48 protein-coding genes, 1 tRNA gene and 2 pseudogenes (1 of these 51 only partly in view) are annotated in these 56,424 nt (G+C 64.4%); 22 read left to right on the top strand and 29 right to left on the bottom strand.

Annotated elements, in window-relative coordinates; all coding sequences use genetic code 11:
• On the bottom strand, nucleotides 1–437 hold the 5' portion of the coding sequence (gene smpB / locus EH240_RS04725; RefSeq protein ID WP_124996261.1) for an SsrA-binding protein SmpB. 43 nt of this gene lie to the left of the window's left edge; only the first 437 of its 480 coding nucleotides appear in the window; it begins with the start codon at nucleotides 435–437; the stop codon falls past the left edge of the window.
• 25 nt (nucleotides 438–462) lie between these two features.
• A complete protein-coding gene (gene dapA, locus EH240_RS04720; protein WP_124996260.1) occupies nucleotides 463–1,344 on the bottom strand; it encodes a 4-hydroxy-tetrahydrodipicolinate synthase in 882 nt (293 codons plus the stop codon).
• A 255-nt stretch (nucleotides 1,345–1,599) separates the two neighbouring features.
• On the opposite strand from dapA, the gene EH240_RS04715 reads away from it, so the two are divergent.
• Both EH240_RS04715 and EH240_RS04705 read left to right on the top strand, forming a co-directional pair.
• Nucleotides 1,600–3,642, top strand: coding sequence for a lytic transglycosylase domain-containing protein (locus EH240_RS04715; RefSeq protein ID WP_124996259.1), 2,043 nt, complete (start codon nucleotides 1,600–1,602; stop codon nucleotides 3,640–3,642).
• Between the two features lie 335 nt (nucleotides 3,643–3,977).
• Nucleotides 3,978–4,877: an alpha/beta fold hydrolase gene (locus tag EH240_RS04705; RefSeq protein WP_124996258.1), complete on the top strand. Its 900-nt coding sequence runs from the start codon at nucleotides 3,978–3,980 to the stop codon at nucleotides 4,875–4,877.
• 37 nt (nucleotides 4,878–4,914) lie between these two features.
• Here the strand turns inward: EH240_RS04705 and EH240_RS04700 are convergent, their stop codons facing one another.
• The 3 genes from EH240_RS04700 to EH240_RS04690 all read right to left on the bottom strand — a co-directional run bounded on the left by EH240_RS04700 (nucleotide 4,915) and on the right by EH240_RS04690 (nucleotide 6,280).
• Nucleotides 4,915–5,376, bottom strand: a complete 462-nt coding sequence (locus EH240_RS04700) for an IS630 family transposase (protein ID WP_281035101.1) — start codon at nucleotides 5,374–5,376, stop codon at nucleotides 4,915–4,917.
• A 469-nt stretch (nucleotides 5,377–5,845) separates the two neighbouring features.
• Nucleotides 5,846–5,936: transfer RNA gene (locus tag EH240_RS04695), tRNA-Ser, on the bottom strand.
• Nucleotides 5,937–5,971: 35 nt separating this feature from the next.
• Nucleotides 5,972–6,280, bottom strand: a complete 309-nt coding sequence (locus EH240_RS04690; protein WP_124996257.1) for a hypothetical protein — start codon at nucleotides 6,278–6,280, stop codon at nucleotides 5,972–5,974.
• 118 nt (nucleotides 6,281–6,398) lie between these two features.
• Between EH240_RS04690 and EH240_RS04685 the strand changes: the two genes are divergently transcribed.
• Nucleotides 6,399–7,592 carry a porin gene (locus EH240_RS04685; protein WP_124996256.1) on the top strand — a complete coding sequence of 398 codons (1,194 nt, stop codon included), beginning with the start codon at nucleotides 6,399–6,401 and terminating at the stop codon, nucleotides 7,590–7,592.
• A 609-nt stretch (nucleotides 7,593–8,201) separates the two neighbouring features.
• On the opposite strand, the pseudogene EH240_RS04680 reads toward EH240_RS04685, so the two are convergent.
• Nucleotides 8,202–9,625: pseudogene (locus tag EH240_RS04680) on the bottom strand (tetratricopeptide repeat-containing sulfotransferase family protein).
• Nucleotides 9,626–9,739: 114 nt separating this feature from the next.
• Here EH240_RS04680 and EH240_RS04675 point away from each other — a divergent pair.
• Nucleotides 9,740–10,846 (top strand): pyridoxal phosphate-dependent aminotransferase, encoded by a 1,107-nt coding sequence (locus tag EH240_RS04675; RefSeq protein ID WP_124996255.1) that lies wholly within the window; start codon nucleotides 9,740–9,742, stop codon nucleotides 10,844–10,846.
• Nucleotides 10,847–10,957: 111 nt separating this feature from the next.
• Here EH240_RS04675 and EH240_RS04670 read toward each other — a convergent pair whose 3' ends face one another.
• Nucleotides 10,958–11,476 carry a MarR family winged helix-turn-helix transcriptional regulator gene (locus tag EH240_RS04670; protein ID WP_124996254.1) on the bottom strand — a complete coding sequence of 173 codons (519 nt, stop codon included), beginning with the start codon at nucleotides 11,474–11,476 and terminating at the stop codon, nucleotides 10,958–10,960.
• Nucleotides 11,477–11,595: 119 nt separating this feature from the next.
• On the opposite strand from EH240_RS04670, the gene EH240_RS04665 reads away from it, so the two are divergent.
• From EH240_RS04665 to EH240_RS04655, 3 genes are all read left to right on the top strand, one after another.
• Nucleotides 11,596–11,877, top strand: a complete 282-nt coding sequence (locus EH240_RS04665; RefSeq protein ID WP_124996253.1) for an acylphosphatase — start codon at nucleotides 11,596–11,598, stop codon at nucleotides 11,875–11,877.
• 176 nt (nucleotides 11,878–12,053) lie between these two features.
• Complete coding sequence (locus EH240_RS04660) at nucleotides 12,054–12,683, top strand: TetR/AcrR family transcriptional regulator (RefSeq protein WP_124996252.1); 630 nt, start codon at nucleotides 12,054–12,056, stop codon at nucleotides 12,681–12,683.
• A gap of 71 nt (nucleotides 12,684–12,754) precedes the next feature.
• Nucleotides 12,755–13,918, top strand: coding sequence for an isovaleryl-CoA dehydrogenase (locus EH240_RS04655; RefSeq protein WP_124996251.1), 1,164 nt, complete (start codon nucleotides 12,755–12,757; stop codon nucleotides 13,916–13,918).
• On the opposite strand, the gene EH240_RS04650 is transcribed toward EH240_RS04655, so the two are convergent.
• Together EH240_RS04650 and EH240_RS04645 are read right to left on the bottom strand one after the other, a co-directional pair.
• Entirely contained in the window at nucleotides 13,915–14,283 is a 369-nt protein-coding gene (locus tag EH240_RS04650) for a type II toxin-antitoxin system HicB family antitoxin (RefSeq protein ID WP_124996250.1), read from the bottom strand. The genes EH240_RS04655 and EH240_RS04650 overlap by 4 nt on opposite strands.
• Nucleotides 14,280–14,522, bottom strand: a complete 243-nt coding sequence (locus EH240_RS04645) for a type II toxin-antitoxin system HicA family toxin (protein ID WP_124996249.1) — start codon at nucleotides 14,520–14,522, stop codon at nucleotides 14,280–14,282. The genes EH240_RS04650 and EH240_RS04645 overlap by 4 nt, the downstream gene beginning before the upstream one ends.
• Before the next feature lie 106 nt (nucleotides 14,523–14,628).
• Here EH240_RS04645 and EH240_RS04640 point away from each other — a divergent pair, with 106 nt between their 5' ends.
• The 3 genes from EH240_RS04640 (at nucleotide 14,629) to EH240_RS04630 (ending at nucleotide 18,855) form a co-directional block, all read left to right on the top strand.
• Nucleotides 14,629–16,236: a carboxyl transferase domain-containing protein gene (locus EH240_RS04640; RefSeq protein ID WP_124996248.1), complete on the top strand. Its 1,608-nt coding sequence runs from the start codon at nucleotides 14,629–14,631 to the stop codon at nucleotides 16,234–16,236.
• 2 nt (nucleotides 16,237–16,238) lie between these two features.
• Entirely contained in the window at nucleotides 16,239–16,778 is a 540-nt protein-coding gene (locus EH240_RS04635; RefSeq protein WP_124996247.1) for an O-acetyl-ADP-ribose deacetylase, read from the top strand.
• A gap of 115 nt (nucleotides 16,779–16,893) precedes the next feature.
• On the top strand, nucleotides 16,894–18,855 hold the full coding sequence (locus EH240_RS04630) for an acetyl/propionyl/methylcrotonyl-CoA carboxylase subunit alpha (protein ID WP_124996246.1): 1,962 nt from the start codon (nucleotides 16,894–16,896) through the stop codon (nucleotides 18,853–18,855).
• 90 nt (nucleotides 18,856–18,945) lie between these two features.
• Here the strand turns inward: EH240_RS04630 and EH240_RS04625 are convergent, their stop codons facing one another.
• Both EH240_RS04625 and EH240_RS04620 read right to left on the bottom strand, forming a co-directional pair.
• A complete protein-coding gene (locus EH240_RS04625) occupies nucleotides 18,946–20,067 on the bottom strand; it encodes an ABC transporter substrate-binding protein (protein WP_124996245.1) in 1,122 nt (373 codons plus the stop codon).
• Nucleotides 20,068–20,437: 370 nt separating this feature from the next.
• On the bottom strand, nucleotides 20,438–20,704 hold the full coding sequence (locus EH240_RS04620; RefSeq protein WP_124996244.1) for an SEL1-like repeat protein: 267 nt from the start codon (nucleotides 20,702–20,704) through the stop codon (nucleotides 20,438–20,440).
• Between the two features lie 435 nt (nucleotides 20,705–21,139).
• Between EH240_RS04620 and EH240_RS04615 the strand changes: the two genes are divergently transcribed.
• The 5 genes from EH240_RS04615 (at nucleotide 21,140) to EH240_RS04600 (ending at nucleotide 24,966) form a co-directional block, all read left to right on the top strand.
• Nucleotides 21,140–21,481, top strand: a complete 342-nt coding sequence (locus tag EH240_RS04615) for a DUF2147 domain-containing protein (RefSeq protein ID WP_124996243.1) — start codon at nucleotides 21,140–21,142, stop codon at nucleotides 21,479–21,481.
• A gap of 309 nt (nucleotides 21,482–21,790) precedes the next feature.
• Nucleotides 21,791–21,943, top strand: coding sequence for a hypothetical protein (locus EH240_RS37815; protein WP_167483919.1), 153 nt, complete (start codon nucleotides 21,791–21,793; stop codon nucleotides 21,941–21,943).
• A gap of 32 nt (nucleotides 21,944–21,975) precedes the next feature.
• On the top strand, nucleotides 21,976–22,164 hold the full coding sequence (locus EH240_RS04610; protein ID WP_124996242.1) for a hypothetical protein: 189 nt from the start codon (nucleotides 21,976–21,978) through the stop codon (nucleotides 22,162–22,164).
• A 180-nt stretch (nucleotides 22,165–22,344) separates the two neighbouring features.
• Complete coding sequence (locus EH240_RS04605) at nucleotides 22,345–23,805, top strand: AMP nucleosidase (protein WP_245435829.1); 1,461 nt, start codon at nucleotides 22,345–22,347, stop codon at nucleotides 23,803–23,805.
• Between the two features lie 150 nt (nucleotides 23,806–23,955).
• Nucleotides 23,956–24,966, top strand: coding sequence for an endonuclease/exonuclease/phosphatase family protein (locus tag EH240_RS04600; protein WP_124996429.1), 1,011 nt, complete (start codon nucleotides 23,956–23,958; stop codon nucleotides 24,964–24,966).
• 43 nt (nucleotides 24,967–25,009) lie between these two features.
• Here EH240_RS04600 and EH240_RS04595 read toward each other — a convergent pair whose 3' ends face one another.
• Both EH240_RS04595 and EH240_RS04590 read right to left on the bottom strand, forming a co-directional pair.
• Entirely contained in the window at nucleotides 25,010–25,609 is a 600-nt protein-coding gene (locus EH240_RS04595; protein WP_124996240.1) for a DUF922 domain-containing protein, read from the bottom strand.
• A gap of 173 nt (nucleotides 25,610–25,782) precedes the next feature.
• Nucleotides 25,783–27,462 carry an electron transfer flavoprotein-ubiquinone oxidoreductase gene (locus EH240_RS04590; RefSeq protein WP_124996239.1) on the bottom strand — a complete coding sequence of 560 codons (1,680 nt, stop codon included), beginning with the start codon at nucleotides 27,460–27,462 and terminating at the stop codon, nucleotides 25,783–25,785.
• Nucleotides 27,463–27,715: 253 nt separating this feature from the next.
• Between EH240_RS04590 and EH240_RS04585 the strand changes: the two genes are divergently transcribed.
• The 3 genes and pseudogenes from EH240_RS04585 (at nucleotide 27,716) to EH240_RS04575 (ending at nucleotide 30,626) form a co-directional block, all read left to right on the top strand.
• Nucleotides 27,716–28,354: a hypothetical protein gene (locus EH240_RS04585; RefSeq protein ID WP_124996238.1), complete on the top strand. Its 639-nt coding sequence runs from the start codon at nucleotides 27,716–27,718 to the stop codon at nucleotides 28,352–28,354.
• Between the two features lie 289 nt (nucleotides 28,355–28,643).
• Complete coding sequence (locus tag EH240_RS04580) at nucleotides 28,644–29,567, top strand: uracil-DNA glycosylase (protein ID WP_124996237.1); 924 nt, start codon at nucleotides 28,644–28,646, stop codon at nucleotides 29,565–29,567.
• A gap of 247 nt (nucleotides 29,568–29,814) precedes the next feature.
• A pseudogene (locus tag EH240_RS04575) lies at nucleotides 29,815–30,626 on the top strand (helix-turn-helix domain-containing protein).
• Between the two features lie 2 nt (nucleotides 30,627–30,628).
• Here EH240_RS04575 and EH240_RS04570 read toward each other — a convergent pair.
• Nucleotides 30,629–31,576, bottom strand: coding sequence for a DMT family transporter (locus EH240_RS04570; RefSeq protein ID WP_124996236.1), 948 nt, complete (start codon nucleotides 31,574–31,576; stop codon nucleotides 30,629–30,631).
• Nucleotides 31,577–31,729: 153 nt separating this feature from the next.
• Here EH240_RS04570 and pepN point away from each other — a divergent pair, with 153 nt between their 5' ends.
• The gene (pepN, locus tag EH240_RS04565; protein ID WP_124996235.1) at nucleotides 31,730–34,372 is read left to right on the top strand and encodes an aminopeptidase N; all 2,643 of its coding nucleotides are present in this window, start codon (nucleotides 31,730–31,732) and stop codon (nucleotides 34,370–34,372) included.
• 32 nt (nucleotides 34,373–34,404) lie between these two features.
• On the opposite strand, the gene EH240_RS04560 is transcribed toward pepN, so the two are convergent.
• The 3 genes from EH240_RS04560 to EH240_RS04550 all read right to left on the bottom strand — a co-directional run bounded on the left by EH240_RS04560 (nucleotide 34,405) and on the right by EH240_RS04550 (nucleotide 37,563).
• On the bottom strand, nucleotides 34,405–35,001 hold the full coding sequence (locus EH240_RS04560; protein ID WP_124996234.1) for a flavodoxin: 597 nt from the start codon (nucleotides 34,999–35,001) through the stop codon (nucleotides 34,405–34,407).
• A gap of 94 nt (nucleotides 35,002–35,095) precedes the next feature.
• Nucleotides 35,096–36,091: an aldo/keto reductase gene (locus EH240_RS04555; RefSeq protein ID WP_124996233.1), complete on the bottom strand. Its 996-nt coding sequence runs from the start codon at nucleotides 36,089–36,091 to the stop codon at nucleotides 35,096–35,098.
• A 38-nt stretch (nucleotides 36,092–36,129) separates the two neighbouring features.
• Nucleotides 36,130–37,563: an MFS transporter gene (locus EH240_RS04550; protein WP_124996232.1), complete on the bottom strand. Its 1,434-nt coding sequence runs from the start codon at nucleotides 37,561–37,563 to the stop codon at nucleotides 36,130–36,132.
• Between the two features lie 138 nt (nucleotides 37,564–37,701).
• On the opposite strand from EH240_RS04550, the gene EH240_RS04545 reads away from it, so the two are divergent.
• Both EH240_RS04545 and EH240_RS04540 read left to right on the top strand, forming a co-directional pair.
• On the top strand, nucleotides 37,702–38,595 hold the full coding sequence (locus tag EH240_RS04545; protein ID WP_124996231.1) for a LysR family transcriptional regulator: 894 nt from the start codon (nucleotides 37,702–37,704) through the stop codon (nucleotides 38,593–38,595).
• Between the two features lie 176 nt (nucleotides 38,596–38,771).
• The gene (locus EH240_RS04540; protein ID WP_124996230.1) at nucleotides 38,772–41,090 is read left to right on the top strand and encodes a PAS domain-containing sensor histidine kinase; all 2,319 of its coding nucleotides are present in this window, start codon (nucleotides 38,772–38,774) and stop codon (nucleotides 41,088–41,090) included.
• Nucleotides 41,091–41,312: 222 nt separating this feature from the next.
• Here EH240_RS04540 and EH240_RS04530 read toward each other — a convergent pair whose 3' ends face one another.
• From EH240_RS04530 to EH240_RS04515, 4 genes are all read right to left on the bottom strand, one after another.
• Nucleotides 41,313–44,279 (bottom strand): bifunctional [glutamine synthetase] adenylyltransferase/[glutamine synthetase]-adenylyl-L-tyrosine phosphorylase, encoded by a 2,967-nt coding sequence (locus tag EH240_RS04530; protein WP_124996228.1) that lies wholly within the window; start codon nucleotides 44,277–44,279, stop codon nucleotides 41,313–41,315.
• 11 nt (nucleotides 44,280–44,290) lie between these two features.
• Nucleotides 44,291–45,766 (bottom strand): sensor histidine kinase, encoded by a 1,476-nt coding sequence (locus tag EH240_RS04525; protein WP_124996227.1) that lies wholly within the window; start codon nucleotides 45,764–45,766, stop codon nucleotides 44,291–44,293.
• Nucleotides 45,767–45,894: 128 nt separating this feature from the next.
• Entirely contained in the window at nucleotides 45,895–46,569 is a 675-nt protein-coding gene (locus EH240_RS04520) for a response regulator transcription factor (RefSeq protein ID WP_124996428.1), read from the bottom strand.
• 435 nt (nucleotides 46,570–47,004) lie between these two features.
• A complete protein-coding gene (locus EH240_RS04515; RefSeq protein WP_124996226.1) occupies nucleotides 47,005–48,555 on the bottom strand; it encodes a DegQ family serine endoprotease in 1,551 nt (516 codons plus the stop codon).
• Between the two features lie 150 nt (nucleotides 48,556–48,705).
• Between EH240_RS04515 and EH240_RS04510 the strand changes: the two genes are divergently transcribed.
• Complete coding sequence (locus tag EH240_RS04510; protein WP_124996427.1) at nucleotides 48,706–48,975, top strand: CopG family ribbon-helix-helix protein; 270 nt, start codon at nucleotides 48,706–48,708, stop codon at nucleotides 48,973–48,975.
• A 135-nt stretch (nucleotides 48,976–49,110) separates the two neighbouring features.
• On the opposite strand, the gene EH240_RS04505 is transcribed toward EH240_RS04510, so the two are convergent.
• The 8 genes from EH240_RS04505 to EH240_RS04470 form a co-directional block, all read right to left on the bottom strand.
• On the bottom strand, nucleotides 49,111–49,578 hold the full coding sequence (locus EH240_RS04505) for a cytochrome c-type biogenesis protein (RefSeq protein ID WP_124996225.1): 468 nt from the start codon (nucleotides 49,576–49,578) through the stop codon (nucleotides 49,111–49,113).
• Nucleotides 49,575–51,563, bottom strand: a complete 1,989-nt coding sequence (locus tag EH240_RS04500; protein ID WP_124996224.1) for a heme lyase CcmF/NrfE family subunit — start codon at nucleotides 51,561–51,563, stop codon at nucleotides 49,575–49,577. The genes EH240_RS04505 and EH240_RS04500 overlap by 4 nt, the downstream gene beginning before the upstream one ends.
• A gap of 5 nt (nucleotides 51,564–51,568) precedes the next feature.
• The gene (gene ccmE / locus EH240_RS04495; protein ID WP_124996223.1) at nucleotides 51,569–52,012 is read right to left on the bottom strand and encodes a cytochrome c maturation protein CcmE; all 444 of its coding nucleotides are present in this window, start codon (nucleotides 52,010–52,012) and stop codon (nucleotides 51,569–51,571) included.
• 3 nt (nucleotides 52,013–52,015) lie between these two features.
• Nucleotides 52,016–53,152: a c-type cytochrome biogenesis protein CcmI gene (ccmI, locus tag EH240_RS04490; protein ID WP_124996222.1), complete on the bottom strand. Its 1,137-nt coding sequence runs from the start codon at nucleotides 53,150–53,152 to the stop codon at nucleotides 52,016–52,018.
• Nucleotides 53,153–53,317: 165 nt separating this feature from the next.
• The gene (locus EH240_RS04485) at nucleotides 53,318–53,755 is read right to left on the bottom strand and encodes a hypothetical protein (RefSeq protein WP_124996221.1); all 438 of its coding nucleotides are present in this window, start codon (nucleotides 53,753–53,755) and stop codon (nucleotides 53,318–53,320) included.
• A 147-nt stretch (nucleotides 53,756–53,902) separates the two neighbouring features.
• Nucleotides 53,903–55,291 carry an ATP-binding protein gene (locus tag EH240_RS04480; protein WP_124996220.1) on the bottom strand — a complete coding sequence of 463 codons (1,389 nt, stop codon included), beginning with the start codon at nucleotides 55,289–55,291 and terminating at the stop codon, nucleotides 53,903–53,905.
• A gap of 22 nt (nucleotides 55,292–55,313) precedes the next feature.
• Nucleotides 55,314–55,979 (bottom strand): response regulator transcription factor, encoded by a 666-nt coding sequence (locus EH240_RS04475; RefSeq protein ID WP_124996219.1) that lies wholly within the window; start codon nucleotides 55,977–55,979, stop codon nucleotides 55,314–55,316.
• Nucleotides 55,980–56,042: 63 nt separating this feature from the next.
• On the bottom strand, nucleotides 56,043–56,342 hold the full coding sequence (locus tag EH240_RS04470; RefSeq protein WP_124996426.1) for a hypothetical protein: 300 nt from the start codon (nucleotides 56,340–56,342) through the stop codon (nucleotides 56,043–56,045).
• Nucleotides 56,343–56,424: the final 82 nt, after the last annotated feature.

Raw genomic sequence — 56,424 nt, 5'->3', positions numbered from 1 at the left:
TCGCGCTGCTTCTCGGTCTCGCGCTTGTCGTGCAGCTTCTTGCCGCGCGCGATGGCGAGCAACAGCTTGGCGCGGCCGCGATCGTTGAAATAGATTTTCAGCGGCACCAGCGTCATGCCTTCGCGGTCGACGCTTTGCGCAAGCTTGGCCATCTCGCGCTTACTGACGAGCAGCTTGCGGCGCCGGCGCGGCTCATGGTTGAAGCGGTTGGCCTGCAGGTATTCCGGCAGATAGGAATTGATCAGCCAGATCTCGCCGCCTTCGGCCGAGGCGTAGCTCTCCTGGATGTTGGCCTGGCCCTGGCGCAGCGACTTGACCTCGGTGCCGGTCAACACCAGGCCGGTCTCGATCGTGTCGAGCACCTCGTAGGAAAAGCGCGCCTTGCGGTTTTCGGCGACCGTCCTGTTGTTGGGGTCGGCTTTCTTGACTTGATTCATGATGCGGAGAGGTGGCGCCTCATCCCTAATTTATCAAGCCGGCGTGCTTCATCGCCTGGTCGATCTTCTCGGCGGTCGAAGCTTCGACCGTCACCAGCGGCGAGCGCACCACGTTCTCGACCTTGCCCAGCTTCGACAGCGCGTATTTGGCGCCGGACACGCCGGGCTCCATGAAGATCGCCTTGTGCAGCGGCAACAGGCGATCCTGCAGCTCGAGCGCCTTGGCGCTGTCGCCGGCGAGCGTCGCTTCCTGGAACTCGGCGCAAAGGCGCGGCGCGACGTTCGAGGTCACCGAGATGCAGCCGACGCCGCCATGGGCGTTGAAGCCAAGCGCGGAGGCATCCTCGCCGGAGAGCTGGATGAAATCCTTGCCGCAGGTCATGCGCTGCTCGGACACGCGCTCGACCTTGCCGGTCGCGTCCTTGACGCCGGCAATGTTCTTGAAGTCGTGGCGCAGCCTGCCCATCGTCTCCGGCGTCATGTCGATCACCGAACGCGGCGGAATGTTGTAAATGATGATCGGCAGCTTCGTCGCCCGGGCGACGGCGGCGAAATGCTCGTAAAGCCCGCGCTGCGTCGGCTTGTTGTAATAGGGCGTCACCACAAGAGCGGCGTCGGCGCCGGCCTTTTCGGCATATTGCACCAGGCCGACGGCTTCCTCGGTGTTGTTGGAGCCCGCGCCGGCCACCACCGGCACCCTGCCATTGGCCACCTCGATGCAGACCTTCACGACATTGCGGTGCTCGTCATGCGACAGCGTCGGCGACTCGCCCGTGGTGCCGACCGGGACGAGGCCCTTGGTGCCCTCGGCGATCTGCCATTCGACAAACGCGCGAAAGGCTTTCTCGTCGAAACGCCCGCTCTTTTCGAACGGTGTGACGAGCGCGGTCAGCGAGCCTCTCAGCATGTCGTCCAAACTCCTTGGGACTTAATCAGGGGATTATCGGTTTTGTCGAACGGTTTTAGTGCCGCGCCTTCTAACCGAAAGCGAAGCCGCGCACCATAGTCTCGACACGGTTCAGCGGCAAGCATCGCCATGGTGCCAGCAGGCACATTTCGGACAGCCTCGATAACCTTTTGTTTACGAGCCTTTCACCACCTAAGTTTAGGCTCCGGACGGGCCTTGGGGTCCCTGCCTGCTGACGATGTGTTAGGGTGGATAATGCCGACGAGGCGGTCTCATCTCTTCGCGCTTCTCAGCGCGGTTGTCGCGCTGATGCCGGGGATGGCGATCGGCGGCAGCGTCGACGCGCGCATGACGGCGGCGATCCCGGCGCCTGAGGCGCCGCGGGCCCCGGGCCAGGCGCAGCCTTCCCCGCCGCCGGCCAGCATCGCCCAATTGAAGAGCGGCCTCGACGCGCTTGCCGCCAATAACATTGCCGGCGCGCGCAATGCGCGCGACTCATTGCCCGCCACCTCGCTCGACCGGCACATCCTGGCCTGGGCGATCGCGCTCTATGGCGGCGACCAGGTGCCGAGCGGCGAGATCGCCGATGCGGCCAAGATGCTGCCTGGATGGCCGGGCACCATCGCGCTGCGCAAGAACAGCGAACGCGCGCTCTATCGCGAGAACCCGCCGCCGCAAGTTGTTGTGCAGGCCTTCGGCCGCAGCCAGCCGCTGACGCCGGAAGGCGTGACCATCCTCGCCCGCTCGCAAGCTGCGCTCGGCAATGCCGCGGCGGCACGCGCGGTGCTGGTGCCGTTCTGGCGCGCGGAGAAGCTGGAAGCGAAGGACGAGAGCGCCTTCATCAAGGAGTTCGGCGCGCTGATCCCTGCCGCCGACCATCGCTATCGGATGGAGCGCATGTTCTATGCCGACAGGCCGGACTCGGCGCTGCGCGTCGCCGGCCTTGCCGGCGCGCAGCAGCTGGCGGACGCCTGGGCGGCCGCCGACAAAGGCGGCAAGAACACGGCCAAATTGTTGAAGGCCGTGCCCGCGACGCAGCGTTCGGCCGGCTATTTCTTCGCCGAGGCCGAGTATCTGCGCAAGCAGCAGAAGTTTGCCGACGCCGCGGCGGTTCTGCTGAAAGCGCCGACCGACCGCGACGCGCTGGTCGACCCTGATGCCTGGTGGGTCGAGCGCCGTGTCCTGTCGCGCGCTCTGGTCGACCAGGGCGACATGAAGACCGCCTACAGGATCGCCTCCATGCATGCGGCCCAGAGCTCGGCCAGCGCGGCCGAAGCCGAGTTCCATGCCGGCTGGTATGCGCTGCGCGGCCTGAACGATACGGCGGGCGCGGCCACGCATTTCTCGCGCATCGCCGAGCTCGCCCAAGGGCCGGTGTCGCTGTCGCGCGCCTATTACTGGCTCGGCCGAGCCGCGGAAGTCGGCGGTCCGGGCAACGCCAAGGACTATTTCACCCGCGCCGCCGCCTATGGCACGACCTTCTATGGCCAGCTCGCCGGCGAGCGCGTGGGCCTCAGGAGCCTCAACATCGTCTATCCGAAACCGAGCGCGGCCGACCGCCAGAGCTTCGAAACCAGGGAGGCGGTGAACGCGATCAAGCGGCTCCAGGAGGCCGGCTATGACCGATTTGCCGAAACGCTCTATCGCGACCTCGCGGGACAACTGACCAGCCCGGGCGAGTTGGCGCTGCTGGCGGTGCTCGCCGAAAAGCAGGGCAATCATTTCATGGCGCTGAAGGTTGGCAAGATCGCCGCCCAGCGCGGCATCGATGTCGGCGCGCTGTCGCATCCGCTGGGCGTCATCCCCGATTCGGCCGATATCTCCGGCTCCGGCAAGGCGCTGGCCTATGCCATCGCGCGTCAGGAGAGCGAGTTCAATGTCGGGGCGATTTCCAGCGTCGGCGCGCGCGGCCTTTTGCAATTGATGCCGGCCACCGCCAGGCAACTGGCGAAGAAGGCCGGCATGATCTTCTCGCAAACGCGGCTGACGACTGACGCCGGCTATAACGCGACGCTTGGTTCGGCCTTCCTCGGCGAGCAGCTCGACCGCTTCAACGGCTCCTATGTGCTGACCTTCGCCGGGTACAATGCCGGGCCGAACCGCGCCGCCCAGTGGGTGGCGAGATACGGCGACCCGCGCGGCAAGGACGTGGACGCCGTCGTCGACTGGATCGAGCGGATTCCCTACACGGAAACAAGAAGTTACGTGCAGCGCGTGATGGAGAATTACGAGGTCTACAAGATGCGTATTTCAGGCAAGTACGACATCGTCGGGGATCTGGTGAACGGAAGGGATTGAGGGAGCGTCAGTGTGATTGCGTTCTTGTGAAGGCAGAGCGTTCAACTTCATTCGATCGAGTTCCGTCACACCCCCCTCTGGCCTGCCGGCCATCTCCCCCCGCAAGGGTCCCGCAAGGGGGGAGATCGGATCTCACTTCGGCTTTCCCCAACTCCCGCGTCGCAGAAAGATCGCCGAGGCCAAAACTGCCAATCTCCCCCCTTGCGGGGGAGATGTCCGGCAGGACAGAGGGGTGTGACGGAACGCCAACGGCTGACATTACAGAGCGCTTCCCATTTGACGATCCCTGCCCTCGCCTGTAGCTGTCGGTCACCTCAGCGAGGAGCGACATTCCGATGGCGAGCGACGAAAGTTTCTCCGATTTTTTCTATGCCGCGCGCGACGGGCTGAAGCTGCATGCGCGGATCTATGGCGGGGCGAACAGCGATGGCTGGCCGGTCGTTTGCCTGCCCGGCCTCACCCGCAATGCGCGCGACTTCCATGAGCTCGCGCTCTATCTTTCGAGCAACGCAAGGAAACCGCGCAAGGTTATCGCCTTCGATTATCGCGGCCGCGGCCAATCCGACTATGATCCCGATATCAGCCACTACAATGTCGGCGTCGAGGCCGGCGACGTGCTCGCTGGCTTGTCGGAGCTGGGCATCGAAGAGGCTGCCTTCATCGGCACGTCGCGCGGCGGGCTGATCATCCATGTGCTCGGCGCGCTGAAGCCGGCCGTGTTGAAGGCCATCGTCCTCAACGACATCGGCCCGGTGGTCGAGGCGGAAGGTCTTGCCCATATCCGCTCCTATCTCGATCGCAATCCGAAGCCGAACACATTTTCCGTGGCGGTCGACGCGCAGCGGCGCGTGCATGGCGCCAGCTTCCCGGCGCTTATCGACGCCGACTGGGCGCGGATGGTGACCGCGATCTGCCGCGATACCGATGCCGGGTGGGTGCCGGATTTCGATCCGGCGCTGGTCGACACGATGGCCGGCACCGACTTCAGCAAACCGCTGCCGGATTTGTGGCCGCAGTTCGACGCGCTTGCCGCGGTGCCGATGCTCGCCATACGCGGCGCCAATTCCAGAATTCTATCTGTCGAAACGCTGGAGCAGATGCAAAAGCGCCATCCCGGCATGGAGACGATGACGGTGGATGGCCAGGGCCACGCGGCTTTCCTGGAGACCGTTGGTTTGCCGGAGGCGATTGCCGGGTTTCTCGATCGGACCGAGCGGAAGGCTCAGCAGAAGTAAACCAACAGTTCCAATCAGCCTTGAAGCTAAGAGTCTTTCACGTTTTGACGGAAGCATATCCGGCGTTTGCGAAATAGTTCTTGCATTCGGCTGGCTCGATGGTTTCGACGAGGTGGCCGATGTGGCGCCAGGTGTCCTCGACGGTGCGTTTTTGGGCTTGGCGCATCCAGTGTTTGATCTTGGCGAAAGCCTGCTCGATCGGATTGAGGTCCGGCGAGTAGGGCGGCAGATACCAAAGCCTGGCGCCGGCGGCCTTGATCATTTGCCTGATGACGGCCGACTTATGGCTTCCCGGGTTGTCCATGATGACGATATCGCCGGGCTTCAGCACGGTGATGAGCTGTTGCTCGACATAAGCGCGGAAGCATTGGCCGTTGATCGGGCCGTCAAAGACGCAAGGTGCCGCGAGCCGGTCCCAGCGCAGCGCGCCCAGGAAGGTTAGCGTGCGCCAATGACCGTGCGGAGCCAGCCGCGCAGCCGCTTGCCCTTCGGCTCCCAACCGCGCAGCGGAGCCATGTTGGTCTTGATCCAGGTCTCATCGATGAAGACCAGGCACTGCGGATCGAGGCCGGCCTGCCAGGATCGCCATCGTTGGCGCCTGCGGGCAATATCAGCGCGTGCCTGCTCAAGGGCGAACAGCGTTTTTTTTTAAGCTCAGGCCCTCGCGGCGCAAGAACAGCCACACGGCGCAGCGCAGACCCCAGGATCCATGCCGTTACCTCTACGCATCGCAACGGTGCAGGTTCTGCTTAAGCGCAAGCGATCGGGCAATTCGTCGAACGACTATCCTGCGCCGCTGCATTCTTCGGCCGATGTCACGGCAGGATCCCAGGGTCTTCGCGACGGAGCTCCGCTCCTGCTCCGCCCTGGGATGACGAAGCCCGGAGGCTTCGGAGCCAGGATTTGCAAGGGATTCGCAGCAAAGTACCGCGGGACTTGTCCTGCGAAGCGCGCAGCGCGAAGCAGGATGGCGGAGAGGATGGGATTCGAACCCACGAGAAGCTTTTGACCTCTACTCCCTTAGCAGGGGAGCGCCTTCGACCACTCGGCCACCTCTCCGTCGCGCCGCTGGATAAAGAAAAGCGCGGGCACAATCAACAAGCCGGCGCCATAATCGCTGAAAAATCGGCGTGCCTGCTCAGCGCTGCGCTTTCACTGGGCGATTCTGCGGCGACTGTCTGGCTGGCGACTCGCCCGGCGCGCCGCATTTCCGTCGGATCATTGCCGGATTCGGGCAGATCCGAGCGGATGAGAGGGCTGCGCAAGCCCCAATGGTTAACGAGAACTTTCGGAGTGAGGCCAAATCGTGTCATTTGTGCAACAACGCCCGGGGATAGCGTCCGGACAGGGCTTTCGCCGATACGATCGTGGTTGAACGCCGCCGCCGCCTGGGTAAAGGTCATGTTCGAAGGAGCGGCGCGGTGCGCATCTTTTTCGGTACGTGGGGATGGGGCAGGGAACGCTGTCCTTCAGCAAAAAATACCCAGACCCGTTTTTTAACTTTTGACTGGAGGTCAGAAAATGAACATCAAGAGCCTTCTTCTCGGCTCAGCTGCGGCCCTGATCGCAGTTTCCGGTGCCCGCGCCGCCGACGCGGTGACCGTCGCCGAGCCGGAACCGGCTGAATACGTCAAGATCTGCGACGTGTACGGCTCGGGCTACTTCTACATCCCCGGCACCGAAACCTGCCTGCGTATCGGCGGCTATGTCCGTTACGACATCGGCGCCGGCGACGTCGGCTCGTTCGATGGTGCGACGTCCGCCGACGTTGAGGACGGCGGCAGCAACGACACCTGGTTCAAGCACGCCCGTTTCGCGCTGAAGACCTGGACCGGCCAGGAAACCGAACTCGGCACCTTGAAGACCTACACCGAGACCCGCTTCAACTTCCAGAACAACAACCGTGATGCGGGCGCGGTCGGGGCCCTCAATCCTGCCGGCAACGGCGACACCGTTTCGCTGAACTTCGCCTGGATCCAGCTCGGTGGGCTGCGCGTCGGTAAGGACGAATCGGCCTTCAACACGTTCATCGGCTACGCCGGCAACGTCATCCAGGATACGCTCGTTCCCTACGGCGATTTCGACACCAACGTCATCCAGTACTACTTCGACGCTGGCAACGGCTTCTCGGCCGTGATCTCGCTCGAAGAAGGCGCGGGCGACGGCACGTTCGGTGACTACGGCGTGGGCACGATCGACAGCTACGTTCCGCATGTCGTCGGCGGCGTGAAGTGGACGCAGGGCTGGGGCGCCATCACCGGCGTCGTTGCCTACGACAGCAACTATGAAGAAGTCGCCACCAAGGTTCGTTTGGACGTGAACGTCAACGACGCGATCTCGCTGTTCATCATCGGCGGCTACGGGACCGACGACAACCTGACGGACCCGACCTACACGTTCCCGGCCGGCGGTCGCGGCTTCTACAAGCAGTGGGATGGCAACTGGGCAGTCTGGGGTGGTGGCACCTACAAGTTCAACGAGAAGACCTCGTTCAACGCTCAGGTCTCGTATGACGAAGGTGAGAACCTCGGCATCGCCGCCAACATCGCCTACGATGTTGTCCCGGGCCTGACGATCACGGCCGAAGTCGACTACGTCAATGCAGGCAAAATCGGCGATCCCGATACCCTTGGCTCGAATCACAACTGGACCGGTATTTCTGCTGGCGACGACGACGCCATCGGCGGCATGCTCCGCTTCCAGCGCTCGTTCTAATCAGCAGGGTCTGACTGAGATCGAACCCGGCGGGCAACCGCCGGGTTCTTTCTTTTCTGCTGGCAGCACCTGAGGCGCCATTTACACAGAACTGCATTCGGCACGAGCGCAGGTATCCGCACGGAGTCAATTCTCGACCGGTCGCAGACATCTCAGCCAAGATTTCGCGGCTCGTTTCGGTGAATATCGTGACAAACGTTCGGAATTGGCTGAAGCGCCTCCCCTACGAAGGGACCGGGCCATGCCACGGCCTGTCCGAAAGGACGACCGGGATCCACTCGGCCTCCTTGCCACTTCAACCATACACCGGAACCAACATACAGGATCCTATGGTCTGCGCCGCGTCGCTCCGCTCCTTGCTCCGCCATAGGATGACGAAGTGATCGGCGCTTCAGCAATCTCCACAGCGGCGCGATCTGCCTGCGGAGGCAATATCCGACCCGTCAAAATTTCTGTGCCCGGCGACCATGTGTCGGCAAGGCTCGACCGCAGTTTCGCCCTTGGTCTCTTGACCGGGTTTGGAACCGGCAGGCGGACTCTCAGCGAAAGGAGCGAGCGTGGGAATTGACTACGTGGTTCCTGGGAAAGCCGGCTATCTGGAAATACTGGTCAAACCTCAGCAAGATCGCCCAATGACTCGATCAACGGTTGAATCTCGCTCTCGTAATTCTTCCATCGCTTGACGGACGACTTGTAGATCGGCTGGCGGACCTGCCAATTGCTGTAGGTATTTACGGAGCCGCCCCTTTCAAAAAAGCGCAAGCAGGCATCGTCCCAGGGCAGTCCGAGATAATCTATGAGACGGCGCGACTGCTTCTCTTGATTTTCAATCAGCGTCTCATAGCGATTTTCGAAGATGCGACCCGGCAAAACCTCGTTCCAGTGGCGCATCAGCCGATCGTATTCCCGGTAGTAAAGTCCCAGAGTCTCGAGATCGGCACTATAGCTATGCGCCTCATTGAATTGCAGGACGAAGCAGGAGATGCAATTGTCGATGGCATCGTGACGACAATGTATGATGCGCGCGTTGGGAAAGAGAATGCCGATCAGGCCAATCATCTCGAAATTGTGAGGCATCTTGTCGACAATTCGCAGCGCATGCGGACCTCGCTCGCGCAGATGGGCGAGGTGCTCTTCGGCCAAGGTCTTGGCCAGATCGGGCGTAATCGTCGCGATCGATTCACTCAGGTTTGCGATGGATCGGTCAGCGAGGCCGATCCCATTGGCTATTCGTCTAAGCTTGCTAAGCTCGCCCGCACCATGAACATCAGGATGGCTTGCACAGATCTGCTCTGTCAGCGTCGTGCCCGATCGAGGCATGCCGACGACGAATACAGGCACCTCCGACGGATTGCCATAAGCGGCCCTTGAAGCCACCAGTTCAGGCGTGAAAGTCTCGATCATGGCGATGCGCCGTTCTATCGCCTCTTTCAGATGTGCCGCGGCTTCGTCCATACGACCGAGGCTTGCGAGCGCGCGGGGCAGCCCCAACCGGGCCACAGGATGATCTCGGTCGATCTTGAGCGCCTTCTCAAAGAGCGGCAGCGCCATTTCTCCCCTATCAAACGAATTATAAGCATCGCCCAAGGCGCAAAGCGCTTCCACCAGATCCGGCTTCAAAGCCAGGGCTTGCTGAAAGTGCCTGATTGCCGGCGTGAATTCGCTGAGCCTCAGATAGGCTTCACCGAGGCTAAGATGATAGTAAGGATTTTGCGGCTCCTCTCCGACCGCACGGGCAAAATACCGTAAGGCTTTCTCGTTGTCGTATCCGAGCCCGAGCGTTCCCAGGATATAGAAAGCCAGCGGATGGTTTGGCGTACGCGCCAGGACACGGAGACATAGCTCCTCTGCCTCCGGCAGTTGCTCAGCTTTCTGAAGGTCTGCGCCTGCCTCAACAGCATGTCGTCGGCCTGCGCTCGCGATGGACCGGCCTGCGTCTTGGCTTTCGGCAGTGCAGCCTTCGGCGGTGCTGCCTTAGCCGAGGGTTGAGTTTTCAGGTACTTTGCCCAGGCGGGCGGCAATCGGTTGCTCATCCTGTCTCGCTAGCAAAACGAGCCGGGAGAATCCAGCCTGAACGCCCTCCCGCAACTTGCGCGGACCAGTCGCTCACGCTAGCAAGAGGCCTCCTCTCAACCGAGCCCTTTGCCATGCGCCCTCCCCTCACGCCTGTCATCGCAGCGCTTCCCACCACGGTGCCGTTCGTCGGGCCGGAGGCGCAGGAGCGCGACCGCGGCCGGCCTTTCCGTGCTCGCATCGGCGCCAATGAAAGCAGTTTCGGGCCCTCGCCGCGCGTCATCGCCCGCATGGAGAGCGTCGCGCGCGACCAGTGGATGTATTGCGATCCCGACAATTACGAGCTGAAGGTCGCGGCGGCCGCGCATCACAATGTCGGCGTCGACAACGTGGTCGTGGGCGAAGGCATTGATGGGCTGCTCGGCCTGGTCGCGCGCATGTATGTCGCGCCAGGCGACGCGGTGGTGACCTCGCTTGGCGCCTACCCCACCTTCAACTTCCACATCGCCGGCGTCGGCGGCCGGCTGGTAACTGTGCCCTACGCCAACGACAAGGAAAATCTCGACGGGCTGCTTGCCGCGGTCCGCCGGGAAGAGGCGCCGCTGGTCTATCTCTCCAATCCGGACAATCCGATGGGGAGCTGGTGGGAGGCGCCGGACGTCATCCGCTTCATCGAGGCGCTGCCGGAAACCACCATGCTGGTGCTGGACGAGGCCTATGGCGAGCTGGGGCCGGCCTCGGCGCTGCCGCCGATCGATGTCGAGCGACCGAACGTCGTGCGCATGCGCACCTTCTCCAAGGCTTACGGACTGGCCGGCATTCGCTGCGGCTACGCGGTGGCCGAGGCCGAAGTAATCCGCGACTTCGAGAAGATCCGCAACCACTACGGCGTCAGCCGCATGGCGCAGATCGCCTGCGTCGCGGCGCTTGCCGACCAGGACTATCTGAATTCGGTGGTGGCCCGCGTGGCGGCCGGGCGCCGGCGCATTGCGGCCATCGCCGAGGAAAACGGGCTGAAGCCGCTGCCGTCCGCGACCAATTTCGTCGCAATAGACTGCGGCCGCGACGGCGCCTTCGCGCTGAAGGTGATGCAGGCGCTGCTGTCGCGCGATGTCTTCATCCGCAAGCCGATGGCGCCACGGCTCGACCGCTGCATCCGGGTCAGCGTCGGCCTCGACCACGAGCTCGACATCTTCGCCGAGGAACTGCCCGGCGCGCTGGCGGCAGCGCGGGGGAACTGATCGGAACCCGACTTGTAGCCTTGAGGTGACACCGGAGCGCGAGCAGCGGCTTCTCCTGACGAAACCTGAGATCTCGCCGACATTCGCTTCTCGGGAAGCATATCGGCAATTTCACATTCTTGCGGTTTCCAGCAGGCGCGTCACGCGGTTCAGCGCATCGGAAAGCTCCATGGCTTGCCTGTCCTCGAGCTTGGCGATCAGGCGGGCAAGGTCGCGGTTCGTCGCCGCCTCGAGATCGGCCAGCGCGGCCTTGCCCCGCATGGTCAGCGAAAGAATGGGCAGCCCGTTCTCCGGGCCCCCGTTCTCTAGGCCCCCGTTCTCTGGATCATCGCGCATTTCAGCCAGGCCCATGGCGGTGAATTTCCGAAGCACCCTCATGAGATGGGCGGGGGCGAGGCGCAGCTCGCCGGCCAGCTCGGACGCTACCGGGGCAAGATCGAGGTGAAACATGCGCGCCAGGAAGCCGGCCCCACCGCCGGCAGGTCGGGGCTTGCGTCCGAGCTCGAACAGCACGCGGGCTTCGGTCAGCGTGTAAGGGCTCTGTATCAGGGTCTCATCAAGCAGCCCGATCAGGCCGGTGTAGAACCGGTTGAAGCGACGAATCTCATAGACCACGGCTTCGTGCGGCACGCAGACCTCCTTTCAGAGACATTGCGTCCCGATTTAATCGACGGGGTCGCCTGCCTTGAAGCCCGTTGCATTTGATCCATGCTGCTCCAGATTGATGGGAGAGGATTCCGGAGCGGACGATGCAGAGTAACCAAAGAGCCGTTCGGGCGCGCGTTTCCGGCATGGTGCAAGGCGTGAGCTACCGCGTCTGGGCGCGCAGCGAAGCCGTGCGTCTTGGCGTGACGGGCTGGGTGCGCAACGAGCCCGACGGCTCGGTCATGGCGCTTGTCGCCGGCGCCGATGCCGCGGTCGCCGCCATGGTCGAGCGGCTTTGGCAAGGACCGCGCGGCGCGCTGGTCTCGCAGGTTGAGGTCGAGGATGCCGACGACGACGTGCCCGCCGACTTCAGGATCGTTATGTAGGCCATAGGGGTCGCTTCGGCTGGCACGACGTGCCTTGGCCTTTCGAAGAAGAGGTTGGCGCTCCACGCGAGACGACCCCCTTTGTCGCCTTCGGCGACATCTCCCCCCGAGAGGGGAGATTTTGGCTCTTGAATTAATTGAACGTTCGTTTTATTAATATCTCAATCGAGGCAGGCATGGCACGCACCACAGGCTCAGACGGGGAAAAAACCGAGGCGGCCGTCCGCGAGGCGGCGGTCGGCCTCATTGCGCGTCTCGGCTACGAGGCGATGTCGATGCGCCAGCTCGCGGCCGAGGTCGGCGTGCAGGCCGCGGCGCTCTACCGCTACTTTCCGACGAAGGAGGAGCTGCTGTTCACGCTGATGCGCGAGCATATGGAAGGCCTGCTGGAGTCCTGGGGTACGGCGCGGCCCATCACACCCGATCCGGTCGCCCGGCTTGCCGCCTATGTTGAGAACCACATCGCGTTCCATATCGAGCGGCGGCACGCCACCCATGTCTCCAACATGGAATTGCGCAGCCTCTCGCATGAGCGGCTGACGCAGATCCTCAAGCTGCGCACTGCCTATGAGAAGGAATTGCGCGCGATCCTGCGCGACGGCGCGGAAGCCGGTGCGTTCGAGATCGACGATGTCGGGCTGACCGCCATGGCGCTGATCCAGATGATGACCGGCGTCATCGTCTGGTTCCGCCCGGGCGAGCGGCTGTCGATCGCCGAAGTCACCACGACATATCTTTCGATGACAATGAGGCTCGTCGGCGCGAAGATCGCCTACAGCGACGCGCGCCAATTAAGGATGCGGTAGCACTTTGATTTCGCGCATGATCCGCTCCGAAAATCGAAGTCGATTTCGGGTCATGCGCACGGAGGAACGCCATGTACACGGGCACGCTGAACTTCGGGCTTGATGCCGATATCGAGGCGCTGCGCGACACCGTGCGGCGCTTCGCCCAGGACAGGATCGCGCCGATCGCGGCCGATATCGACCGTTCGAACGATTTCCCGGCGCATCTGTGGGCCGAGCTCGGCGCGCTCGGCCTGCTCGGCATCACCGCCGATTCGGATTTCGGCGGCTCAGGCATGGGCTATCTGGCGCATGTGGTTGCAATGGAAGAAATCTCCCGCGCGTCCGCCTCGGTCGGCCTTTCCTACGGGGCGCATTCCAATCTCTGTGTCAACCAGATCAACCGCTGGGCAACGACGGCGCAGAAGGAAAAATACCTGCCGCCGCTGTGCAGCGGCGAAAAGGTCGGGGCGCTGGCGATGTCGGAGACCGGCGCCGGCTCGGACGTGGTGTCGCTGCGCCTGCGTGCCGAGAAGCGCAACGACCGCTATGTGCTCAACGGCTCGAAAATGTGGATAACCAACGGGCCGGATGCCGAAACGCTGGTGGTCTATGCCAAGACCGACCCGGAGCGCCAGTCGCGCGGCATCACCGCCTTCATCGTTGAAAAGACCTTTGCCGGGTTTTCGGTGGCACAGAAACTCGACAAGCTCGGCATGCGCGGCTCCAACACCGGCGAGTTGGTGTTCGAGAATGTCGAGGTGCCGTTCGACAACGTGCTGCACGAGGAAGGGCGCGGCGTCGAGGTGCTGATGTCAGGGCTCGACTATGAGCGTGCCGTGCTCTCCGGCGGGCCGATCGGGCTGATGGCGGCGTGCCTCGACGTGGCGGTGCCTTACGTGCACGAGCGCAAGCAGTTCGGCCAGCCGATCGGCAGCTTCCAGCTGGTGCAGGGCAAGCTCGCCGATATGTACACGACGATGAACGCCGCGCGCGCCTACGTCTATGCGGTGGCGGCCGCCTGCGACCGCGGTGAGACCACGCGCAAGGACGCAGCCGGCTGCGTGCTGTTCGCGGCCGAGAAGGCGACGCAGATGGCGCTCGACGCGCTTCAACTGCTCGGCGGCAACGGCTACATCAACGACTACCCCACCGGGCGGCTTTTGCGCGACGCCAAGCTCTACGAGATCGGCGCCGGCACCAGCGAGATCCGCCGCTGGCTGATCGGCCGCGAGATCATGGCGGAGGGGGTTTAGTGCGCCCGGCTGGTTACCTTTGTCGAGCCTTCCTCGATCCGCTTGCGGGCAGCTTCCGCGAGAGTGTCCGATACCCATTGATTTATGGATTTCCCGTCGCTGGAAGCCGCACGGCTGACAAGACTATGGACTTCCGGCGTGGTGCGCAGAGCGAGTTTGCCGGAAAAAGGCTTTTCCGCTTCCTTGTTCTGTTCAGCGCAAAATTCGAGGTAGTCGTCGACGCATTCGTGAAAAGCCTTCAGCAATTCTTCCGCCGAATTGGCTTCGTATGTGAAGATGTCGCGAATGCCCATGATACGACCATGAAACACAACGTCGTTTTCATCGAACTCGATCGTTCCCAGGTATCCCTTGTAGGGCTTCATAGCTCAACACCTGAATCTATTAGGAAAGTCCTGATCTCTCGGACCACATATGCTTTCGTGTCTGGCGATGGATGCGGTCGATGCACTCGAAGCAACGTGAAGCGCGCCCGCGATCCACGCCCTTCCGACACTTGCGCGCCGAGCGCGACCAACAATGCTTCGACATCTCGCCATTTGATCGAAGTGCTGACCGGATTGGCAAAGATTTTGTCCAGTGTCTGCCGGTGCGCTGCTTTCATGGCTTTTCGCCCTCCCCAAATCGATTACCCTGATAGTCGGCTCCTTTGGGGAGTAGGGCGAGAGCCCGAAGTGATACTAAAATATGATATCATCTGAGGTTCGTCAATGCCCGCTCTGACCACCCAGATATCCCCCGCCTCCGACACTTTCCGCAACAATGCCGAGCGCATGCGGGCGCTGGTCGAGGACATCGCCGAGAAGGCGGCTAGCGTCGAGCGCGGCGGCTCGGACGAGGCTCGCGAGCGCCACCAGGGGCGCGGCAAGCTGTTGCCGCGCGAAAGATTGGCGCAATTGCTCGACACCGGCTCGCCCTTCCTCGAGATCGGCCAGTTCGCGGCATGGTCGATGTATGGCGAGGACATTCCGTGCGCCGGCATCATCACCGGCATCGGCCGCGTCGAAGGCAGAGAGGTGATGGTCGTCGTCAACGACGCCACGGTGAAGGGCGGCACCTATTATCCGCTGACGGTGAAGAAGCATTTGCGGGCGCAGGAGATCGCGCTGCAGAACAATCTGCCTTGCGTCTATCTGGTCGACAGCGGCGGCGCCAATCTGCCCAACCAGGACGAGGTGTTTCCGGACCGCGAGCATTTCGGCCGCATCTTCTACAACCAGGCCAACATGTCGGCGGCGGGCATCCCGCAGATCGCCTGCGTGATGGGCTCCTGCACGGCGGGCGGCGCCTATGTCCCGGCGATGTCGGACGAGACAATCATGGTGCGCAACCAGGCGACCATTTTCCTCGGCGGCCCGCCGCTGGTAAAGGCCGCCACCGGCGAGGATGTCAGCGCCGAGGAGCTCGGCGGCGCCGATGTCCACACCAGGCTTTCCGGTGTCGCCGACCACTACGCCATGGATGACGAACACGCCTTGGCCATCTGCCGGCGCATCGTCAGGAACCTCAATCGGAACAAGGCCGTAAGGCTCAATCTGCAGAAACCTGCACCGCCGCTTCATGATCCGAACGAACTCTACGGCATCGTGCCGACGGATTTGCGCCAACCCTATGACGCGCGCGAGGTGATCGCGCGTCTCGTCGACGGCTCGGAGTTCGATGAGTTCAAGCAGAATTACGGCACCACCTTGGTCACCGGCTTTGCCTATCTGCACGGCATGCCGGTCGGCATAATCGGCAACAATGGGGTGCTCTTCTCGGAAAGCGCGCTGAAGGGTACGCATTTCATCGAGCTCTGCTGCCAGCGCGGCATTCCGCTGATCTTCCTGCAGAACATCACCGGCTTTATGGTGGGGCGAAAATACGAGGCCGGCGGCATCGCCAAGGACGGCGCCAAGCTGGTCACGGCGGTCGCCACCGCATGCGTGCCCAAGCTTACCGTGATCATCGGCGGCTCGTTCGGCGCCGGCAATTACGGCATGTGCGGCCGCGCCTATTCGCCCCGCTTCCTGTGGATGTGGCCGAACGCGCGCATCTCGGTGATGGGCGGCGAGCAGGCGGCGACCGTGCTGGCCATGGTCAAGCGCGAAGGCATCGAGCGCAAGGGCGGTGAATGGAGCGCCGAGGAAGAAGCGAAATTCAGGAAGCCGATCCTGATGAAATACGAGCATGAGGGCCACCCGCTCTATTCCTCGGCAAGGCTCTGGGACGACGGCATCATCGACCCGGTCAGGACGCGCGAGGTGCTGGCGCTCAGCCTATCGGCCGCGCTCAATGCTCCGATTGAGGAGACGAAGTTCGGCGTGTTCAGGATGTGACCATGAGTGAGATCAGCGACAGGATCCGTATTCACACCGGCGACATCACCAAGCTCAAGGTCGACGCCATCGTCAATGCCGCCAATTCCTCGCTGCTCGGCGGCGGCGGCGTCGACGGCGCCATCCACCGCGCCGCCGGCCCGGAGCTTCTGGCCGAATGCCGGACGCTCAACGGCTGCAGAACCGGCGATGCCAAGCTAACAAAGGGCTACAGGCTGCCGGCACGCTACGTGATCCACACCGTCGGCCCGGTCTGGCAGGGCGGCGGCAAGGGCGAGGCCGAGCTGCTTGCCTCCTGCTACCGGCGCTCGCTCGAAATCGCCCGCGACCATAGCTGTCAAACGATCGCCTTCCCGGCAATCTCCACCGGCGTCTACCGCTTTCCGAAGGACGAGGCGACCGGGATTGCCGTTGGTACCGTGAATGCTTTCACGCAACAGAACAGCGTGCCGGAAAGCGTTATTTTCTGCTGCTTCGACGAGCAAACGGCGAAGCTATACAGAGAAGCCGTCGCTGCGCTTGGAGGAGCCCGAGCTGTATGAGCGATTCCAATAACTTGACTGCCTGGAGAGGCTGGCGGGACAGCGCCTCCGGCAGGACAGAGGGGGGCGCGAAGGATCGCCGGCGCACGAGGCAAGTTCCGGTTGCGGAGGCTCCATGTTCGGCAAGATCCTGATCGCCAATCGCGGCGAGATCGCCTGCCGCGTCATACGCACGGCGCGCAAGCTGGGCGTGCGCACCGTCGCCGTCTATTCGGACGCCGATGCCCGCGCGCTGCATGTCGAGATGGCCGATGAGGCGGTGCGCATCGGCCCCTCGCCCGTCGGCGAGAGCTACCTGCGCGGCGACAAGATCATTGCCGCGGCACTTGCCACCGGCGCCGAGGCGATCCATCCAGGCTACGGCTTCCTGTCGGAGAACCCTGATTTCGTCGACCAGGTGACGGCGGCAGGCCTCGTCTTCATCGGGCCGTCCGCCGCCTCGATTCGCGCCATGGGGCTGAAGGACGCTGCCAAGCGGCTGATGGAAAAGGCCGGCGTGCCGGTGGTGCCTGGCTATCACGGCGAAGCGCAGGAGATCGTGCTCCTCGCCTCCAAGGCGCGCGAGATCGGCTATCCGGTGCTGATCAAGGCGCGCGCCGGCGGCGGCGGCAAGGGCATGCGGCGCGTCGATCAGCCGGACGATTTCTCCGAGGCGCTGTCGGCGGCGCGACGCGAGGCCAAGGCCGCCTTTGGCGACGACCGCGTGCTGGTGGAGAAATATGTCGACAAGCCGCGCCACATCGAAGTCCAGGTGTTCGGCGACAATTTCGGCAATGCCGTGCATCTGTTCGAGCGCGACTGCTCGGCGCAGCGCCGACACCAGAAGGTGATCGAGGAGGCGCCCGCTCCAGGCATGACGCCGGCGCTGCGCAAGGCCATGACCGAAGCGGCGGTGAAGGCCGCCAAGGCGATCGCCTATTCGGGCGCAGGCACGATCGAGTTCATCGTCGATGCTTCCGAGGGCCTGAAAGCCGACCGCTTCTGGTTCATGGAGATGAACACGCGGCTCCAGGTCGAGCATCCCGTCACCGAGATGATCACCGGCGTCGATCTGGTCGAGTGGCAATTGCGCGTCGCGTCCGGCGAAAAGCTGCCGAAGGCGCAGGGCGAGATCGCACTTGCCGGACATACCTTCGAGGCGCGCATCTACGCCGAGGACGCGGCCAGGGGATTCCTGCCCGCGACGGGCACGCTGCATCATCTCAATTTCCCCGACGCACCGCCCGACGGTGCCGCCTTGCGCATCGAGACCGGCGTGCGGGCCGGCGACGCAATCTCGCCCTTCTACGACCCGATGATCGCCAAGCTGGTGGTGCACGCCAAGGACAGAACCACCGCGCTTGCGGCATTGCGCGAGGCGCTGGCCCGGACGGAAGTTGCCGGCTCGATCGTCAACACCGCCTTCCTCGCGGCGCTCGCCGCGGACGCCGACTTCGCGGCGGGCGATGTCGATACCGGCCTGATCGGCAGGCATCAGGAGGCCCTTGTCGCCAATGCCGCGCCAAGCGATGAAGCCATCGCAGCGGCGGCGCTGGCGGCGACCGACGCAGGCGCACCGGGCCCGGCCGCCGATCCATGGTCCGCGTTTGTCGGCTACGCGCATTTCCATACTCTGGCTCGCCGTACCCGCCTGCGTTACGGCGAGGAGAACATCCTGGCCCGCGTCTCGGCGCGGTCGGACGGCCGCTTCCAGGTGGCGCTGGAAGCGCCGCATGACGCGATCAACGCGCACGACCTCAGGAACTTGCCGCGCGCCGCCCGCTGGCCCGGCCACGTCACCGTGTTCGAAGGCGCTGTCGGCTATACTTTCGCGGTGCCGGATCCGCTCGCCAAGGCGGATGAGGCGGCCGCTGCCTCGGGCAGCCTGCGCGCGCCGATGCCTGGGCTCGTCAAGCTGGTGCGCGCGGCGGCGGGCGATACCGTGATCAAGGGCCAGCCGCTATTGATGCTCGAGGCGATGAAGATGGAACACACCATCGCCGCCCCGCATGACGGGGTGATCGCCGAGATCGCGGCCGAAGGCGCGCAGGTGAGCGACGGCACCGTGCTGGTCCGCTTTGAGGATACCCAAGGCTGAAGCCTCGAGCGGCAGGCTGAACAGCGCCGACCCAGACCAAAAGAAATGGCCGGGGCGAGCCCGGCCATTTCCACTATCTGGCAGACCCGATTACGGCTTGATCGGCGCGTATTTGCCGTCGTGCCACTGGTTGATGTCGTAGCTGGCGTTCTTCAGGTCGCCCTTCTCGTCAAAGATGACGTCGCCGACGACGGTGCTGATCGGCTGGCCGTTCTTCAGCGCCTCGGCGACCTTGCCCGGATCGTCGGTGCCGGCGCGCTTGATGCCCTCGGCGAAGGCCTGGACCACGGCATAGGAGAACAGCGTGAAGCCTTCCGGCGTGAAGCCGCCGGCCTTGATCTTGGCAACCGCTTCCTTGGCCTCGGGCTTGGCCTGCGGATCCGACGGGAAGACGAACATGGTACCTTCGCCGGCCGGGCCGGAAACCTGCCAGAATTCCGGTGTGGCGATCGAGTCCGGCATGATCAGCTGGAACTTGACGTTCTGCTCGGCAGCCTGGCGCAGGATGAGGCCGGCCTCGGGGTGGTAGCCGCCGAAATAGACCACGTCGGCCTTCAGTTCCTTCAGCTTGGTGACAAGGGCCGAATAGTCCTTCTCGCCGGCATTGATGCCTTCATAATCCACTTCCTTCAGGCCACCGGCATTCATCGTCGCCTTGACGGCGTCGGCCACGCCCTGGCCGTAGGCGCTCTTGTCGTGCAGGATGACGACATTCTTGCCGGCATATTTCTTGGCGATCCACGGGCCGATGAAGGCGCCCTGCGCGTCGTCACGCGTATAGAGCCGCATGATCGTCGGCCAGCCGGACTTGGCCGCGGCGTCGGTCAGCGCCGGGTTGGACGAGGCCGGGCTCATCATCAGCGTGCCGGCTTCGGCATAGACGGCGGAAGCCGGGATGCTCGAGCCCGAGCAAGCATGGCCGTCGACGAACTTGACGCCGTTGGCGATAATGCGGTTGGCCACCGACACCGCCTGCTTCGGGTCGCACTGGTCGTCCTCGATGTCGAGCTTGATCTGGGAGCCGTTGACGCCGCCGGCCGCGTTGATGGCGTCGGCGGCAGCCTGCGCGCCCTGCTTGAACTGATCGCCGATGGTGGCGAGCTGACCAGTCATCGGGCCGACCACCGAAATCGTGATGTCTTCGGCGAAAGCAACCGATGCGCCCATCATCAGGCCCAATGCGGCCGCGCCCAAAATACCCAATCTTTTCATGACAATAGAACTCCTCCACTTGCGCGCAGCCGCTCCGGCCACGCTTCTTCCAGAGGGCCGGGACAATTCCACCCTTCACCGGACCTGTCGAGAGGACAATACATATGGCTTTGGTTCATTTCGGCGAGGATTTCTTGGGCCACGCGGCCGCGGCCGAGAGGAATGCGCAAATGCAAAGCCGCGCCGGCCTTGTCCCGGCCGGTCGCGGCTTTTGCAATCGAGCTTCCCGAGCGCCCCGCGCGCCCGCTCGCTTCCCTGTTTTTTGTCGCGCGGCTTGGGTTCGTTGGCCTGCCGCGTTCTTGGTCTTGTCAACCGGCCGTCTTCTCGCGGCCTTGTCCTCTGAGAGCTTCCGAAGCGTCAGCCCGCAAAATCAGTGCATCGTCATCCATTCGCGCGCTTCGCGCAGCGCCTTGGCGATATCGGCCTTCGACATCGACGCCGACAGTTCCGAGCGTAGCTCGGCGGCGCGGAGCGAACCCTTGATCGCGGCAATGTTGAACCATTTGTGGGCGGCGACGACGTCGGTCTCGCAATCGCGGCCGGTCGCATACATCATGCCCAGTTCGAAAAGAATGTCGGCCTGGGCAGTTGCCCCCATGGCGCCGAAGCCGGCTTCAAGCATTTCAAAACGTGCCATTTCAATCCCCTGTCTGCTCCCGAGAGCTGCCTCCTTCTGCCCCTTGAAGTCCCTTGGGCTGGCCGCTCTTTCGATGCTTTCGAGGATGAGGCCTGGCCTTGAATCCGTCGTTAAATGGCGTGCTTAATTTGAAGAAAACAAAGCTAAAACAAGAGGTAAACGCGAAAAACTGTTAAGCATAGGAACCGCGCAATTCAGCCGATTTGTGCAAAATTCGACGAAAATATCAGGTGTCGAAATCAAGACTCCGCTAACCACGGAAACCGAAGCCTCTTTCCGCTTCCGTTCATTTTCAGCGACCCGCGCAGCCAAAATCCTTGCAACCTTCCGCTGCGGCACCGCTTTCGTTTTGGCAGTAGCTGGATTAGCTTACGTTTGCGTAAGGGACAGAGAGGCGGAACGGAGCCCCGCCGGAGCCCTAAAGGGAGGACAATTATGTTTCGAAAAGTGAGCCTGGCCCTGGCGGCCACCTTGATCATGGCGGGCGCCGCATGGGCCGACCCGATCGAAGGCAATTGGAAGACACAGGCCGGCTCGACGGCGGCGATCGCCGGCAGCGGCTCGTTCTCGATCACGCTCAAGTCCGGCAAATATGCCGGCAAGACGATCGGCTCCTTCAAGGCGGCCGGCGACAACAAATACATCGGCACTATAACCGACCCGGAAACCGACAAGACCTATTCCGGCAAGGCGACGGTATCCGGCGCCTCGCTCAAGATGAGCGGCTGCGTGCTGGGCGGGCTGATCTGCAAGAGCCAGACCTGGCATAAGCTCTGATCGCGCTCAAATGACGAAATGAAACGGGCCCTCGCGGCCCCGTTTTCTTTTTGGGCGCTGTTTCGGCGCGCAGTGCCGGGCAAGGCAGTTTGCAGCGCTTGGCCGGGTCAGGACCTTAAAGCGTGTCGCGCTGAAACGGAATCAGGCGACACGCTTTAAGTCTTTGTTTTGATGCATGTCGTTCTCCCAAAACCGCTGCGCACTTTTGGGCGGCATGCATAGCAATCAATTTGAACGGTAGATGAATACCGGCCTCAGAACCGGTTCAGAGGCATTCGGGCATCCTCCTCACCATTGAAGGAGAGACCGATGCTTGTCCGCCGCTTCACCATCGTCTGCCTGCTGATGAGCCTGTTCGGCATGTTCTTCGCCATCCTCGTGGCCGAAGCCGGCCGTCCGGCGCGCTCATCGGGAATGGCCGATACCTGCCGGCTGGACTGCATGAACCATTTCGACCGCTGAAACGACCAATACTCGAAACCGGAACGACCACCATGAACCGCATCGCCACCCTCAAGACCCTTCGGCTCCTGCCGCGGGCGATGCTCATCCTGATGCTGCTTGCCGCGCCCGTGCTGGCGGTGCCGATGATGCGTGCCGATACCGCTTCGATCATCGAGGCGCCGACGCCGAAGAAGGCAGGCGTTGGCTTTGTGCTGCTCGTCAGCCTGCGGCGCGGGTAAGCTGCGGCGATAATCAGGCGATGCCGGCCTGATCCTGAATCTCACCACACTTGCAGCGTGCAAAAATATTGACGCTCAGGCAGCCTTCGCGCCCGTCTCCTCCCTCCCAAGCGCTCTTCCAAATCCCTATATTGGGCCATGGAAAAGCGAATCTACCCCCAAGCCATCGAGTCGGTCGTCATGCCGGAGCCTTTCGGCAGGCAAAGTTTCGACGACGCCAAGAAGGCGGTCGCGGCGCTGGAGGCGCTCTACGACCGCAACACCAAATTCCTGCGCGATTCCTTCGCCAAGCTCGCCGCCGGCGGCGACGAGAGCAAGCGCTACCGGGCCTTCTATCCGCAGATCGGCGTCACCACGACCTCGTTCACCCAGATCGACTCGCGCCAGGCCTACGGCCATATGCCGACGCCCGGGCATTTCGCCACCACCATCACCCAGCCGAAGCTGTTCGAGAACTATCTCGTCGAGCAGCTTCGGCTGATCATGCGCAATCACGGCGTGCAGGTGACGGTGTCGGAATCGACAACGCCGATCCCGCTGCATTTCGCCTTCCTGGAAGGCACCCATGTCGACGGCGCGGCGGCCGAGCGCATCAAGCGGCCGATCCGCGACCTGTTCGACGTGCCGGACCTCGACGGCACCGACGACCAGATCGCCAACGGCACCTTCGAGGTGGCGTTCGGCGAACCGAGGCCGCTGGCGCCGTTCACCGGGCAGCGCATCGACTATTCACTGCACCGCATGACGCATTACACGGCGACCAGCCCGCAGCATTTCCAGAACTTCGTGCTGTTCACCAACTACCAGTTCTACATCGATGAGTTCGTGGCGCGGGCCCGCGACCTGATGGAGAAGGGCGGTGGCGGCTACAGCGAATTCGTCGAGCCGGGCAATGTGGTGACGAAGGCCGGGGCCGGCGCGGCGAGCGAAGGCACGCCGCCGCATCGGCTGCCGCAAATGCCTGCCTACCACCTGAAGAAGCCCGGCCATGGCGGCATCAGCATGGTCAATATCGGCGTCGGCCCCTCCAACGCCAAGACCATCACCGACCATATTGCGGTGCTGAGGCCGCATGCCTGGGTGATGCTCGGCCACTGCGCCGGCCTGCGCAACACGCAGGCGCTGGGCGACTATGTGCTGGCCCATGCCTATGTGCGCGAGGACCATGTGCTGGACGACGACCTGCCGGTCTGGGTGCCGATCCCGCCGCTGGCCGAGATCCAGGTGGCGCTGCAGGAAGCGGTCGCCGAAGTGACGGGACTTTCGGGCTATGATCTGAAGCGCATCATGCGCACCGGGACCGTCGCCACAATCGACAACCGCAACTGGGAGCTGCGCGACCAGCGCGGACCGGTGCAGCGCCTGTCGCAGTCCCGCGCCATCGCGCTCGACATGGAATCGGCGACGATCGCGGCCAACGGCTTCCGCTTCCGCGTGCCCTACGGGACGCTGCTGTGCGTCTCCGACAAGCCGCTGCATGGCGAGCTGAAGCTGCCCGGCATGGCGACCGAGTTCTACAAGCGGCAAGTGGCGCAGCATCTCACCATCGGCATCAGGGCGATGGAGAAGCTGGCCGAAATGCCGATGGAGCGGCTGCATTCGCGCAAGCTGAGAAGTTTTTCCGAGACGGCCTTCCAGTAGCGATCGGCTCCGGCTGGGATCGGCCAGGACCCGAGAGGCAATTCGTCGTCTTGCTCAGGCCGCAATTTGGAGAATAAGCAGGCCGAACAAATTGCCGGCGGCATTCAGCAGATCACGACCTCGATGACAACAGGCGGTGCGCGCTCGAACATGATGGCTGGGGTGGCATTCCTGGCGATGATGGCACTCTCGGCCGCGCTGCTGGTCGGGTTCTTCGGCGCGCTGCACCCGGCCTTGGATTCCTTCTCGCATTTTCGCATTCATCTGAGCGTGCTTACGGTGCTTCTGGCATTGCCGCTGCTTGCCGGTTCGTATCGGCTGCAGGCAGCAGCGGCGCTGCTCTTTTCCGTCGCCTGCCTCGCCACGACAGCAGGCGCCCTGCCCCGGCTTTGGCCGCAGCAGGCGATCGCCAAGCCAGCCGACCGGATCGTCTACAGCCTGCTGCAGATGAATTTGCGCTTCGACAATCCGACCCCAAAGAAGGTGCTGTCGCTGATCGGCCGGACCAATCCCGACGTGGTCACCCTCGACGAGGTGTCGGGGATGTGGGCGAGAGAGCTTGGCTATATCGCCAGCGCCTATCCCTACCGCATCCTTTGTGCCTATCCGAACGGCATATTCGGCGTCGCGCTGCTGTCGCGGCGGCCCTTTGCCGCCAGCACCGCGCCGCATTGCGAGCCGCGCGGCGCGATGGCGACCGCAACGATCGATTTCGGCGGCACCGGCGTCGACGTTGCCGCGATCCATCTGAGCTGGCCCTGGCCGCGCGAGCAGTCCTGGCAGATCGGCGAGCTGGCGGAGCCGCTTGCCGCGCTCGGCGAAACCGCGATCATGGCCGGCGACTGCAACGCGGTGCCGTGGAGCGCGGCGGTGCGGCGCGTCGCCTCGCTCGGCGGACTGACGCTGATGCCGTCGGCCGGGCCGACCTGGATCCACCGCAAGCTGCCCGACTTCTTGCGACGCTTCGCCGGCCTGCCGATCGACCAGGTGTTCAGCAAGGGCGGGGTGACGATCCACTCGGCGACGCGGCTGGAAGACGACGGCTCGGACCACTTGCCGGTGCTGGTCGAGTTTTCGTTGCGGCCCGACGACAGAGAGCCCCAGGACGAGCATGAGTCGGCTCTGGCCTCCCGAGACCTTTCCAGCAAGCCGCGGGGCTGACATGCGCGGAGCGAAGACCTAGGATGACGAACGGAACGCACTGCTAACGCTTGATCAAAGCACCCACCAGATGCTCGACATGGCCGCCGTCGCGGTGCTCGCGGGCGTCGAAGGCGTTCTGCTTCGCCTCATATTCCGCATAGACCGCATCGATCCGGCGCCTGGCCTCGCGGTGGGTGGCCGTGCAGAACCAGTTGTCGGCCATTTCGAGACCCGAAACCGACTTCTGCGTAGCGCGCATCATTTGCCGGGCGAGGCGACCATGGTGCTCCTCATGCGCGCGCACACCGGCAAGGAACCGCTGCCAGCGCTGCTGAAGCGCCGGCGCTGCCGGCGAAGCAAGACGGGGGAAGGTGTAGGTGAGTTCCATCGTGCCGTTGGCGCCGCGCAGGCGACAGACACCATTGTCACGGGCGACGTCCAGGTCCCAGCGCACGGCGTAGCCGGTCTCGGCGATGGCGCGCGTCATGAAGCCGTGCTTGGGCCCCTTGCGGTCCATGGCTTCGACCAGGGCCGCGCCGCTGGCGCCGAAGACATCATAGGTCGTCGTCCTGACTAGCACCTTGCTGCCGGCCATTGCGACGGGCGCGCCGCCGCACAGGGCGCCGATCGCGACAAGGCATGTCAGAACCACCGGGCGCATGGCCGTCTCCCCAAATCCTCAGGGAAAGGAAACACAAGCAGGCGGCGGTTTCAACGGCCCTGCGGTTGCGACGCCAAGCCTTTGGCAATTGCGCTCTACATGCCCTGATAGACCGGACCCTCCCCGGCTCTCTCCCTGGGCGGCGATCGAGACGGCCCGGTCCGGCGCGTGGCTTACATGCCTTGATAGACCGGGCCTTCGCCGCCTTGCGGCGGCACCCAGTTGATGTTCTGGTTCGGGTCCTTGATGTCGCAGGTCTTGCAGTGGACGCAGTTCTGCGCGTTGATGACGAAGCGCACGTCCTTGGCCGAGGGGTCGGCGGCGGCGTTGCCGTCCTTGTCCACCCATTCGTAAACGCCGGCCGGGCAGTAGCGGGTCGAGGGACCCGCGAAGACATCGTGCTCGGAACGCTGCAACAGTGCCATGTCGCCGACGATGAGATGCACCGGCTCGTTTTCCTCATGGTTGGTATTGGACAAGAACACAGAGGAGAGCCGGTCGAAGGTCAACACGCCGTCCGGCTTCGGATAGGCGATCTTCTGGTGTTTTGCGGCCGGTTCCAGCGTCGCATAGTCGGCCTTACCATGCTTCAGCGTGCCGAAGGGCGAGAAGCCGAACAGCGTATTCAGCCACATGTCCAGCCCACCGATGCCGACGCCGACGATGGTGCCGAAGCGCGACCACAGCGGCTTGACGTTGCGCACCTTCTTCAAGTCCTTGCCGATGTCGCTGCCGCGCCAGGCTTGCTCATAGGAAGTAAGCTCGTCATTGGCCCGACCCGCGGCGATGGCGTCCGCGACGTGCTCGGCCGCCAGCATGCCGGACAGAACCGCATTGTGCGAGCCCTTGATGCGCGGCACGTTGACGAAGCCAGCCGCGCAGCCGATCAGCACGCCGCCCGGGAACGACAGCTTCGGTACCGATTGCCAACCGCCCTCGGTGATGGCGCGGGCGCCATAGCCGATCCGCTTGGCGCCTTCGAAGGTGCCTTTGATCGCCGGATGCGTCTTGAAGCGCTGGAACTCCTCGAAGGGCGACAGATACGGGTTCTTGTAGTTCAAATGGACGACGAAGCCGACCGCCACCTGGTTGTCCTCCAGATGGTAGAGGAAGGAGCCGCCGCCGGTCTTCATGTCGAGCGGCCAGCCGAAGGAATGCTGCACCAGCCCCGGCTTGTGGTGCTCGGGCTTGACCTGCCAGAGCTCCTTGAGGCCGATGCCGAACTTGGCCGGCTCGCGGCCGTCGGCAAGCCGGTATTTCGCGATCAGCTCTTTGGCTAAAGAGCCGCGCGCGCCTTCGCCGATCAGCACATATTTGCCCATCAGCGCCATGCCGGGCGCGTAGGCCGGGCCATGCGTGCCGTCCTTCTCCACGCCCATGTCGCCGGTGATCACGCCGGTGACGGCGCCGGCATCGTTGTAGACGAGGCTTGCCGCGGCAAAGCCCGGATAGATCTCGACGCCGAGCGCCTCGGCCTTGGTCGCCAGCCAGCGGCAGACATTGCCGAGCGAGACGATGTAGTTGCCGTGATTGTTCATCAGCGGCGGCATCAGGAAATTGGGCAGGCGGAACGCGCCGGCGGGCCCAAGCACCAGGAAATGATCATCGGTCACCGGCGTCTTGAACGGGTGGCCCTCCTCGTCGCGCCAGCCAGGCAGCAGGCGGTCGATGCCGATCGGATCGACGACGGCGCCGGACAGGATGTGGGCGCCGACCTCGCCGCCCTTTTCCAGCACGACGACGGAAAGGTCGGGGTTGAGCTGCTTCAGACGGATGGCGGCGGCAAGGCCGGCTGGACCGGCGCCGACGATCACCACGTCGAATTCCATGCTCTCGCGTTCGATTTCGCTCATCTGCCCCTCGCTGGCTCGCCATGTTCTCGCATTTTGCTGGCTCACGCGCTGCATAGCGCATCAATTCGCGACGCGAAACCGGCGCTGACGTGACAACGTCGATTTCGACAAAAAGTCGCGGCTTTCCGGCGATTCAGGGCCATTCGATCAGGCCAGGCGAAGCATCCAACAGGGCCAGCCGATCGAAAGGCAAGCCGGTGGACGCACGTTTTTTAATTGTTCGACGGCTTGCTTATCGGCAATACTTGGTCCCATGCGCACTCCCGAGCCAACCGGCTTTTCATTGAAGCGCTTACTCTTCACGCCCGGCATGCTCTGCCGCGCGGTTCTTCCGCTCCTCTTTTCGCTTGGCGCCGCCCAGGCCGATCCGCAGAAGGTGTGGGCGGCCGGCGCCTACTCCTTTTCCGACGAGCTTGGCGGCTTCCGCATCACCGGCGCGTCTGGAATCGGCACCAAGGATGACCCGCTGGTCATCACCGAGGAGCTGAATTCGGCGACACCGGTGACGCTGACCGTCCGCGCCGTCAAGCCGATCGAAGCCTTCGGAAAGGCCGGCGACGTGGCCAATGGCGTCATGTATATGCGCATCGACCTGCTCAACAACAGCGCGCTGCCCTGGGTCGAGTTCCAGTTCGAGTTGCAGGAAATCCTCGACCAGCCGAGCGTGTTCGGCGACGGCCTGTCCTTCGACCAGCGCAACAAGGCGCCCGACAACATCGTCTCAAGCAACTTCGCCGATTTCGACCGCCAGTTCGAACCCTACGACCGGCTGCTGTTCAAGAGCGGCAAGGTCGACCCGCTGAAGACCGCGACATTCGAGTTCCTGATCACCGACTACACGCCGCGCTGGACGTTTTTCCTGGTGCAGGATCCGCGCATACCGACGGGGTGAAGTATGCCGATATTCAGGTGATGCCGGCCCGCAAACGGCGGCTTCCTGCGCTTCCGGCCTTCGCTGGCCGAAGCACTCATGAGGGGCGTGGCAGTTAAGGCTACGGCCGGCGTAGGCCGGTGCTCACGTACTTTAAGTACGCTCCGCTCCGGTTCTCGGAAGCCACCCTTTTGGTCGCTTCGCGTCCGTCGTTGACTCCGGCGCGGCCTGACCTGAATCTCAGCATTCTTCAACGCGGCTAACGCAGCCCAACCTTGCAAATCCTCGCCGCGGGGACGATGGTGCCGCCATGACCGTCGCCTCCCCCAACAACCCGATCGATATCGCCGAATTGCTTGCCTTCTATGCCAGCGCCGGCGTTGACGAGGCGTTGCAAGACACGCCCATCAACCGGTTCGCCGAGGTCAAGCCGAAGCCAGCCGAACGCGCGCCGGCCGCGGCCGCGCCCGTACGCGAGAGCAGGCCCCAGCAGCGGCCGGCATCGGAGCCCGGCTTTGACGCAAGCCGGGCGGCGGAACGGCCGGCTGCATCACCCGGGCTGGACGCAAGCCAAGTGCCTGACGCGCCGAGGCGTCCGACCCTCACCACGGCGACGGTCCCCGATGAGGGACAGATCATGCTCGCGCGGCAGCTCGCGGCAAGCGCCTCCACGCTCGAAGAATTGCGCCAGCACATGGCGGCCTTCGACGGCTGCAACCTCAAACTCACCGCCAAGAACCTGGTCTTCGCCGACGGCAACCCGAATGCCGACCTGATGCTCGTCGGCGAGGCGCCAGGCCGCGACGAGGACCTCGAAGGCCTGCCCTTCGTCGGCCGCTCCGGACGGCTGCTCGACCGCATGCTGGCGGCGATCGGCCTCGACCGGAATTCGGCCTATATCGCCAACGTCATCCCGTGGCGGCCGCCGGGCAACCGCACGCCGACGCCGCATGAGACCGAGATCTGCCGCCCGTTCATCGAAAGGCAGATCGAGCTGGTCAATCCGAAGGTGCTGGTCAATCTCGGCGGCCCATCGGCGAAGACGCTGCTCAACACCACGGAAGGGATACTCAGGCTACGCGGCAACTGGCGTGTCCACACGACCGGCTCGGGTATCGCCATTCCCGCCATGCCGACGCTGCACCCGGCCTATCTATTGAGGACGCCGGCGCACAAGAAGCTGGCCTGGCGGGATTTCCTCGAGGTGAAGGCGAAGCTGAGGGAATTGGGGTGAGCGCTTTCCCTTGTCCCCCCTGTGGGAGAAGGTGGATCGGCGCGCAGGGCCGAGACGGATGAGGGGTGTTCCAGCTTGGCGCGACTTCGGTTACCAAGATGCATCGTGCCAAGTATCCATCGTCTTACTCCGTCCAACACCCCTAATCCGTCGCCTTCGGCGACACCTTCTCCCACAAGGGGAGAAGGGGGTGCCATAACCTCCCAGGTAATTGAATTGCTCCTCTCGCCGCCTTAGTCCTGCCCCGATGACCACATCCGAAACCTCCGCCGGAAGCCTCATTCGCGAGTGGCGCACGCGCCGGCGCATGAGCCAGCTCGACCTTGCCATGGAAGCCGACATCTCGCAGCGGCATCTTTCCTTCGTCGAAAGCGGCCGCGCCCAGCCCTCGCGTGAGATGGTGCTGCATCTGGCCAAGCAGCTTGCGATCCCGCTGCGCCAACGCAACCAGCTTTTGCTCGCTGCGGGCTTCGCACCAAGCTTCAGCGAGAAGCCGTTGACCATGCGACGCTGGCGCCGGCGATGGCTGCGGTCGAGACGGTGCTTCGAGGACACGAGCCCTTCCCTGCGCTGGCGGTCGACCGGCACTGGAATCTCGTTTCGGCGAACGCCGCCATCGGCCCGTTCCTCGCCGATGTCTCGGAGCCGTCGCTGCTCAAGCCGCCGGTCAACGTGCTGAGGCTCAGCCTGCATCCTGGCGGTGTCGCGCCGCGCATCGTCAATCTCGCGGAATGGCGAGCGCATCTGCTGGAGCGGCTGAAGCATCAGAACGACGCCACCGGCGACCCGACGCTGATCGAGTTGGAACGCGAGCTGCGCGCCTATCCATCGGGGCTGACGAGCAGCCGGCCGGCGCCGGTCGAGCCGAGCGGCATCGTCCATCCGCTGCGGCTCGCGCATGGCGATGCGGTGCTGTCCTTCATCAGCACCATCACGGTGTTCGGCACGCCGCTCGACGTCACGCTGTCGGAACTGGCGATCGAATCCTTCTTCCCCGCCGACGAGCAGACGCGGACAGTGCTGGTGCGGCTGGCGAAGGAGCGGGCTGCGGCTTCGTAGCCTTATCCTTGCGGCGGCGCCGCCCTTCTCGTTCGCGTGCGCTCCAGGCCCAGTTGCCGTTCGCGCCAGATGATGAAGATGCCGGCGGCGACCACGATCACGCCGCCGATCAGCGTGTTCTGCGACGTCACGTCGCTGAAGACGAAATAGCCGATGACGACGCCGAGGATCATCGAAGTGTACTCGAACGGCGCCACGACGGACGCCTCGGCATGGCGGTAGGCGGCGGTCATCAGGATCTGGCCGAGCCCGCCGCAGAAGCCGGCCATGACGAGGAGCGCGGCTTGCATCGGCGTCAGCGCCTGCCAACCGAAAGGCAATGTGAGCAGCGCCAGCACGCTCGCCGTCGCGGAGAACCACAGCACGATGGTCGCCGTCTTCTCGGTCTGCACGAGATTGCGCACCAGAAGCATGGCGACGGCCGAGATCGCCGCGGCGATCAGGGCCGCCATGACGCCCAGCACTTCCTGGTCGTCCAGCGCCTCGTCGGAATTCAAGAGCGTCAGTTCCGGCCAGGAGATGATGAGCACGCCGATAAGGCCGACGGCGACCGCGCTCCAGCGATAGACGCGGATCGTCTCGCCGAGGAAGATCGAGGAGAACACCACGACCAGCAGCGGCTGGGCATAGTTCAGCGTGATCGCTTCGGGAAGCGGCAGCCTGGTCAGCGCGAAGAAGCCAAGGCCCATGGCGCCGACGCCAACAACGCCGCGCGCGATGTGGTTGAGCGGCCGTTTCGTGGTGAAGGCTGTGCCGAGTTGTCCCTTGAGCGCCAGGAAGGCGACGATCGGGAAGATGGCGAAGAATGAGCGGAAGAAGACGATCTGCCCGGCGGGCACGTCGCCGGCCGCCTTGATGCAGGTCTGCATGCCGACGAAGACCGTCACGGAGACGATCTTCAGTGCAATGCCACGCAGCGTGTTGTGGCCGACGCCATGATCGACGGTCATCTTGCCTCGTGACAATGGTCGGAAACGAGGCCCAGAAATAGACCCTGCCGCAGTTTTGTCGAGTGACCGTTTCGTGTAAAGAGCGCGGACCTCGGAATTCTTGAAACAGCGACGCCCGCTATCCGCCCGAAAATCGACAGGAAAACCAACGGAATGCGCATCGATACCGGCCATGTCTTCAAGCTCGAAGACTACCGCCCCAGCGACTATCTCGTTCCGCGGATCAGTCTCGATTTCCGCCTGTCACCGGATGCAACGCGCGTCACCACCGTGCTCACCGTCGAGCGGCGCCAAGGCGTGACCGCTGCCGCGCCGCTGGTGCTCGACGGCGATGGGCTGACCTTGCTCGATATTGCGATCGAAGGGCACGCGCTCGCGCCGGCAGAGTACCAGGCGACGCCGGAGCGGCTGACCATTCCGACGCCGGCGGCGCAACGCTTCGAGCTTCGTCTCGAGACCGAGATCGCGCCGTCCAGCAACGAGGCCCTGACGGGCCTTTACCGCTCCAACAATGTCTATTGCACGCAATGCGAGGCCGAGGGTTTTCGCCGCATCACCTATTTCCTCGACCGGCCGGACATCCTGTCGGTCTACACCGTGCGCATCGAGGCGGCGCACAGCGAGGCGCCGCTGCTTCTATCGAACGGCAATCCTGTCGAAAGCGGCGTGCTGGCCGACGGCCGGCACTATGCCGTCTGGCATGACCCCTTCCCGAAGCCCTCCTATCTCTTCGCGCTGGTAGCCGGCGCGCTCGGCAAGGTGGCGGGCAGCTTCACCACCATGTCCGGCCGCGAGGTCCAGCTCGGCATCTATGTCGAGCCCGGCAAGGAACGGCTCGCCGGCTATGCGATGGATGCGCTGAAGCGCTCGATGAAGTGGGACGAGGAAGTTTTCGGCCGCGAATACGACCTCGACGTCTTCAACATCGTCGCCGTGTCGGACTTCAACATGGGCGCGATGGAAAACAAGGGCCTCAACGTCTTCAACGACAAATATGTGCTGGCCGACGAGGAGACCGCGACCGACGCCGACTTCGCCAATATCGAGGCGATCATCGCGCATGAGTATTTCCACAATTGGACAGGCAACAGAATCACTTGCCGCGACTGGTTCCAGCTTTGCCTGAAGGAGGGGCTCACCGTTTACCGCGACCATGAATTCTCGGCCGACCAGCGCTCGCGGGCGGTGAAGCGCATTGCCGAGGTGCGCACGCTGCGCGCGCACCAATTCCCCGAGGACCAGGGGCCGCTGGCGCATCCGGTCAGGCCGCGCCGCTACCGCGAGATCAACAACTTCTACACGGCGACCGTCTACGAGAAAGGCTCGGAAGTGGTACGCATGATACGCACCATCCTTGGATCGGAGGCGTTCCGCGCCGGCATGGACCTCTATTTCGAACGGCATGACGGCCAGGCGGCGACGATCGAGGAGTTCCTCAAGGTGTTCGAGGATGTCACGGGCCGAGACCTCGCGCAATTCGCGCTCTGGTACCACCAGGCCGGCACGCCGAACCTGACGGTAAGTTCCTCCTACAATGCAGCGGCCAAGGCGTTCACGCTGGAGATCGAGCAGTCGGTGCCGCCGACGCCGTCGGAAAGCCGCAAGCGCCTGATGCACATCCCGTTGGCCTTCGGGTTGGTCGGCGCCGGCGGCAAGCCTGTCGCTTGGGCAGCCGTCGAGGGCGCCACGGTCGAGGACGGCGTCATCCATGTCCGCAAGCGGCGGCACGTGGTGCACTTCTCGGGCGTCTCCGAGCGCCCCGCGGTGTCCCTCAATCGCGGCTTCTCGGCGCCGATCACGCTTTCGGTACAGCAGAAGGCCGACGACCAGTTCTTCCTCGCCAGCCATGACAGCGACTCTTTCTCGCGCTGGCAGGCGTTCAACACACTGCTCACCGACGCGCTGATCGCGGCCTTCCGCCAGGTGCTGGGCGACAAGGAGCCGGCCTTCGCAGCGCGGCTCGCCGAGCTTGCCGGCAGGATCGCCGGCGACGAGACGCTGGAGCCGGCCTACCGGGCGCTGGCGCTGTCGCTTCCCGGCGAGTCCGACATTGCCCGCGACATCGGCAAGGGCATCGACCCCGACGCCATCTTCGCCGCGCGCGAGGCGCTGGCGCGGACGATCGCCGCCGCAAACCGCGAGGTCTTCTCGGCGCTCTATGACAGCCTCGCCGACAAGGGGCCATTCACGCCCGACGCGGCGAGCGCCGGACGGCGTGCATTGCGCAACATCCTGCTCGATTACCTTTCGCTGCTGCCTGAGGGCGCGGCACTTGCCGCCGCGCATTTCCGCGGGGCAACCAACATGACCGATCGTGCCGCGGCGCTCACCGTGCTGGCACACCGCCATGCCGGCGCTCGCCAGGCGGAGGAGGCGCTGGCAACTTTCGAGACCAGATATCGCGGCGATGCGCTGGTGCTCGACAAATGGTTCCAGATCCAGGCCGGCGTGCCCGGCGCGCGGACCGTCGAAAAGGTGCGCGCGCTGACGCAGCATCCCGCCTTCTCGATCGCCAATCCCAACCGGGTGCGAGCGCTGATCGGCACCTTCTCCAGCGCCAACCAGACCGGCTTCCACCGCGCCGACGGCCAGGGCTATCGCTTCTTCGCCGAGACCGTGCTTGAGGTCGAGAAGCGCAATCCGCAAGTGGCGGCAAGGCTGGCGACGGCGCTGCGGTCCTGGCGCTCGCTGGAACCGATCCGGCAGGACAAGGCAAGGCAGGCGCTGCTGCAGATTGCGAATGCCGACAACCTGTCGGCCGATTTGCGCGACATCGTGGAGCGCACGCTGGCATAGCGTTCGACGTTTCGGCCGGTTTGCGCTCTGGCTCAGCCCCGCACGTTGATTCGGCCGAGCCAGTTCGTGACCTCCTGCAGCGTCTCGCGCTCCTGATCGCACTGTTTGGAAAAGCCTTCGACCAGCCGCGCCCGTGGCGCATGTTCGGCAAGGACGTCGAGGCTCTGGCCCAGGCCGTAGCCGCCATGGGTGATGAACGGCACCAACGTCCTGCCGGACAGATCGTGCTGCGACAGGAAGGAGCGGATCACCGAGGGCGCGGTCATCCCCCAGATAGGGAATCCGAGGAAGACCGTTTCGTTGGATTTGACATCCGGCACGGTGGCGGCGAGCAGCGGCTCAAAGCCCGAGTCTCGCTGCTGTTGCGCCACGGCGACCTGTTCCTCGTAATCTTCCGGGTAAGGATCGGCGGTCCGGATTTCGAAGACGTCGGCGCCGAGAGCCCTGCCGATCTGGCCCGCAATGACACGCGTGTTACCGGTGCGGGTGTAGTAAGCCACCAGCACCTTGGTGTCGCCCGCCCGCCGCGCCGTCGATGCGCCGGCGGGCAGGCTCAACCCGGCCCCGAGGGGCAGTGCAAGCGCACTCATCAGCGCACCTCGTCTCGACATTCGGTTTAACTGGCTCATCTCGTTTCCTTTCTCATCGACCGACGCTCCGGCCGGGTAGCGGGTGCCTCGTACCGTCACGGCGGACGCGCGCCCACGGCCGGCGGTCCCAAGCTCAAAGGCCGGTCATCTTGAGGACGTTTTCAGGCAGGCGTGCTCCCTCCAGCGCGATCTGCGAGGCAGCCGCGTCGATCTCCTCGAGATCGCGCGCCGTGAGTTCCACCAAAGCCGCACCCAGGTTTTCCTCCAGGCGATCGAGTCTCTTGGTGCCCGGGATTGGCACGATCCATGGCTTTTGCGCCAGCAGCCAGGCGAGCGCGATCTGAGCCGGCGTGGCCCCTTTTTTCGCCGCCACCTGGCGCACCAGATCGACCAGCGCCATGTTGGCCTTCAACGCTTCGGGCGTGAAGCGGGGCACGTTGTTGCGGAAGTCCGAACTGTCGAACCTGGTATTTTCATCGATCTTGCCGGTAAGAAAGCCCGCACCCAGAGGACTGAACGGCACGAAGCCGATGCCGAGTTCTTCCAAGGTCGGCAAGATTTCTTCTTCGGGGCCTCGCCACCAGAGCGAATATTCGCTCTGGACCGCCGTTACCGGTTGCACGGCGTGAGCCCGGCGGATGGTTGTGGCGGCAGCCTCCGAGAGGGCGAAATGCCTAACCTTGCCTTCCGCGATCAGGTCCTTGACGGCGCCGGCCACCTCCTCGATCGGCACGTTGGGATCGACGCGGTGCTGGTAGAACAGGTCGATGCGGTCGGTCCTCAGCCGCTTCAGCGACGCCTCGGCGACGGCCTTCACATGCTCGGGACGGCTGTTGGTCCCGCCGCGTCGCGCGCCGGTGTCCAGATCGATATCGAAGCCGAATTTTGTGGCGATGACGACCCGGTCGCGGACCGGCGCGAGCGCCTCGCCGACCAGTTCCTCGTTGATGAACGGACCGTAGGCTTCGGCCGTATCGAACATCGTGACGCCGCGATCCACCGCCGCGTGGATCAGGGCGATCATTTCTCCGGTGTCGCCCGGTTGCCCATAGAGGCCGCTCATGCCCATGCAGCCGAGGCCGAGGGCCGAGACCTCCAGATTGCTGTTTCCAAGTCTGCGCGTTTGCATTGACTTTCTCCTTGTTCGGAAATGGTGCGAGGTTGATCTCAGGTCGACGCGACCTGCGGAGCGCCGATACGCGGCCGCGCGACGAGCGCCAGCACCAGCAGCAGCGCCAGGGCGAGCATGGCGGCGGCACTGGTGATCGAAACCGCGATGCGGTTGGCGAGCAGGTCGCGGCCGTCGAGGGTGCCGTTGCCCGATGAGGCGAAGATGACCACCAGCACGGCGAGCCCCAGTGTGCCGCCGAGCTGGTGAGCGACATTGACAAGCCCGGAGGCGGCGCCGGCGTCTCTTTCGGCCACGCCGGCAACACCGGCGACGGTCAGCGGACCGAGGGCAAAACCGTTGCCCAGGCCAATCAGGATCATCGGCAGCGCGATACCGTTGACGAAGCCGGTGCCGACACGCGCCTGGCCAAGCCAGAGCATGCCGGCGGCCGACAGTGCCAATGCCAGGCACAGCAGCCCGGCATTGCCGAGTCGCCTGGTGAAGGCCGGAACGGCCATCGCCGCAGCGAAGGTCGGCAGCGTCATCGGCAGGAAGCCGAGACCTGCACGGAAAGGCGAGTAACCGAGCACGCCTTGCATCAGCTGGGTCGAGAAGAAGAAGAACCCGACCATGGCGCCGAGGAAGAGCATGCGCGCCAAATAGGCGCCCGAGCGCTGGCGGCTGGCGAAGAGCCTGAGCGGCAGAATCGGTTGGCTGGCTCGCGCCTCGTTGAGGATGAAGAGCACCAGCAGCACGAGGCCGGCGACGATCGCCGAAAGCGTGACGGCATCATGCCAGCCGGCATCGGCGGAGCGGACGATGCCATAGACCAGCGCCGTCATGCCGAGCGTAGAGCTGATCGCGCCCAGGAGATCGAAGGCGCCGGTGCGGCGCTCCGTCTCCGTCAGCACACGGCTTGCGGCAACTATCAGCGCGATGCCGATCGGCACGTTCATGAAGAAGCCGACGCGCCAGGAGAGCCAGTCGGCGAAAATGCCGCCGAGTACCAGCCCGAGACTCGCGCCGACGCCCGCCGTCATCGAATAGGCGGCGAGCGCCTTGGTGCGCTCTTCGCCTTCGCGGAAAGTGGTCGACAGCAGCGCAAGCGTTGTCGGCGCCAGGATCGCCGCGCCGGCGCCCTGCACGGCGCGGGCGCCAAGCATCCAGGCGGAGGTCTGCGCCAGGCCAATGGCAAGTGAAGCGGCGGTGAAAAGCGCCAGCCCGTACAGGAACATGCGGCGACGCCCCAGCATATCGCCGGCACGGGCGCCGAGCAGAAGCAGGCCGCCGAAGGCGAGCGTATAGGTGCTCTGCACCCATGAAAGCTCGGTGGCGGAGAAGGAAAGGCTTTCCCTGATCTTCGGCAGGCCGGTGATGACGATCGAGATATCGAGAACGATCATCAGGTAACTGACCAGGATGACCGACAGGATCGCCGTCTTGTACGTTCCGGATGCGGCGGCTCGCGAGCCGGCTTGTTCGATGTCCATGCGATGTCCTTGCTTGGCGCGGCGCAGTGCTTCGCTGGGATATTTGTGCTCGCGACTGCTTTCGGCTGACATTTAGCGCGTGCATCTCTATGCGATTAGACGCTAGAATTCGCATGAGCCTATGAAGAGGATTCATGAGTGGCCCGCGAGAACGTCAATGATTTGCTCGCCTTCCTGGCTGTCGCGCGCGAGCGCAGCTTCACCCGGGCCGCGGCGAAGCTTGGCGTGTCGCAATCGGCCTTGAGCCACACCATACGTGCGCTCGAGGCGAGGCTGGGACTGAGGCTTTTGACACGCACGACACGCAGCGTCTCGCCGACCGAGGCAGGTGAGCGCCTTCTGGTCGGCGTCGGCCCGCGCTTCGACGAGATCGAGGCCGAACTCGCCGCGCTGAGCGAGCTCAGGGAAAAACCCGCCGGCACCATCCGCATCACGGCCGGCGAGCATCCGGCCGAGACCATCCTGTGGCCGGCCCTTGCCAGGCTCTTACCGGACTATCCGGACATCAAGATCGAGGTCATCGTCGATTATGGCCTGGCCGATATCGTCGCCGAGCGCTACGATGCCGGCATCCGGCTTGGCGAGCAGGTGGCGAAGGATATGATCGCCGTGCGGGTCGGCCCCGAGATGCGCATGGCGGTCGTTGGCGCGCCTGTCTATTTCGCTAACCACAAGCCGCCGCGAACGCCACAGGACCTGACGGGCCACAATTGCATCAACCTGCGCCTGCCGACCTATGGCGGGATCTATGCCTGGGAATTCGAGAAAGCGGGCCGTCAGCTCAAGGTGCGGGTCGAAGGACAACTTGTATTCAATACCGCGGCGCTAAGGTTGAACGCGGTGCTCGCCGGTTCCGGCCTCGCCTATTTGCCGGAGGATCAAGCAATGCGATATCTGGCGGGCGGAGAACTCGTGCGGGTCCTGGCGGACTGGTGCCCGCCCTTCCCCGGCTATCATCTCTACTACCCGAGCCGCCGCCAACCCTCGCCGGCCTTCGCCCTGCTGGTCGACGCGTTGCGCTATCGCCCCTGACGACACCGCTTGCCGATTGGATGAAGCGGGTCAGAACAGTCGATATTTTATTCGATTTTTAATCTTTTTTGGCCGCGCCTCTGGACAAGGCGAATCACCTTTGATTCTTTAATGACGATTCGGGCGTGCGGCGTAGCCGGGTCGTCAAGTGTGCGGCAAATCGGGGAGTGCCATTTATGGCCAAGACGGACGCGTGGGGCGCGCCCGGAGGGAAGGCTTTTGCGCGTCGCGAGGCAAGGGGCGACGCGCTTGCCGGCAATGCGCGCCTGATCGCCGAGCCCGCCTACCAGCGGCTGCTGGCGGCGGAGCCGTTGCTGCGCCGCTCGATCCCCGCGCTGATCATCATCTTCCTAATCGTCATCGCAGCACTTCGTTTCCTGTCGCTGGTGAACGACCGCGACGAGGTCGAACGCGACGCCAAAGCGGTGCTGGCGCTCGCTGCCGGCCAGATGGCGCAGGCGATCACCGCGGACCCGAACACGGCCGGCGCCAATGCCATGGACCTCCTGGAGAACACCAGCCGCCAGGGCGCCATGGGCCGCAGCCATGTCCTGGCCATCACCGACGGCGCCTTCAAGATCGTCGCCGTATCGCCATTGTCGACCGGCTGGCAGGGACGCTCGCTGGACGGCATCGTGCTCGGCGGCCAGCCGCTGTTCATGTTCGGCGACCGCGCCGGCGTGATGGATGTCAGCATCGCTGGCAAGGACTGGCTTGCCGCCGTCAGTCTCACAGGCGACCGCAAGAACGCCGCGGCGGTGTTGGTGCCCAAGGAGGCGGTGTTCGACAGCTGGCGCAAGACAGTGTCGCTCAATGTCACGCTGTTCGTGCTGACGGCAGGCGTGCTGATCGTCATCCTCTATGCCTATTTCGGCCAGGCGGCGCGCGCCCAGGCCGCCGACCGTATCTATCTCGAAGCGCATCAGCGCATCGACATGGCGCTGGTTCGCGGCCGCTGCGGCCTGTGGGACTGGGACATGGTGCGCGGCAAGATGTACTGGTCGCGCTCGATGTACGACATGCTGGGCTACGAGCCCTGCGACTCCATGCTTTCTTTCGGCGAGGTCGCCGAGATCATCCATCCGGACGACGGCGATCTCTTCGAGCTCGCGAACCGCATCGTCGAGCGCGAGATCGACCATATCGACCAGGTGTTCCGCATGCGCCATGCCGACGGGCAGTGGGTGTGGATGCGCGCCCGCGCCCAGGTGATCGACCCGGAGGCGCCTGAGATACAACTGATCGGCATCGCCGTCGACGTCACCGAGCAGCGGCATCTGGCGCTGCGCTCGGAAGCGGCGGACATGCGGCTGAGGACCGCGATCGAGAACATCAACGAATCCTTCGTGCTGTGGGATGCCGCCGAGCGGCTGATCATGTGCAACTCCAAATTCCAGAAGGACAACGGGCTCTCGGACCGCGACGTGGTGCCGGGCGCCACCCGCGACATGCTGGAGGAGCGCATGCTGGCCTTCGCCTCGGAGCGCAGGCTGGCCAATGCCAATGGTCCGCACGGCGGTGTCACGCTGGAGCGCCAGCTTGCCGACGGCCGCTGGCTTCAGGTCAACGAGCTCAGGACCCGCGACGGCGGCATCGTCTCGGTCGGCTCCGACATCACCCAGATCAAGCTGCACCAGGAAAAGCTGGTCGACAGCGAGCGGCGCCTGATGGCGACGATCCACGATCTCAGCCTCGCCCGCCGCGCCGAGGAGGAACGCGCCAAGGAGTTGGTCGAGCTCAACCGCAAATACATGAAGGAGACCGAGCGCGCCGAGGCGGCCAACCGGGCCAAGTCAGAATTCCTCGCCAACATGTCGCATGAATTGCGCACGCCGCTCAACGCCGTCATCGGCTTCTCCGAGCTGATGCAGCAGGGCCTGTTCGGGCCGCTCGGCTCCGAGCGCTACGAGGAATATGCCAGCGACATCAACGGCAGCGGCAAATACCTGCTCGGCGTCATCAACGACATACTCGACATGTCGAAGATCGAGGCCGGCCAGTTCTCGCTCGACCGCGAGGAGATCGACCTCTGTCCGCTGATCAAGGAGACGGTTCGCGTCATCTCGCTGCAGGCGGCGGAAAAGTCGATCACGGTGGAGACGCGCATCGCCGACTCGATGCGGCTCTACGCTGACCGCCGCGCGATCAAGCAGATCGCCATAAACCTTCTCTCCAACGCGGTGAAGTTCACCGGACAGGGCGGCCATATCATGGTGCGGGCGCGCAACGCCTCGGGCGCGCTGGTGCTCACCATCGAGGACAATGGCTGCGGCATCCCGAAACAGGCGCTGAGCAAGCTCGGGCGGCCGTTCGAGCAGGTGCAGAACCAGTTCTCCAAGAACCACACCGGCTCGGGCCTCGGGCTGGCTATCTCGCGGTCGCTGGCAGAACTTCAGGGCGGCGCGCTGAAGATCCGCTCGACCGAAGGCGCCGGCACGATCGTGTCGGTTCGCATCCCGCTGAAGAAGTCGCCAACGGTGAAGGCGGCGGCCTAATTTCATCGTCTGTGTGACTGCAATCCTGGCAACGTCGGCGGGACAGCGCCCCCTCTGTCCTGCCGGACATCTCCCCCGCTTGGGGGGAGATTGGATGTCACGCCGGCCTTCGCCAATCTCCGACGTTGCAGAAATGAGCGGGACGTCGAAGCTGCCAATCTCCCCGCTTGTGCGGGAGATGTCCGGCAGGACGGAGGGGGCGCGACGGAACGAGGACGTGGGTTAATCCCGCGAGATCGGGGCTTCGGCACGAAGCAGGAGGTCGAAATCCTTCCTGACCTTCCGCGACGTCTCTTTGAGATGTGCTTCCAGCACACCGAAATCCGGCAGGTCGGTGACCGCCAGAAGCAGATCCGAAAGCCCCGGCGGGACGTCGTCGCGCTGGAACTCTCCAGTAAGGCAAAGCCTGATCATCTGGGTCAGCGCCAGATAGAGCCGCCAGGCCTCGCAAAGCTCCTGCCGGACACCGGCAGCCGCGAAGCCGGGCGCGAGCCGCGCCAGCACGTCCGCCGTTGCCGTCACCCGGCGGCCGGGCTCGATATTTCCGGTGATGTCCGCGACCTGGGCGATGAATTCGAGGTCGATCAGGCCGCCGGGAATCAGCTTGATGTCCCAGAGATCGCGCGGCGGCTTTTCCTTCTCGATCAGCGCCCGCATCTCCAAGGCTTCCGCCTTCACGTTGGCCCCGTCGCGCGGCAGGGCGAGCACCGCCGCGACATCCTCCTCCACCTCGGTGCAGAGTTCGGCATCGCCGCCGATGGCGCGGGCTCTTGCCAGCGCCATGTGCTCCCAGGTCCAGGCGTCCTGGCGCTGGTATTTCTTGAAGGCGTCGATATGGGTGGCGACCGGCCCCTTGTTGCCGGAGGGGCGCAGACGCAGGTCGAGCTCGTAGAGCACGCCTTCGGCGGTCGGCGCGGAGACGGCGGCGATCAACCGCTGCGTCATGCGGGAATAGTAATGCGAGGGCGCCAGAGACTTCTCGCCGTCGGATTCTTCCGCATCGGCGTCGTGGTCGTAGAGCAGGATGAGATCGACGTCCGAGCCTGCGGTGAGCTCGCGGCTGCCGAGCTTGCCCATGCCGAGCAGCGCCACCCTGCCCCCCGCGATCCTGCCGTGGCGCTGCGCGAACTCCGCCGTCACCGCATTGAGCGCGGCCTCGATGGTGAGGTCGGCGAGATCGGAAAAAGCGCGCCCCGCCCGCGCCGGATCGATCGAGCCGGCAAGCAGACGCACGCCGATCAGGAATTTCTGCTCGGAGGCGAAGATGCGCAGGCGGTCGAGCACGTCCTCATAGGCGCGCTCGCCTTCGATGAAGGCGGCAAGCCGCGCCGAGAGATAGGCGCGATCCGGCAGTTCGGTCAGCAGCGCCGGGTCGAGCAGGCCGTCAAAGACATGCGGGCGGCGCGTGATTATGGCGGCGAGCCGCGGGGCCGCGCCCATAATCGTCGCCATCAGCTTGAGCAGCGCCGGGTTCGACTGCAGCAGCGAAAACAGCTGGATGCCGGCCGGCAGGCCGGCGAGGAACTCGTCGAAGCGGATCACCGCCTCGTCGGCGCGACGCGTCTGGCCGAAGGCTTTCAGCAGCGCCGGCGCCAGCTCGGTCAGCCGCTCGCGGGCCTCAGCCGATTGCGTGACGCGGTAGCGGCCGAAATGCCAGCCGCGGATGACACGGCAGATGTCGCTCGGCCGCTGGAAGCCGAGACGGTGCAAGGTCTGCAGCGTGTCGGGATCGTCGACGTCGCCGGTGAAGACCAGGTTGCCGACGCCGGCCGACAATTCAGGCGCTGTCTCGAATAGCGCCGCATAGTGCCGCTCGACCTGGTGCAGCGAGGCGCGGAAGGCTTCCGCGAATTCCGCTTCGCCGGCAAAGCCGAGCATCAGCGCGATACGCTCCAGCTCCTCGTCCTCTTCCGGCAAGATATGCGTCTGTTCGTCGGCCACCATCTGGATGGCGTGCTCGACACGGCGCAGGAACCAGTATTGCCGGGTAAGGGCATCGCGCGCTTCGGCGGTGATCCAGCCGCGCGCGGCGAGCGCGCCCAGCATCGGCACCGTCTCGCGGCCGCGCAATTCCGGGAAACGGCCGCCGGCGATCAGCTGCTGCGTCTGGACGAAGAACTCGATCTCGCGGATACCGCCACGGCCGAGCTTGACATTGTGGCCCTTGACCGCGATCTCGCCATGGCCCTTGTGGGCATGGATCTGGCGCTTGATCGAATGGACGTCGGCGATCGCCGCATAGTCCATGTATTTGCGCCAGACATAGGGCTGCAATTCCTTGAGGAAGGCCGCACCCGCCGCAAGGTCGCCGGCAACAGGCCGCGCCTTGATCATGGCGGCGCGCTCCCAGTTCTGGCCGCGCGCCTCGTAATAGCGAAGCGCTGCCTCGACCGGAATGGCCAGCGGCGTCGAGCCCGGATCGGGCCGAAGCCTCAGATCGGTGCGGAAGACGTAGCCGTGCTCGGTGCGGTCCTGCAGGATGCGCACGAGCCGGCGGGTGAGGCGCGAGAACAGATCCGTGGCGTCGAGCGGATCGATGACGGCCGGCGACTCCGGATCGAAGAAGACGACAAGGTCGATGTCGGAAGAGAAATTCAGCTCATGCGCGCCGAGCTTGCCCATGCCGAGCACGATCCAGCCCGAACCGCGCGCGGGGTCTTTCGGATCCGGCAGCCTGAGCTTGCCCTGCCCGTGCGCGTCGAGAAGCAGGAAATCGACCGCGGCGCGCGTGCAGGCGTCCGCAAGGTCGCTCAGGCGGCGCACCGTCAGCGCGGTCTCGGCCTCGCCTGAAAGATCTGCGAGCGCGACTAGGAAATGGGCTTCGGCCTTGAATTGCCTGAGCGCCATCATCAGGCTCGTTTCCGAGACATTCTCGGCTCGCGCCGCGCGATCAACCGCCTCGTCGATGCCGTTGAGCCGCGCTTCGATCGTCTCGTCGAACAGCGCATCGAGAATGGCCGGACGGCGGCGCGCCGTATCGCGCAGGAAGGACGACAGGTCGAAGACGGCGGCGAGCAGATCCTGCAGCGGCCCCTTGCCGGCAAGGAATTTGCCCAGACGGGAAAGGCCATCTTCCGCGGCGGCGTCGGCGATCTCGGACAATTCCCGCCTGGCGTGGTCGCCATCCAGCGGGCGAAGCGCCAGCGTCGGGCGGAGTTGCCATTCTGTCCCGATCTTTTTCCTTGCCATCCTCGCCGCCGTCAATTTGTCCCCCGCACCGGGAAACTCATGACCACGGACAATCCGGGATCGGCAGGCAAAAGATCAAGCCTGCCGTTGTGGAAAGTCATGATCGCCTTGGCGAGGCTGAGACCGAGGCCCGAACCCGGCTGCGAGCGACTCTTTTCCAGCCGCACGAAGCGCTCGGTGGCCCTGGCGCGGTCGGCATCGTCGGGGATGCCATGGCCATTGTCGGTGACGGCGAGCTTCAACTCGCCGCCGATGCGCTCCAGCGTGACGCGCACTTTCGGGCTCTCGGTGGCGCCGGTCGAGTATTTGATCGCGTTGTCGACGATGTTGGACAGCGCCTGGCCGATCAGCTCGCGGTTGCCGTCGATGGTGATGGCTTCAGGCACCGTGGCGTCCAGCACGACGCCCGCTTCCTCCGCCACCGGCTCGTACAGCTCGACGACATCGCTCACGGTGGCGGCGAGGTCGACCGGGCTGGTCGTCTCGGAGGAATAGCCGGCCTCCAGCCGCGAGATCATCAGGATCGCGTTGAACGTCTTGATGAGCTGGTCGGACTCCGCGATCGTGCCCTCCAGCGCCTGACGGTAGTCGGTCGTCTTGTGCTTGCCGGCAAGTGTGGCCTCGGCGCGGTTGCGCAACCTGGTCAGCGGCGTCTTCAGGTCATGGGCGATGTTGTCGGAAACCTGCTTCAGCCCCTCGTTCAGCATGGCGATGCGGGCGAGCATCGTGTTGAGGTTTTCCGACAGGCGGTCGAATTCGTCGCCGGCGCCGGTCACCGGCAGCCGCCCGCTGAGGTCGCCACCCATGATGCGGCGGCTTGCATCGGACACGCTGTCGATGCGCCTCAGTGCGGCGCGCCCGACAAAGAACCAGATCAGGAGCCCGCCAAGCCCCATCATGCCGAGCGCCAGCATCAGCGACCGTTTGATGACGGCGCGAAAGCGTTCCGGCTCGCCGAGGTCGCGGCCGACCAGCATGATCATCTGGTTGGGCAGCCTCAGCACCAGCGCGATGGCGTTGTGGCCCTTCTCACCCTCGGATTGCGCGCTGTTCTCGCCAGTCTGGGGCGTCGTCTGGTCCGAAGTCCCGCCGCGCATCCGGTCTAGCTCACCCTCGCCGAAGCGCTGGTATGAGAAGGGTTCGCTGGTCCAGCCCACGGTCTCAATGACTCCCGGCTCCAGGCTCTGCACGTTGCCGGTCAGGATCTGACCGTTGGCGTCGGCGATCAGATAGAGGTTGGCGCCCGGCTGGCGGGACCGGGCTTCTACCACGCGCACCAGCACCGGCAGGCCGCCGCGCTGGTAGGCGCGAGCGAGGCCCAGCACTTCGTCGTTGATCGTATCCTTGGTCTGCCCCGTCAGCATGCTCGCCGACAGCGACGTCATGTAGAACACCAACAGCACGGCGCAGAGGGCGAAAAGCAGGAAATATAGCGCCGAAAGCCGGGCCGCCGTCGTCCTCATGATGGCCGGCAGGGAAAGAGCCATTTGCTCTTAGATCAGCATGACGATTAGTTGAATCGTCATCCTGATCTAACTCCTTGTCTTAGCATGATCTTTTCCGAAAACCGGTTCCCACTTTTTGCGTTCGCTGACCTTCGGTTCGGGATCATGCTCTAGCCGCCTTTCAGCATGTAGCCGGCGCCGCGGATGGTGTGCAGGATCGGCTTGTCGAAGCCTTTCTCGATCTTGCCGCGCAGGCGCGAGACGTGAACGTCGATGACGTTGGTCTGCGGATCGAAATGATAGTCCCAGACATTCTCGAGCAGCATGGTGCGCGTCACCACCTGGCCGGCGTGGCGCATCAGATATTCGAGCAGGCGGAACTCGCGCGGCTGCAGCGTGATCTCGCGGCCGGCGCGCTTGACCGAATGCGACAGCCGGTCGAGCTCGAGGTCGCCGACGCGGTAGATGGTCTCGGATTCCCGGGCGCCGGCGCGACGGTTGAGCACCTCGACGCGGGCGAGCAGCTCGGAAAAAGCGTAAGGCTTGGTCAGATAATCGTCACCGCCGGCGCGCAAGCCCGTGACGCGGTCGTCGACCTCGCCCAGCGCCGACAGGATCAGCACCGGCGTGGTGTTGCCGCGCGAGCGGAGCGCGGCGATCACCGACAAGCCGTCGCGGCGCGGCATCAAGCGGTCGATCACCATCACGTCATAGTCGCCGGCATCGGCAAGCGCGAAGCCGGTCTCGCCGTCGCCGGCGACATGGGCGGTATGTCCCGCCTCGGCGAACGCTTTCTGCAGATAGTCCGCCGCCTCGCGATCGTCTTCCATGACGAGAATCTTCATGGAGCCGTTATACGCGATTTCACCGGAAGATTGAGGGGCAGCCATGACTCCGCGCCTTTGTGTTCGCCAGCCGCACGTTGCGATCCCAAAACCGGTGCCCACTTTTGGGCGACATGCATTTTGTCTCGCATGTCGTGATCCCAAAACCGGTGCCCACTTTTTGGGCGACATGCTGTTAAAGCGGCAGCGGGTGATGGGAAACCCGCTGCCGCCAGGAGCGAAACACGGTGACTGACTGACGTGCTCGGCCCCATGTTTTCCCGGCGGCGGCTCGGGGGTGTTGATACCGCCGCGGGGAAAAGTCGCCAGAGCAATTCCAGGAAAAGTGTGAAACGGTTAGGCTCGGCGACTTCGCCGGAGCCTTCCGTCCGGAATTGCGTCAAACGCGATAGAGCGGTTCTGCGTTTCTGTGAAACGATGAACCGCTCTATCAGATCAGCCCTTGCCGACCGGCAAGGCGACGAAGCGGTTCGAGTCGTCGCGCGTGATCTGCATCAGCACGGCCTTGCGGCCCGCTTTCGAGGCATCGGACATCGCCTTGGAAACATCGTCGGTGTTGTTCACCTCGGCCGAGTTGATCGAGGTGATGACGTCGCCGGGCTGAATGCCGCGGTCGGCCGCATCGCTGTCCGGGTCGACATCGGTGACCACCAGGCCCTTGCCGTTTTCCGACTTGGTGACGGTGAGGCCGAGATCGGCAAGCGTATCGGCCTTGGCCGGCGCCGCCTGCTTGTTGCTGTCGTCATTCGAGGCCTGCTTGTCGCTCGAAGGCAGCGTGCCGAGATCGACCTTGATCGTCTCGTTCTTGCCATTGCGCCATACGGTGACGTCGACCGACTTACCGGGCGCATAAGCGCCGATTACGCGGGCGAGTTCCTTCGGCGAGGCGACATCCTTGCCGTCGACCTGGGTGATGACGTCGCCGGCGGCGATGCCTGCCTTCTTGCCGGGACCGGCGTCCTGCGCGCTCGAAACCAGCGCGCCCTTGTCCGCCTTCAGGCCTAGCGATTCGGCGATTTCCGAAGTGACCGGCTGGATCTCGACGCCGAGCCAGCCGCGCTGGACGGAGCCGTCCTTCATCAGGTCCTCGACGACCTGCTTGGCGGTCGAGGCCGGAATGTCGAAGGCGATGCCGACGCTGCCGCCCGACGGCGAGAAGATGGCGGTGTTGATGCCGATCACCTGGCCGTTGAGGTTGAAGGTCGGGCCGCCCGAATTGCCGCGGTTGACCGAGGCGTCGATCTGGATGAAGTCGTCATAGGGTCCGGCGCCGATGTCGCGGCCGCGGGCCGAGACGATGCCCGCGGTGACGGTGCCGCCGAGGCCGAACGGGTTGCCGACGGCCACCACCCAGTCGCCGATGCGGATCTTGGAGTCGTCGGCGAAGTCGACATAGGTGAACTTGCCGCCGCCATCGACCTTCAGCACAGCCAGGTCGGTGCGCGGGTCGGTGCCGATCAGCTTGGCGTCGAGTTCTTTGCCGTCATTGGTGACGACGGTGAAGTTCGAGCCTTCCGAGACGACGTGATTGTTGGTGACGAGGTAGCCGTCCTCGGAGATGAAGAAGCCCGAGCCTTGAGCGACCGCGCGCGGCTCGCCATTGCCGTGGTTGCGGTGGTCGAAGCGGCGCATGCCGAACTGCTGGCTGCCGCCCTGGTCGCCGAAACCGCGGAACTCCTTGAAGAAGCGGCGCAACTGCGGATTGTCGGGAAGGTTGTCGAAGCCGTCCTGGTCGTCGGAGCCGTCATCGGCCGTCGGCTGGATCTTGGCCTTGACCCTGACGCTGACGACCGCCGGCGAGACGTGTTCGACGACATCGGCGAAGCTCGGGACCTGCGGGGCCTCGACGCGCACCGCATCGGCAAGAACGGGGGCGGTGCCGGTAGCGAGCATGCCCGCGCCGACCGTGCCGACGACAGCCAGGGAAGCGACGGCCGCCAACAGGCGCTTGCGGGTGCGGGAATATGAATTGGAGGCAATATTCATGGGGTTTCGTATCCTCTTTCGAAAGGGATGCGCTCAGGCGAAGCATCCTCGGGCAAGAGGATTAGTGAGACGCACATTACGGCGCCATTTCCGGTACATGAAAATTTTGTAATGTTGCGCCAACAAGGTGGACCATCACAAGGCTTCGACATGACCGCGAGCACGACCATGACAATTCGGGTCTCGTCCGAAACCAAGCTGAAGCTTGAGCAGATCGCTGCCGCGACAGGGCGCAGCAAATCCTCGCTCATGGCCGAAGCGGTTGCGACCTATGTCGATCGGGAGATTGAGGTGATCGAGGGTATCAAACGCGGAATAGCCGACGCAACGGCGGGCCGTGTGGTGCCTCACGACACAGCAATGGCGGAAATCGACGCCGTGATCGAGGCAGAGAAAGCCGAGCGCGCAGCCAAGATGTGAACTCGCGGAACTGGAGACTTTGGCGTATGCATCTTCGAGTTCGTCATCCCAGGGCGAAGCAGAGCGAAGCTCCGGCGCGGAGACCCTGTGATGACGATGGGGACGGCATCGACCAATCAAGGCCGGGGATAGGCGTTAATCGCGCAGCATCTTGTCCAGCGCTACCTGCTCTTCGGCGCTCAGGGTGCTGCTGTCCGAGGCCGGCCGGCGCGAGCGGGCGCTGAGCACGATGAAGATGCCGCCGGCCAGAAGCAGAAGCGCCGGCGTGCCCCACAACAGCGCGTTGCGCAGGCTGAAGCGCGGCTGCAACAGCACGAACTCGCCATAGCGCGAGACGATATAGTCCATCACCTGCTGGTCGCTGTCGCCGGCGACCAAGCGCTGGCGCACGAGGATGCGCAGGTCGCGGGCGAGATCCGCGTCGGACTCGTCGATCGACTGGTTCTGGCAGACCATGCAGCGCAGGCCTTCGGAAAGCGCGCGGGCGCGGGCCTCCAGCGCCGGATCGGGCAGCACCTCGTCCGGCTTCACCGCCTGCGCCGCCCCGGCGAAGACCAGGGCGAGAAGCAGCACCAGCGAGGAAAGCGACAGCCGCTTGCTCATGTCGGGCTCGCGGATACAGCGGCGGCAGCCGGCTTGCGGCGGCGCGACGGGGCGCCGACGCGAAGGCGACGATCAGCCAGCGACATCGCGGCACCCGCCATCATCACCAGCCCGCCGCCCCAGATCAGCGTCACCAGCGGCTTCCACCACAGGCGCACGACGACGGAGCCGTCATTGCCCGCGTCGCCGAGCGACAGATAAAGCTGGCTCAAACCCAGCGTCCTGATGCCGGACTCGGTCGTCACCGTCTGCCGCACCGGATAGAAACGCTTGGCGGAAGTGATCTCGCCATCGGCATTGCCCTCTGAGATCAAAAGGAAGCGGCCGCGATCCTCGGTGAAGTTCGGGCCTTTCTGCGGGTAGAGCCCCTCGAAGCGCAGCGTGTGGCCGGAAAGCTCCACCGTCTCGCCGGGGCGCATGGTGAGAATCTTCTCGGTGCCGAAGGACAAGGTGCCGACGATGCCGAGCAAGGTGAGCCCAAGGCCGAGATGGGCAAGTGTCGTGCCGAAGACCGAGCGCGGCAGGCCGGCAAAGCGCCTCAGCATGACGGTCGGCGCCACCGAGCCGACCCCGGACTTGACGGCGAGGTCGGTGAGCGCGCCGGCGACAAGCCAGACGGCGAGCCCGACGCCGAGCGCGGCGAAGACCGAGGCGCCATCGATGAACAGGCCGGTGACGAGCATCGCGGCCAGCGCCAGCGCGAAGGCCGCCATCAGGCGCTGCGAAGCGGCAAGCACGTCGCCGCGCTTCCAGGCAAGCAACGGGCCGAACGGCACGATGGCGAGCAGCGGCAGCATCAGCGGGCCGAAGGTCAGGTCGAAGAACGGCGCGCCGACCGAGATCTTGCCGCCGGTGATGGCTTCGAGCGCCAGCGGGTAGAGCGTGCCGACCAGCACTGTCGCGGTAGCCGTGGTGAGGAACAGGTTGTTGAGGACCAGCGCTCCTTCGCGCGAGATCGGATGGAACAGCCCGCCCGCCGTCAGCCGCGACGCCCGCAGCGCGAACAGCGTCAGCGAGCCGCCGATGAACAGCGTCAGGATGCAGAGGATGAAGACGCCGCGCGCCGGATCGGTGGCGAAGGCGTGCACGGACGTCAGCACGCCGGAGCGCACCAGGAAGGTGCCTAGCAGCGACAGCGAGAAGGTGAGGATCGCAAGCAGCAGCGTCCAGATCTTCAGCGCCGAGCGCTTCTCCATGACGATCGCCGAATGGAGCAGCGCGGTGCCCGCAAGCCAAGGCATGAAGGAAGCATTCTCGACCGGGTCCCAGAACCAGAAGCCGCCCCAGCCGAGCTCGTAATAGGCCCAGTAGGAACCCATGGCGATGCCGCCTGTGAGGAACATCCAGGCGACCAGCGTCCAAGGCCGCACCCAGCGCGCCCAGGAGGCGTCGATGCGGCCTTCGATCAGGGCTGCGACCGAGAAGGAGAAGCAGATCGAGAAGCCGACATAGCCGAGATAGAGCAGCGGCGGATGAACGGCGAGGCCGAGGTCCTGCAGGATTGGGTTCAAGTCGCGGCCCTCGATCGGCGCCGGGTTCAGCCGGATGAACGGGTTTGACGTCGCCAGGATGAACAGGAAGAAGGCGGCGCCGATCATGCCCTGCACGGCAAGCACGTTGGCCTTGAGCGTCGCCGGCAGGTTGTTGCCGAAAACGGCGACGAGCGCGCCGAAGAAGGTCAGGATCAGCACCCAGAGCAGCATCGAGCCTTCGTGGTTTCCCCAGGTGCCCGTGATCTTGTAGATCAGCGGCTGCAGCGAATGGGAGTTCTCCCACACGCTTGCCACCGAGAAGTCGGAGCCGGCATAGGCGGTGGCCAGAGCCGTGAAGGAAAGCGCGGTGAGCGCAAAGCCGGTGACCGCGACCGGACCGCCGACCGCCATCAGCCGCTGATTGCCGGCGCGGGCGCCAACCAGCGGCACCAGCATCTGCACCAGCGACAGCGCGAAGGCGAGGACGAGGGCGAAATGTCCGGTCTCAACCACGGCTATTACTCACTCTTGCTTTCCTGCCACACGCCCTTCGCCTTCAGGCCGTCGGCGACTTCCTTGGGCATATAGCGCTCGTCATGCTTGGCTAAAACGCTGTCGGCGACGAAAACGCCGTCCGGACCGAAGGCGCCCTCGGTGATGACGCCCTGCTCCTCGCGGAACAAGTCGGGCAGGATGCCGGTATAGGTAACCTTCACCGACTTCTGCTTGTCGGTGACCGAGAAGGCAACGGTAGCGCCCTGGCCGCGCACGATCGTACCTTTCTCGACCAGGCCGCCGAGACGTATGCGCTGTCCAGGCTGGACGGTTGCCGTGGTGAGATCGGCCGGCATGTAGAAATAGGAAGCCTTCTGCCCGAGCGCATAGAAGGTGAGCCCGGCGGCGGCGCCGAGGAAGGCCAGCCCCGCCAGGATCACCGACAATCGCTTCTGCTTGCGCGTCATATCCTACTCCGTCGCCGTCACGCCGAGGGAGGCGGCAAAGGCGGTAAATTTCCTGGCCTGCTCGCTGTCGGCGCCAAACACAGCGACAGCGCGGCCGAGCGCGTCGCGCGCCTGGTCGGCCTTGCCGAGCACGACATAGGAGCGAATGAGCCGCATCCATCCTTCCTCGTCGCGCGGATTTTGCTTCAGCCGGTCGTCGAGGCCAGCGACCATCGTCTCGATCATCGCCTGGCGGTCCTGCGGCGACATCTGCTGGGCCGCTTCGACAGCTTGAGCATCCGGCCCGTTCGCCGGTTTGCCCGCCGCGGCCGGCGGCTCGGCCGTTTCGGCAAGCGCCTGCTGGACAGCGCTGCGCCATGGCGAATCCGGCGCTAGCTGGCCGAGCATTTTTTGCCAGGCGGCGGCGGCTTCGGCCTTCTTGCCCTCCTGGGCGAGCCCCATCGCCAGGTAGAAATTTGCCTTGGCGTTGGCCGGATCGAGCTTCAGCGCCGCCTCGAAGGCAGCTTGTGCGTCGGCCGAAACGATGCCGCCGGCGGCGTTGGCGATCGCCTCGCCAAGGCCGGCCTGGCGCACGGCGCTGTCGCCGTCGAGGCGGATGGCGTTGCGATAGGCCGTCACCGCGTCGGTGTAGCGCTGCAGGCGCAGATAGATCGGCGCCAGCACGTCCCAACCCTTGCCGTCGGACGGGTTGGCCGCAAGATGCGCCTCGGCGCGGGCGACCAACTCGTCGACCGAGGAATCGGCAGGGTTCTTGGCGAGCCGTTCGGCCAGCGGCTGCGACGGCAGGTCGGGCGAGCCGAGCGCGCCGTAAAGCCCCCAGCTCACCAGCGGCACCGCCAGCACGGCGGCGGTTGCGACCAGCCTTGCGGTGCGCGACGGGCGCGGTGCCCGCGTGCTTGCCTGGCCGTCTGAGCCGAGACGCAGGATGCGGCGGCCGATCTCGGCGCGCGCTTCCTCGGCCTCGCCCGGCTGGATCAGGCCGCGCGCCATATCGCGGTCGAGCTCCGAAAGCTGGTCGCGATAGACCTCGAGATCGTGATCGCCAGCGGCCGACGCGCCTTTCGTGCCGCCGGCCAGCGGCAAAAGCACCGCCAGGCTGGCGCCCAGCGTGAGGATTGCAGCTATGACCCAAAACAGCATGGCTATTCCAATAAAGGCAGAGCCCTGCCCTGCCAACACGGACGTGCTGCGACGCTTTGACGGCAGACATGCCGCCTGACCTTGATCGATGTCAAATCGCGCCGGCCGTTGCCTAAATTAGAGCAATTCCAGCGGGTCGGCCTTCCGATCAAAGACTGAACCGCTCTAAGTCAGCGGTGTCCAGCTGCCGTCGGCATTGCGGCAGGCGGTGCCGCGCGCGGTGACACCCGATGCGCCAGCGTAGACGGTATGCGTGTACTGGCGGCAGTCCTGCGAGCCGACCCGATAGGGCTGGGCCGCCACCACCTCACCGTAATGGGATGAGCTGTCGCCTTTCCATGTCACCTTCTGGCCGCTGGCGTTGTATTCCAGCGCCTTGTATTCCGCCTCGAGGCCCTTGCGCTTTTCGGCGTCGCTCAGACCCGAACCGATCGATCCGCCGATCAGCCCGCCATTCATCGCCGCGACGATGCTGGCTCCCACCTTGCCGCCAGCGGGCGGGGTGGCGGCGGGCGTGACGGGAGAGGTCGGGCTGCCCCTGCCCAGTGTCGTGCAGCCCGATACGGCCAGCAGGGCGGAAACGAGCGCGACGCGAATCTTCATGCCAGCAACCGGATCTCTTGAGCGGGATGTATTTCTTGAGCGAAACGAATTGGGGGCCGCGCCATCGGGGAAGCCGGCGAGCCCATAGTATTGATATTTGTCGGAAATTTGGCCATAGCCGGCCGCACGCAAATCGATAAAAGACATTTATTGAAGGCTCCGCAATCTCACCACCGCCCTCAAGCCGCCCATGCCGGATCGTTCCAGCGCCAGGGCGCCTCCATACTCGTTGACGAGGTCGCCGACAATGGCAAGTCCTAGTCCGGTCCCCGGCTTCGTCTCGTCCAGTCTCTTGCCACGCTTCAACACTTCCCGCGCGCTGTCCTCGGGAATGCCGGGGCCGTCATCCTCTATAACGATCTCAAACAGGTTGGCGCTTCCCGGAACAGCGGCGACCGAGACGGCGACGGTGCTCTTTGCCCATTTCATGGCATTGTCGAGCAGGTTGCCGAGCAATTCCTCCAGATCCTCGCGCTCGCCGGCAAAGACGATCTCGGCCGGCGGCAGCGACAGCGTGAGCTTGGTCTGTGGGTTGAGCTTGCGCAGCACGCGCACCATGCGCTCGACCAGGGGCGACAGCGGCGTGCGGAAGACGACGCTGTCGCGCTGGGCCGCAACACGGGCGCGCTGCAGGTAGTGATCGACCTGCTTCTGCATCGAGGCGGCCTGCTCGGCGATGAGCTGGCCCTTGGCGCCGCCGAGCGCGCGGCCCTCGTTGATCAGCACGGCAAGCGGCGTCTTCAGCGAATGGGCGAGGTTGCCGACCTGCGTGCGCGAGCGTTCGACGATGCGCTTGTTGTTCTCGATGAGCGCATTGGTCTCGCTGGCCAGAGGCTCGATCTCGGCGGGGAAGCGCCCGTCGAGCCGCTGCGCCGTGCCCTCGCGCACCATGGCCAGCGCATTGCGCACGCGGCGCAAGGGCTGCAGGCCCAAAAGGATGGCGATGGCGTTGATGGCGATCATGCCGACGCCGAACAGCGACAGATAGGTGAGCAGCCGGCGCTGGAAGCTCGCGATCTCCTGCTCGAGCTCGCTGTGGTTGCCCATGACGCGGAAACGCGCGGCGCGGTTCTTGGCATCGAGCACGAACTCGCTCTCGAACACCGCGAGATCCTCGCCCTTGATGCCTTCGGTCGAGTAGCTACGCTGGAAGTTCGCGTTGAAGGGAACCTCGGCGACGCTTGGCGACAGGATCGAGGTCGTCATCGAGGAGGAATGGATTTCGCCGTGAACGCCTTCGGAAGCCGGCTCTACGGACCAGTACCAGCCGGAATTCGGCTCGGAGAAGCGCAGATCGCCAAGATCGGGCGAGCCTGTCAGCGCGCCATTGTCGGAAATGCCGACGGAGCCGATCAGGTTGAACAGATGCGCCGAAAGCAGGCTTTCGAAGCCGCGCTCGCTGGCCTGGCGGTAGAGCGTGGTGATCAGGGTGAAGATGACGACCAGCGTCAGGATCGCCCAGATGGTGGAAAAGGCGATGACGCGGAAGGTCAGCGAGCGCGGCCAGAGCCGCAGCCTTGAAAGCCACGCTCTCATCGTTGGCTTCAGCGGTTCCGCGTCACGCCTCCGGCTCTCGCATGCGATAGCCCATGCCACGCACGGTTTCGATCATATCGATGCCCATCTTCTTGCGAAGCCGCCCGACAAACACCTCGATGGTGTTGGAATCGCGGTCGAAATCTTGGTCGTAGAGATGCTCGACCAATTCGGTGCGCGAGACCACCTCGCCCATGTGATGCATCAGATAGGCAAGCAGCCGGAACTCGTGCGAGGTGAGCTTCAGCGGCACGCCGTTGACGTCGGCCTTGGAAGCCTTGGTATCGAGCCTGAGCGGCCCGCAGGTGAGCTCGGACGAGGCGTGGCCGGCGGCGCGGCGGATCAGCGCCCGCACCCGCGCCAGCACCTCCTCGATGTGGAAGGGCTTGGTGACATAGTCGTCGGCGCCGGCATCGATGCCGGACACCTTGTCGCTCCAGCGGTCGCGCGCGGTCAGGATCAGCACCGGCATCTTGCGCCCGCCGCGCCGCCAGCGCTCGACGACGCTAATGCCGTCCATCTGCGGCAGGCCGATGTCGAGGACGACGGCGTCGTAAGGCTCGGTATCGCCGAGGAAATGCCCCTCCTCGCCGTCATAGGCGCGGTCGACCACATAGCCGGCGTCGACCAGCGCGTCCGCCAGTTGCCGGTTGAGATCCTTGTCATCCTCGACGACGAGCACGCGCATGGTTTTGAGCCTGTTGAGGGGTGGAGATATAGGCCGATTCCGCCGGCCTGGGAAACGCTGGCGTCAGTTGAGCGGCACCACGATCTCGGAACGACGCGGGCGCTGGCCTTCCTTGCCGGGCACCAGCACAACGATGACGCAGACCTGCTGACCGCCGCGCGTCGCCTGCGAGGCCTTGGCAAGTGTGCCGCCATTCTGCGCGGCGACCTGCTGGCCGATCGCGTAGCAGTCGCTGGCGGCAAGCACGATCGGCTCATCGACCGACGGTTCGATGGCCGGCATGGCCGTCGCCTGCGACGCGAAAAGGCCGGCTGCGGCAAGCGCCAGCGTCGCGGAGCGGATATGGGAGCGGAACGTTTTCATGATCACGGTTCTAACGCATCCGTGCTGAACGTGAAATGAACGGTGAACGGCTGAAAATCCATGCCGCCATGCCCCCCTTAGG

It is taken from the genome of Mesorhizobium tamadayense (assembly GCF_003863365.1).
Lineage (GTDB): Bacteria > Pseudomonadota > Alphaproteobacteria > Rhizobiales > Rhizobiaceae > Mesorhizobium > Mesorhizobium tamadayense.
This window is presented reverse-complemented; position numbering and strand designations above follow the sequence as displayed.

Excerpts from the sequence above, each read along its gene's own strand:
- EH240_RS04580 (WP_124996237.1), top strand. The coding sequence starts at position 28,644 with ATGACCGTCGCCTCCCCCAACAACCCGATCGATATCGCCGAATTGCTT.
- EH240_RS04485 (WP_124996221.1), bottom strand. The coding sequence starts at position 53,755 with ATGAAGATTCGCGTCGCGCTCGTTTCCGCCCTGCTGGCCGTATCGGGC.
- EH240_RS04550 (WP_124996232.1), bottom strand. The coding sequence starts at position 37,563 with ATGGACATCGAACAAGCCGGCTCGCGAGCCGCCGCATCCGGAACGTAC.
- EH240_RS04520 (WP_124996428.1), bottom strand. The coding sequence starts at position 46,569 with ATGAAGATTCTCGTCATGGAAGACGATCGCGAGGCGGCGGACTATCTG.
- ccmE (WP_124996223.1), bottom strand. The coding sequence starts at position 52,012 with ATGACGCGCAAGCAGAAGCGATTGTCGGTGATCCTGGCGGGGCTGGCC.
- EH240_RS04555 (WP_124996233.1), bottom strand. The coding sequence starts at position 36,091 with ATGCAAACGCGCAGACTTGGAAACAGCAATCTGGAGGTCTCGGCCCTC.
- EH240_RS04665 (WP_124996253.1), top strand. The coding sequence starts at position 11,596 with ATGCAGAGTAACCAAAGAGCCGTTCGGGCGCGCGTTTCCGGCATGGTG.
- EH240_RS04640 (WP_124996248.1), top strand. The coding sequence starts at position 14,629 with ATGCCCGCTCTGACCACCCAGATATCCCCCGCCTCCGACACTTTCCGC.
- EH240_RS04560 (WP_124996234.1), bottom strand. The coding sequence starts at position 35,001 with ATGAGCCAGTTAAACCGAATGTCGAGACGAGGTGCGCTGATGAGTGCG.
- EH240_RS04690 (WP_124996257.1), bottom strand. The coding sequence starts at position 6,280 with ATGACCTTTACCCAGGCGGCGGCGGCGTTCAACCACGATCGTATCGGC.
- EH240_RS04715 (WP_124996259.1), top strand. The coding sequence starts at position 1,600 with ATGCCGACGAGGCGGTCTCATCTCTTCGCGCTTCTCAGCGCGGTTGTC.
- EH240_RS04645 (WP_124996249.1), bottom strand. The coding sequence starts at position 14,522 with ATGAAAGCAGCGCACCGGCAGACACTGGACAAAATCTTTGCCAATCCG.
- EH240_RS04620 (WP_124996244.1), bottom strand. The coding sequence starts at position 20,704 with ATGGCACGTTTTGAAATGCTTGAAGCCGGCTTCGGCGCCATGGGGGCA.
- EH240_RS04595 (WP_124996240.1), bottom strand. The coding sequence starts at position 25,609 with ATGCGCCCGGTGGTTCTGACATGCCTTGTCGCGATCGGCGCCCTGTGC.
- EH240_RS04660 (WP_124996252.1), top strand. The coding sequence starts at position 12,054 with ATGGCACGCACCACAGGCTCAGACGGGGAAAAAACCGAGGCGGCCGTC.
- EH240_RS04635 (WP_124996247.1), top strand. The coding sequence starts at position 16,239 with ATGAGTGAGATCAGCGACAGGATCCGTATTCACACCGGCGACATCACC.
- EH240_RS37815 (WP_167483919.1), top strand. The coding sequence starts at position 21,791 with ATGCTTGTCCGCCGCTTCACCATCGTCTGCCTGCTGATGAGCCTGTTC.
- EH240_RS04630 (WP_124996246.1), top strand. The coding sequence starts at position 16,894 with ATGTTCGGCAAGATCCTGATCGCCAATCGCGGCGAGATCGCCTGCCGC.
- EH240_RS04585 (WP_124996238.1), top strand. The coding sequence starts at position 27,716 with ATGCGCACTCCCGAGCCAACCGGCTTTTCATTGAAGCGCTTACTCTTC.
- EH240_RS04480 (WP_124996220.1), bottom strand. The coding sequence starts at position 55,291 with ATGAGAGCGTGGCTTTCAAGGCTGCGGCTCTGGCCGCGCTCGCTGACC.
- EH240_RS04625 (WP_124996245.1), bottom strand. The coding sequence starts at position 20,067 with ATGAAAAGATTGGGTATTTTGGGCGCGGCCGCATTGGGCCTGATGATG.
- EH240_RS04685 (WP_124996256.1), top strand. The coding sequence starts at position 6,399 with ATGAACATCAAGAGCCTTCTTCTCGGCTCAGCTGCGGCCCTGATCGCA.
- EH240_RS04525 (WP_124996227.1), bottom strand. The coding sequence starts at position 45,766 with ATGGCTCTTTCCCTGCCGGCCATCATGAGGACGACGGCGGCCCGGCTT.
- ccmI (WP_124996222.1), bottom strand. The coding sequence starts at position 53,152 with ATGCTGTTTTGGGTCATAGCTGCAATCCTCACGCTGGGCGCCAGCCTG.
- EH240_RS04600 (WP_124996429.1), top strand. The coding sequence starts at position 23,956 with ATGATGGCTGGGGTGGCATTCCTGGCGATGATGGCACTCTCGGCCGCG.
- EH240_RS04675 (WP_124996255.1), top strand. The coding sequence starts at position 9,740 with ATGCGCCCTCCCCTCACGCCTGTCATCGCAGCGCTTCCCACCACGGTG.
- EH240_RS04610 (WP_124996242.1), top strand. The coding sequence starts at position 21,976 with ATGAACCGCATCGCCACCCTCAAGACCCTTCGGCTCCTGCCGCGGGCG.
- EH240_RS04570 (WP_124996236.1), bottom strand. The coding sequence starts at position 31,576 with ATGACCGTCGATCATGGCGTCGGCCACAACACGCTGCGTGGCATTGCA.
- EH240_RS04475 (WP_124996219.1), bottom strand. The coding sequence starts at position 55,979 with ATGCGCGTGCTCGTCGTCGAGGATGACAAGGATCTCAACCGGCAACTG.
- EH240_RS04530 (WP_124996228.1), bottom strand. The coding sequence starts at position 44,279 with ATGGCAAGGAAAAAGATCGGGACAGAATGGCAACTCCGCCCGACGCTG.
- EH240_RS04615 (WP_124996243.1), top strand. The coding sequence starts at position 21,140 with ATGTTTCGAAAAGTGAGCCTGGCCCTGGCGGCCACCTTGATCATGGCG.
- pepN (WP_124996235.1), top strand. The coding sequence starts at position 31,730 with ATGCGCATCGATACCGGCCATGTCTTCAAGCTCGAAGACTACCGCCCC.
- EH240_RS04505 (WP_124996225.1), bottom strand. The coding sequence starts at position 49,578 with ATGAGCAAGCGGCTGTCGCTTTCCTCGCTGGTGCTGCTTCTCGCCCTG.
- EH240_RS04650 (WP_124996250.1), bottom strand. The coding sequence starts at position 14,283 with ATGAAGCCCTACAAGGGATACCTGGGAACGATCGAGTTCGATGAAAAC.
- EH240_RS04540 (WP_124996230.1), top strand. The coding sequence starts at position 38,772 with ATGGCCAAGACGGACGCGTGGGGCGCGCCCGGAGGGAAGGCTTTTGCG.
- EH240_RS04705 (WP_124996258.1), top strand. The coding sequence starts at position 3,978 with ATGGCGAGCGACGAAAGTTTCTCCGATTTTTTCTATGCCGCGCGCGAC.
- dapA (WP_124996260.1), bottom strand. The coding sequence starts at position 1,344 with ATGCTGAGAGGCTCGCTGACCGCGCTCGTCACACCGTTCGAAAAGAGC.
- EH240_RS04655 (WP_124996251.1), top strand. The coding sequence starts at position 12,755 with ATGTACACGGGCACGCTGAACTTCGGGCTTGATGCCGATATCGAGGCG.
- EH240_RS04590 (WP_124996239.1), bottom strand. The coding sequence starts at position 27,462 with ATGAGCGAAATCGAACGCGAGAGCATGGAATTCGACGTGGTGATCGTC.
- EH240_RS04470 (WP_124996426.1), bottom strand. The coding sequence starts at position 56,342 with ATGAAAACGTTCCGCTCCCATATCCGCTCCGCGACGCTGGCGCTTGCC.
- EH240_RS04605 (WP_245435829.1), top strand. The coding sequence starts at position 22,345 with ATGCCGGAGCCTTTCGGCAGGCAAAGTTTCGACGACGCCAAGAAGGCG.
- EH240_RS04515 (WP_124996226.1), bottom strand. The coding sequence starts at position 48,555 with ATGAATATTGCCTCCAATTCATATTCCCGCACCCGCAAGCGCCTGTTG.
- EH240_RS04510 (WP_124996427.1), top strand. The coding sequence starts at position 48,706 with ATGACCGCGAGCACGACCATGACAATTCGGGTCTCGTCCGAAACCAAG.